This is a genomic window from Mycobacterium sp. SMC-18 (genome assembly GCF_045310895.1).
Lineage (GTDB): Bacteria > Actinomycetota > Actinomycetes > Mycobacteriales > Mycobacteriaceae > Mycobacterium.
In genome coordinates, this window is sequence record NZ_JBJIAL010000046.1 from 1 (window position 1) to 41,380 (window position 41,380).

General features: G+C 66.9%; 41 protein-coding genes, 1 tRNA gene and 1 pseudogene. 20 read left to right on the forward strand and 23 right to left on the reverse strand.

Annotated features, from left to right (window positions below):
* Positions 1-96 precede the first annotated feature (96 nt).
* On the reverse strand, positions 97-600 hold the full coding sequence (locus ACJH6J_RS26035) for an allene oxide cyclase barrel-like domain-containing protein (RefSeq protein WP_212813652.1): 504 nt from the start codon (positions 598-600) through the stop codon (positions 97-99).
* 197 nt (positions 601-797) lie between these two features.
* Here ACJH6J_RS26035 and ACJH6J_RS26040 point away from each other — a divergent pair, with 197 nt between their 5' ends.
* From ACJH6J_RS26040 to ACJH6J_RS26050, 3 genes are all read left to right on the forward strand, one after another.
* On the forward strand, positions 798-1,820 hold the full coding sequence (locus ACJH6J_RS26040; RefSeq protein ID WP_212813654.1) for a linear amide C-N hydrolase: 1,023 nt from the start codon (positions 798-800) through the stop codon (positions 1,818-1,820).
* A gap of 55 nt (positions 1,821-1,875) precedes the next feature.
* Positions 1,876-2,493 (forward strand): hypothetical protein, encoded by a 618-nt coding sequence (locus tag ACJH6J_RS26045; protein ID WP_212813656.1) that lies wholly within the window; start codon positions 1,876-1,878, stop codon positions 2,491-2,493.
* 80 nt (positions 2,494-2,573) lie between these two features.
* Positions 2,574-3,320: an alpha/beta fold hydrolase gene (locus tag ACJH6J_RS26050; RefSeq protein ID WP_406774195.1), complete on the forward strand. Its 747-nt coding sequence runs from the start codon at positions 2,574-2,576 to the stop codon at positions 3,318-3,320.
* A 19-nt stretch (positions 3,321-3,339) separates the two neighbouring features.
* On the opposite strand, the gene ACJH6J_RS26055 is transcribed toward ACJH6J_RS26050, so the two are convergent.
* Complete coding sequence (locus ACJH6J_RS26055) at positions 3,340-4,776, reverse strand: DUF4185 domain-containing protein (RefSeq protein WP_406774196.1); 1,437 nt, start codon at positions 4,774-4,776, stop codon at positions 3,340-3,342.
* Between the two features lie 227 nt (positions 4,777-5,003).
* Here ACJH6J_RS26055 and ACJH6J_RS26060 point away from each other — a divergent pair, with 227 nt between their 5' ends.
* The gene (locus tag ACJH6J_RS26060) at positions 5,004-5,627 is read left to right on the forward strand and encodes a TIGR03085 family metal-binding protein (RefSeq protein ID WP_406774197.1); all 624 of its coding nucleotides are present in this window, start codon (positions 5,004-5,006) and stop codon (positions 5,625-5,627) included.
* Positions 5,628-5,696: 69 nt separating this feature from the next.
* Here the strand turns inward: ACJH6J_RS26060 and ACJH6J_RS26065 are convergent, their stop codons facing one another.
* Positions 5,697-6,029: a hemophore-related protein gene (locus ACJH6J_RS26065; RefSeq protein ID WP_020102663.1), complete on the reverse strand. Its 333-nt coding sequence runs from the start codon at positions 6,027-6,029 to the stop codon at positions 5,697-5,699.
* Between the two features lie 240 nt (positions 6,030-6,269).
* On the opposite strand from ACJH6J_RS26065, the gene ACJH6J_RS26070 reads away from it, so the two are divergent.
* Both ACJH6J_RS26070 and ACJH6J_RS26075 read left to right on the forward strand, forming a co-directional pair.
* The gene (locus ACJH6J_RS26070) at positions 6,270-6,878 is read left to right on the forward strand and encodes a GNAT family N-acetyltransferase (RefSeq protein ID WP_318986043.1); all 609 of its coding nucleotides are present in this window, start codon (positions 6,270-6,272) and stop codon (positions 6,876-6,878) included.
* A 28-nt stretch (positions 6,879-6,906) separates the two neighbouring features.
* Entirely contained in the window at positions 6,907-7,599 is a 693-nt protein-coding gene (locus tag ACJH6J_RS26075) for a YceI family protein (protein WP_318986044.1), read from the forward strand.
* On the opposite strand, the gene mbtN is transcribed toward ACJH6J_RS26075, so the two are convergent.
* From mbtN to crcB (ACJH6J_RS26105), 6 genes are read right to left on the reverse strand one after another with little or no spacing between them, the layout of a single operon-like run.
* Positions 7,589-8,758, reverse strand: coding sequence for a mycobactin biosynthesis acyl-ACP dehydrogenase MbtN (gene mbtN / locus ACJH6J_RS26080; RefSeq protein WP_318986045.1), 1,170 nt, complete (start codon positions 8,756-8,758; stop codon positions 7,589-7,591). The genes ACJH6J_RS26075 and mbtN overlap by 11 nt on opposite strands.
* The gene (gene mbtM / locus ACJH6J_RS26085; protein ID WP_406774198.1) at positions 8,755-10,332 is read right to left on the reverse strand and encodes a long-chain-fatty acid--ACP ligase MbtM; all 1,578 of its coding nucleotides are present in this window, start codon (positions 10,330-10,332) and stop codon (positions 8,755-8,757) included. Before mbtM ends, mbtN begins: the two co-directional genes overlap by 4 nt.
* Positions 10,329-10,589, reverse strand: a complete 261-nt coding sequence (locus ACJH6J_RS26090; protein WP_406774199.1) for an acyl carrier protein — start codon at positions 10,587-10,589, stop codon at positions 10,329-10,331. Before ACJH6J_RS26090 ends, mbtM begins: the two co-directional genes overlap by 4 nt.
* Before the next feature lie 47 nt (positions 10,590-10,636).
* Complete coding sequence (locus ACJH6J_RS26095; RefSeq protein WP_406774200.1) at positions 10,637-11,728, reverse strand: DUF190 domain-containing protein; 1,092 nt, start codon at positions 11,726-11,728, stop codon at positions 10,637-10,639.
* Positions 11,725-12,090, reverse strand: a complete 366-nt coding sequence (crcB, locus tag ACJH6J_RS26100; protein ID WP_318986048.1) for a fluoride efflux transporter CrcB — start codon at positions 12,088-12,090, stop codon at positions 11,725-11,727. Before crcB (ACJH6J_RS26100) ends, ACJH6J_RS26095 begins: the two co-directional genes overlap by 4 nt.
* Complete coding sequence (gene crcB, locus ACJH6J_RS26105) at positions 12,087-12,485, reverse strand: fluoride efflux transporter CrcB (RefSeq protein WP_226518952.1); 399 nt, start codon at positions 12,483-12,485, stop codon at positions 12,087-12,089. Before crcB (ACJH6J_RS26105) ends, crcB (ACJH6J_RS26100) begins: the two co-directional genes overlap by 4 nt.
* A gap of 70 nt (positions 12,486-12,555) precedes the next feature.
* Here crcB (ACJH6J_RS26105) and pgm point away from each other — a divergent pair, with 70 nt between their 5' ends.
* The 6 genes and pseudogenes from pgm to ACJH6J_RS26135 all read left to right on the forward strand — a co-directional run bounded on the left by pgm (position 12,556) and on the right by ACJH6J_RS26135 (position 18,871).
* Entirely contained in the window at positions 12,556-14,190 is a 1,635-nt protein-coding gene (gene pgm, locus ACJH6J_RS26110) for a phosphoglucomutase (alpha-D-glucose-1,6-bisphosphate-dependent) (RefSeq protein WP_406774201.1), read from the forward strand.
* Positions 14,187-15,445, forward strand: a pseudogene (locus ACJH6J_RS26115) (MFS transporter); the annotation flags it as partial. The gene pgm and the pseudogene ACJH6J_RS26115, both read left to right, overlap by 4 nt.
* A gap of 60 nt (positions 15,446-15,505) precedes the next feature.
* Positions 15,506-15,578: transfer RNA gene (locus ACJH6J_RS26120), tRNA-Ala, on the forward strand.
* Positions 15,579-15,701: 123 nt separating this feature from the next.
* Positions 15,702-16,157 carry a cyanase gene (gene cynS, locus ACJH6J_RS26125; RefSeq protein ID WP_318986051.1) on the forward strand — a complete coding sequence of 152 codons (456 nt, stop codon included), beginning with the start codon at positions 15,702-15,704 and terminating at the stop codon, positions 16,155-16,157.
* Between the two features lie 82 nt (positions 16,158-16,239).
* On the forward strand, positions 16,240-17,115 hold the full coding sequence (locus ACJH6J_RS26130; RefSeq protein ID WP_318986052.1) for an alpha/beta hydrolase: 876 nt from the start codon (positions 16,240-16,242) through the stop codon (positions 17,113-17,115).
* 70 nt (positions 17,116-17,185) lie between these two features.
* Positions 17,186-18,871, forward strand: coding sequence for a patatin-like phospholipase family protein (locus ACJH6J_RS26135; protein ID WP_406774202.1), 1,686 nt, complete (start codon positions 17,186-17,188; stop codon positions 18,869-18,871).
* Here the strand turns inward: ACJH6J_RS26135 and ACJH6J_RS26140 are convergent.
* Together ACJH6J_RS26140 and ACJH6J_RS26145 are read right to left on the reverse strand one after the other, a co-directional pair.
* Entirely contained in the window at positions 18,813-19,544 is a 732-nt protein-coding gene (locus tag ACJH6J_RS26140) for a DUF998 domain-containing protein (protein WP_406774203.1), read from the reverse strand. The two genes, ACJH6J_RS26135 and ACJH6J_RS26140, sit on opposite strands and share 59 nt — an antisense overlap.
* 65 nt (positions 19,545-19,609) lie before the next feature.
* On the reverse strand, positions 19,610-20,308 hold the full coding sequence (locus tag ACJH6J_RS26145) for a lycopene cyclase domain-containing protein (RefSeq protein ID WP_406774204.1): 699 nt from the start codon (positions 20,306-20,308) through the stop codon (positions 19,610-19,612).
* A 131-nt stretch (positions 20,309-20,439) separates the two neighbouring features.
* Between ACJH6J_RS26145 and ACJH6J_RS26150 the strand changes: the two genes are divergently transcribed.
* Complete coding sequence (locus ACJH6J_RS26150; protein ID WP_406804764.1) at positions 20,440-20,742, forward strand: DUF4333 domain-containing protein; 303 nt, start codon at positions 20,440-20,442, stop codon at positions 20,740-20,742.
* 58 nt (positions 20,743-20,800) lie between these two features.
* Here the strand turns inward: ACJH6J_RS26150 and ACJH6J_RS26155 are convergent, their stop codons facing one another.
* Both ACJH6J_RS26155 and ACJH6J_RS26160 read right to left on the reverse strand, forming a co-directional pair.
* Positions 20,801-21,535 carry a TetR/AcrR family transcriptional regulator C-terminal domain-containing protein gene (locus tag ACJH6J_RS26155; RefSeq protein WP_406804765.1) on the reverse strand — a complete coding sequence of 245 codons (735 nt, stop codon included), beginning with the start codon at positions 21,533-21,535 and terminating at the stop codon, positions 20,801-20,803.
* Between the two features lie 40 nt (positions 21,536-21,575).
* On the reverse strand, positions 21,576-22,229 hold the full coding sequence (locus tag ACJH6J_RS26160; protein WP_318986179.1) for a TetR/AcrR family transcriptional regulator: 654 nt from the start codon (positions 22,227-22,229) through the stop codon (positions 21,576-21,578).
* Positions 22,230-22,393: 164 nt separating this feature from the next.
* Between ACJH6J_RS26160 and ACJH6J_RS26165 the strand changes: the two genes are divergently transcribed.
* Entirely contained in the window at positions 22,394-22,984 is a 591-nt protein-coding gene (locus ACJH6J_RS26165) for a helix-turn-helix domain-containing protein (RefSeq protein WP_318986058.1), read from the forward strand.
* Positions 22,985-22,997: 13 nt separating this feature from the next.
* Here the strand turns inward: ACJH6J_RS26165 and ACJH6J_RS26170 are convergent, their stop codons facing one another.
* The 3 genes from ACJH6J_RS26170 to ACJH6J_RS26180 form a co-directional block, all read right to left on the reverse strand.
* The gene (locus ACJH6J_RS26170) at positions 22,998-24,473 is read right to left on the reverse strand and encodes a mechanosensitive ion channel domain-containing protein (RefSeq protein WP_406804766.1); all 1,476 of its coding nucleotides are present in this window, start codon (positions 24,471-24,473) and stop codon (positions 22,998-23,000) included.
* Between the two features lie 3 nt (positions 24,474-24,476).
* A complete protein-coding gene (locus ACJH6J_RS26175) occupies positions 24,477-26,675 on the reverse strand; it encodes an adenylate/guanylate cyclase domain-containing protein (RefSeq protein WP_406804767.1) in 2,199 nt (732 codons plus the stop codon).
* A 126-nt stretch (positions 26,676-26,801) separates the two neighbouring features.
* On the reverse strand, positions 26,802-27,386 hold the full coding sequence (locus tag ACJH6J_RS26180) for a TetR/AcrR family transcriptional regulator (RefSeq protein WP_318986061.1): 585 nt from the start codon (positions 27,384-27,386) through the stop codon (positions 26,802-26,804).
* Positions 27,387-27,510: 124 nt separating this feature from the next.
* Here ACJH6J_RS26180 and ACJH6J_RS26185 point away from each other — a divergent pair, with 124 nt between their 5' ends.
* Positions 27,511-29,274 (forward strand): acyl-CoA dehydrogenase, encoded by a 1,764-nt coding sequence (locus ACJH6J_RS26185; protein WP_406804777.1) that lies wholly within the window; start codon positions 27,511-27,513, stop codon positions 29,272-29,274.
* Between the two features lie 68 nt (positions 29,275-29,342).
* On the opposite strand, the gene ACJH6J_RS26190 is transcribed toward ACJH6J_RS26185, so the two are convergent.
* From ACJH6J_RS26190 to ACJH6J_RS26210, 5 genes are all read right to left on the reverse strand, one after another.
* Positions 29,343-31,652: an alkaline phosphatase family protein gene (locus ACJH6J_RS26190; RefSeq protein ID WP_406804768.1), complete on the reverse strand. Its 2,310-nt coding sequence runs from the start codon at positions 31,650-31,652 to the stop codon at positions 29,343-29,345.
* Positions 31,653-31,851: 199 nt separating this feature from the next.
* Positions 31,852-32,265 (reverse strand): hypothetical protein, encoded by a 414-nt coding sequence (locus ACJH6J_RS26195; protein WP_318986064.1) that lies wholly within the window; start codon positions 32,263-32,265, stop codon positions 31,852-31,854.
* A 136-nt stretch (positions 32,266-32,401) separates the two neighbouring features.
* Entirely contained in the window at positions 32,402-32,764 is a 363-nt protein-coding gene (locus ACJH6J_RS26200; RefSeq protein WP_406804769.1) for a GerW family sporulation protein, read from the reverse strand.
* Positions 32,765-32,820: 56 nt separating this feature from the next.
* Positions 32,821-33,318, reverse strand: coding sequence for a TspO/MBR family protein (locus ACJH6J_RS26205; protein ID WP_406804770.1), 498 nt, complete (start codon positions 33,316-33,318; stop codon positions 32,821-32,823).
* Between the two features lie 89 nt (positions 33,319-33,407).
* The gene (locus ACJH6J_RS26210) at positions 33,408-34,778 is read right to left on the reverse strand and encodes a cryptochrome/photolyase family protein (protein WP_406804771.1); all 1,371 of its coding nucleotides are present in this window, start codon (positions 34,776-34,778) and stop codon (positions 33,408-33,410) included.
* A gap of 82 nt (positions 34,779-34,860) precedes the next feature.
* Between ACJH6J_RS26210 and ACJH6J_RS26215 the strand changes: the two genes are divergently transcribed.
* The gene (locus ACJH6J_RS26215; RefSeq protein ID WP_346416813.1) at positions 34,861-35,628 is read left to right on the forward strand and encodes a DUF2127 domain-containing protein; all 768 of its coding nucleotides are present in this window, start codon (positions 34,861-34,863) and stop codon (positions 35,626-35,628) included.
* Positions 35,629-35,639: 11 nt separating this feature from the next.
* Here the strand turns inward: ACJH6J_RS26215 and ACJH6J_RS26220 are convergent, their stop codons facing one another.
* Both ACJH6J_RS26220 and ACJH6J_RS26225 read right to left on the reverse strand, forming a co-directional pair.
* Positions 35,640-37,112, reverse strand: coding sequence for an AMP-binding protein (locus tag ACJH6J_RS26220; RefSeq protein ID WP_406804772.1), 1,473 nt, complete (start codon positions 37,110-37,112; stop codon positions 35,640-35,642).
* 93 nt (positions 37,113-37,205) lie between these two features.
* Positions 37,206-38,222, reverse strand: a complete 1,017-nt coding sequence (locus ACJH6J_RS26225; protein WP_406804773.1) for an NADP-dependent oxidoreductase — start codon at positions 38,220-38,222, stop codon at positions 37,206-37,208.
* A 144-nt stretch (positions 38,223-38,366) separates the two neighbouring features.
* Between ACJH6J_RS26225 and ACJH6J_RS26230 the strand changes: the two genes are divergently transcribed.
* The 4 genes from ACJH6J_RS26230 (at position 38,367) to ACJH6J_RS26245 (ending at position 41,317) form a co-directional block, all read left to right on the forward strand.
* Positions 38,367-38,882 (forward strand): WXG100 family type VII secretion target, encoded by a 516-nt coding sequence (locus ACJH6J_RS26230; RefSeq protein WP_318986071.1) that lies wholly within the window; start codon positions 38,367-38,369, stop codon positions 38,880-38,882.
* The gene (locus tag ACJH6J_RS26235; protein WP_406804774.1) at positions 38,879-40,060 is read left to right on the forward strand and encodes a type VII secretion target; all 1,182 of its coding nucleotides are present in this window, start codon (positions 38,879-38,881) and stop codon (positions 40,058-40,060) included. The genes ACJH6J_RS26230 and ACJH6J_RS26235 overlap by 4 nt, the downstream gene beginning before the upstream one ends.
* Positions 40,057-41,064: a hypothetical protein gene (locus ACJH6J_RS26240; protein ID WP_406804775.1), complete on the forward strand. Its 1,008-nt coding sequence runs from the start codon at positions 40,057-40,059 to the stop codon at positions 41,062-41,064. The genes ACJH6J_RS26235 and ACJH6J_RS26240 overlap by 4 nt, the downstream gene beginning before the upstream one ends.
* Positions 41,065-41,128: 64 nt before the next feature.
* Positions 41,129-41,317, forward strand: a complete 189-nt coding sequence (locus ACJH6J_RS26245; protein WP_406804776.1) for an NB-ARC domain-containing protein — start codon at positions 41,129-41,131, stop codon at positions 41,315-41,317.
* Positions 41,318-41,380: the final 63 nt, after the last annotated feature.

The window sequence follows — 41,380 nt, forward strand, 5'->3', positions numbered from 1 at the left end:
ACCCTGCACCCACCAATTATCAGCGAAATCCCAGGTCAACCCCGGCCGCCACACCGATTAATTCAGCAGACTCCTAGTGCTCGCGCGTCGCGGCGCTCAGTTCGTCACGTTCAGCACGAAGTTGGCATCGGTCTGATTCGGCACCTCGGGCGGTACTTGCGCGGTGCCGTCACCGCGGGCCTTGCTGTACTTGCCGCTGCCTCCGACGATCGAGACAGGCAGGGTTTCGCCCTTGCTGAACACGGCGGCGCGGTCGGCCAGCATCTGGATCGAAATCTGACCACCCTCGAGGATGAAGGTCTCGGTGCACGAGACGTCACCTGCCGTGGCATCGCCGCTGACGGTTGTGCACACTCCTGCCGTCCGCCCGAGCGTCGTGCCACCCTGGCGATCGATAACGTCGCCGGAGAAGATGAACTGGTCGCCGGGACCCTCGCCGGGGGTTCCGAGATCCACGCTGGTCTGCCCGGTGTCGTGCTCGTAGAAATGCAGCGTCGTGACCGCCGATGCCGGGTCCTTCCCATTTCCTCCGGAGGAACAGGACATCGTCAGCAGCAGGACCGGGATCAGCACGGCCGTCGTAGTACGCAACATGTTCATGTCGCTTCCGCTCGGAGGGGTGAATAGCTACCGATGTCCGCAAACCATCGGCTGACCGGCGAGACCTCCTCACCCATGCAATCAGCTGCGAGTTCCCTGTGAGGAACAGTTGCCTGCTGAGCATCCCACGCGCGGCGGGCAATTGATAGCAAACGATTCAGCATTCGACGCGCGCGGGCAAAGTTAGGCTTGCTCCGATGTGCACTCGAGTCATCTGGCCTGACGCAGGCGATGCGGTCCTGGTCGGCCGCAACATGGACTTCCACCGCGACCTCATGACCAACCTGTGGAAGCAGCCGCGCGGCGTGAGCCGTGACGACGGCGTCACCGGCAAGCTCACCTGGACCTCGAAGTTCGGCAGCGTGATCGCGACCGCCTTCGACATCATCTCGGTGGACGGCATCAACGAAGCCGGACTGGCCGGGCACGTGCTGTGGCTGGCCGAATCCACCTACGGCACACCGGATGACACCCGGACCCAGTTGAGCCAGGCGATCTGGCTGCAGTACTTCCTCGACAACTTCGCGACCGTGGCCGAGGCCGTCGCGTGGATCGACGAGACCGACGTGCAGGTGGTCCAACTGGACGACCCCACCGGTGGCGACCCGCCCACGATTCATCTGGCACTCGACGACGCCACCGGCGACTCGGCGATCATCGAGTACCTCGACGGCCGGCCGAAGGTCTACCACAGCAAGGATTTTCGGGTGATGACGAACTCGCCCACCTTTGATCAGCAGCTCGAGCTGGTGAAGAAATTCGAGGGCCTGGGCGGTTCGGAGCCGCTGCCGGGTTCCACGTTGGCGTCCGACAGGTTCGCGCGCGCCAGCTATTACGTCGGCCGGCTGCCCACTCCGTCCGGTCAGGTCGAAGCGATCGCGAGCATGTTCTCGGTGATCCGCAACGCCGCCCAACCCTTCCGGATACCGGATCCGGGCAAGCCCGACGCGTCGCAGACCATCTGGCAGGTGGTCATGGACCTCACCAACCGGCGCTACGTCTACGAATCCACCACGCGTCCCAACATCGTGTGGGTCGACCTGGCGGACCTCGACTTCAGTGTGGGCAGCCCGCAGCTCAAACTCGATCTGATCGGCGACCTCGCCGTCGAGGGCGGTATCGCGGGAAACGTCAGCAGCAAGTTCAAGGACGTAGGGCCCATGACCTTCCTGTCGTTGCCACTACTGCGCGAACTCGAGAAGGCGAACACGGCGGATTGACCGGCACGTCCGCTATTGCCATGACGTGCCGTTGACGCTCTGACACGCTGTCCGGATGGACCTCGTGTGGGGTGTCGTCGCGCTGACCGTCGCGACGTTAACGGTGCTGCTGGCGGTGCGCCGCGTTGTGATGGCCGTCAGCGGCCTGGTGTTCGCGCGCTATGTCGCCGTCGGCGGGCTGGCGGCGTTCACCGTGCACCGCGACGCCGTGGCCGATGACACCTACCGCGTGCGGTTCGAGGTCGGTGGGCCCGCGGTGTTTCACAACGTGACGGTGCAGCTGTTCGGTAGGCCCGAAGGCGCGGCACCACCACCACCGGCGTTGCGCCACACCATGATTGCCGGCGACGATCCGATCGACTGGACCTTCCGGCTTCCCGACGCTGCGGCCGCGCAGACGTGGGTGGTTGTCACCTGGGTCCGGCCGTACCTGCAGGGCGTCGAATCCGAGCCGCTCGCGCACTGGCTGCAGGCCGGCCGGCTGTACGAATGGCGTTGGTACTCAGAGACGAACCGCTATGTGCGGACGGTCCTGCGATTCGTCGCTCGACGGTGGTCCGTGGGCGGGGAGTCGTTGCGCGAGTTGCCGCTGTACGGGCGGTGGCGGCGTACCTCGTCGAACAACAGCGCCGATCTGTTGGGCCCGGCGGCCACCGCGCCACCGAGAACCTAGACATCGCGGCAACTGCTCGAGTACCGACGCCATTGACGAATTCGTGGCGATGACGATCGCGCCAGTGCCAGGATGGCCTCATGACCGTCGTTCTGGTGCATGGCAACCCGGAGACCGATGCGATCTGGGGACCGTTGGTCGATGCGATCGGTCGCGACGACGTGGTGCGCTTGTCGCCACCGGGATTCGGTGCTCCGCTGCCCGCCGACTTCTCGGCCACCTACCTCGCGTACCGGGACTGGCTCGAGGCCGAGCTGGACGCCATCGGGGAGCCGGTCGACCTCGTCGGCCACGACTGGGGCGGCGGCCACGTCCTGACTGCCGTCATGCACCGGCCCGAACTCGTCCGCAGTTGGGTGACAGACGTCGTCGGGATACTTGACCCGGACTACGTCTGGCACGACCTGGCCCAGGTGTGGCAGACGCCGGGGGAGGGCGAGCAGCTGGTCGAAACGATGCTCGGCGGCAGCGTCGAGGACCGTGCCTCCCAGATGGTCGCCCTGGGCATGCCGCTGGATGTCGCGACGGCCCTCGCCGCTGCGCAGGGCCCGGAGATGGGCCGGGCGATCCTGGCGCTGTACCGCTCGGCGCGCCAACCCGCGATGGCGGAGGCCGGGCGTCACATCGAGACGTTGCGGGCCAGGCCGGGCCTTGCGCTGCTGGCCACCGATGACCCGTACATCGACTCCGACGAAATCCGTTACCGCGCAGCCGAACGCGCGGGCGCACGCACCACGGTGCTCAACGGGCTCGGGCACTGGTGGATGTTACAGGACCCGGCGCGCGGCGCGGCCGCGCTCACCGAATTCTGGGCCACGCTCGACTGAACGCCAAAACCCAACCGGCTCAGGGCAGTACGGTGTGCAGCAGCATCACGTTGTACGCCGACCACAGCGACAGCGTGAAGTACAGGTCCCGACCGGTGGACCACGGGTGCAGGTACGGCGCGTAGACCCCACCCGGGAACTGCTGCGACGACACCACCAATTGCTCTGGGCCCCAAGGCCCTTGCGGCGTCGGGGCGGTACGGATCACCACGTCGGACAAGTTGTTGCAGTACATCACCAGGTATTGCTTGAGATAGGTGTTGTACTGCACCGACATCTCACCGACCGGGCCGGGAATGATCGGCGAGGCCGCAGCGGGGTTGTTGGGCACCCACGACTGGCTCTCGTTGTTCCAGTATTCGTACTTGCTCATGTCCGGCAACAGGTTCTGGGGCACCCGGGACACGTAGGCGTTTCCGACTCGGCCAGAAGGGGTTCCGTAGGAATAGATGTAGCCGTCGCTGCCCTTCAGGAAGGCGCCCTGCTGGAAGTTCTCGTTCCCCGGCAGGTACGCCACGCGCGGCACACTGTCGGGTGCCATCGGCCGGACGCTGCTGGGGTACACACCCCAGTTCTGGCCGTTGTCGTTGGAGACGGCGATCGCCGAGTAGTTCGTCGTCCACGCGCCGGCGCTGTCCCAGTTCTTGATCGACATGAAGCTGGCGTACTGCGTCTTGCCCACGGAGACACCGGAAGTCGGGATGATGCCCTTCTCGACAGGCGCCCACCGGATGGTCGGGATGGTCTGCTTGGCCAGATTCGGCTGCCACTCGGGTGAGCCCGAATAGGGGTTGGTCACCGAGCCGGGTGGGATGTGGATGCCGTGCGACAACGTGCGGTCGTTGGTGCGGAACATGGTGTTGTAGCGCCATTGCTGATTCGGGGTGGCGCAGTAGCCGTAGGTGTCCCCGAACATCATCAGCACCTGGTTGTTCACCGGGTCGCCGTTGTCCCACATGATGCCGAGGTCGGTGCCGGAGATGCCGAACCGCTGCAGGGTGTCGCCACCCGCGCTCTGGTCGCCGGTCACCCAGCCCACCAACGACGTGGTGCCCGCGTCGATGGCGGGCGCCGGCTCCGCTCCGGGCTGAGGTTGCGCCGCGGCGGGGGCGGGTTGTGCCGCGCGCGGTTGGACCGGCGGCTGCGGCACGCGGGGCTTGCCGGGCAGTACGCCGGCCTGCTGTTGCACGGTGCCCTGGGTGAAGGCGCTGAGCAGCGACCGGGACAACTTGCCCAGGGTCGGCAGCGGGGCCTTGTCGTTCGCGTTGCTCGGTCGGTGGCCGCCCGATGGCGGCCGCATGACGCCGCTCGAGGGCACGCCGTTCGGCGGCAGGACGCCCGCATTCGGGCCGGTGCACGGTTCGGCGGCTGCGCGCGGCGGCGCGATGCCGACTGCTCCACCGAGAACGACGGCAGCCGTCAAAGCCACCGATGCAATGCGAGGACGCGGCGACACGGTCACACCTTTCGGATGGCAGGCGGCGCTCGGACGCCAGCGAGGGGCTGTTGTGACCATAGTTAGCAATGAGGCTGTTGAGGCCCCCGCTGTGCGGATGGGTACCCATCTGTAACCACGTCGCGATCGTTCACCTGGCGTTTGCCTGGCGAAGGTGACCCGCGTCGCAGCCTGAACGCAGCGCTGGTGCCGCGCCGCCTGAGCGTCGGCCGACCTAGACTCCAGCCATGACTGTCGCCCAACGGGAACGCGCCGCACTCGTCGAATCCCTCCGCGAGCACGGCCCCGATGCACCCACGTTGTGCGAGGGCTGGACCGCTCGTGATCTGGCCGCGCACCTGGTGGTACGGGAACGTCGGCTCGACGCTGCGCCCGGAATTCTGGTGCCGCAACTGGCCGGCTACACCGAACGAGTACAGGCGCAGGTGACCGCATCCACCGACTGGGAGAAGCTGGTCGACATGATTGCGGCGGGCCCGCCGCTGTACTCGCCGTTCAAGCTGCTCGACCCGTTCGTCAACGTGGCCGAGATGTTCATTCACAACGAGGACGTGCGCCGGGCCCAGCCGACGTGGGAGCCGCGGGAGCTCGACGACCGGCTGGTGTCCGCGTTGGCGGGGCAGGTCGCGACCATGGCGCGCATGGGGATCAAGAACGCCCCGGCGCGGATCGTGCTGGTGACACCGGACGGTCGCCGCCTGGCCGCGGCCGGCCGCGGCGCCGAGGTGACGGTGACCGGCGCGCCCGGCGAGCTGCTGCTCTTCGCGGCAGGCCGCGGCCCGGCTCAGGTGGCCTTCACCGGACCTGACGACGCCGTCGCCGCGGTCCGGGGTTCGAACCGCGGATTCTGACGTTCAGCGTCCAGAAAGCACAACGCGGCTCGATCCCGAAGGATCGAGCCGCGTCGAGTTGGCTTCTGCTCAGAAGTTGTTGCAGGTGTTGGCCACGTTCAGCACCAGGTCGGTGTACTGAGCGGCACCCGGGGTGTTGTACGCCCGCGTGATCAGGGCCTTGCGCTGCTGCGGACCGGAGGCGATCAGCTGGTGCAGGTAACCGACGCCGATCGGGTTCGCCTGCAGCTCGGCGGCCGCACCCGGGTCGAGGGCGGTCAGAGCGGCGATCACCTGCGGGTAGGTGCAGGTCGAGTACATGATCGGGGTGGGGTCCGGCTGAGCGGTGGCGACTGCGCCGCTGGCCATGACAGCGACCAGTGCCGAGCCCGCGCCGACCATCATCCGAGTGGTGAAAGACATTGTGTATTCCCCTCCCGCACCAGCTAACCGATGCGACCAAAGTGATTGATGACTACGTTAGCAGTTCTATCGACCGTCTGTGGCTGAGCGTTACAGCGTCCGAACAAGCAGTCCGCACGGGTTCTGGATGTGTCGGCGGCCGTAGCGGTGACGGTCCGGTGGGCAGGTAATCGACCAGGTGCCGACACCCTGATGTAGGCAAACCTAACCTAAACAAAATCGGGTAGGCTCCCCGCTGAAATGACCGAGATTGATCAGGGGCCGGTGCTACCGCGCGAGTTGACCTCACTGTCCGCTGAAGTGCGAGCGGTGGGCGCACCACCCGTGCCGCGGCTGGCAAGCCCGTGGGCGGTGCGCCTTGTCGACGCCGATGCCGACGCCGAGATGCTGTCCGAATGGATGAACCGGCCGCATCTGGCGGAGGCCTGGGAGTACGACCGACCGCCCGAGTGGTGGCGGCGGCACCTGCAGGCGCAACTCGACGGTGAGTACTCGCGGCCGCTACTGGTCAGCTACCAGGACAAGGCCATGGGCTACCTGGAGCTGTATTGGGCCGCCAAGGATTCCATCGCGCCTCGATACGATGCCGATCCCTACGATCTGGGGCTGCACGCCGCGATCGCGGACGAGCGCTTCGTCAATCGTGGGCTGGGACCGCTGTTGATGCCCCAGGTGTTGGCGAGTCTGTTCGAACTGGTGCCGTCGTGCCGTCGGGTGATGTTCGATCCCGACCATCGCAACACCGGCGCGCGACGGCTCGTCGAGCATGGCGGCGCCGAATTCCTCGGCGAACATGACATGGCCAACCGCAGGATGGCGCTGTACGCGTTGGCGCGCCCATCCAGCTGACGCCGAACCCGCCCTGTATATAGAGGGAGTGGCAAAAAGGCTTCTGCTGTTGCTGGCAGTGCTCGCCGTTGTGGGGGTGTGCGCGGGACCGTGGTTCTACCGAACCCAGATGGAAGGCGCACCGGCGCCGGCCCTGAGCCTGCCGTCCACGCACCGTCCGGCCAGCACGAACCTCGACGGTAAATGGATCGTTGCCGCGGGCCCCGACGACGAGGCCAACCGTTCCCAGGCGGGTTACCGCGCCCGGCAACAACTGCTGTGGGAAACCGTGACCGTGACCGGACGGACCAACTCGGTCAGGGGTGACGCCACGGTTACCGGTGGCACGCTGCAGGCGGCGAGCTTCGTCGTCGACGTGGCAACCATGCAGTCGCCGCACCGCGGCCGCGACGACAGGTTCCGCGGCACCGACGTGATGGATGCCGCCAAGTTCCCGACGGCCAAACTCGCGGTCCTCGATCCGGTCGATCTGTCGTCGGTCTCCGGCGACGGCATGCCCACGACAATGGAGGTTTCGGCGCAGCTGACGCTCAAGGGCGTCGCCCGCCAGGTCGCGGTACGGCTGGATGTGCAGCGGTCGGGCAACGGGGTTGTGGCCGTGGGCCAAATCCCCGTCACCTTCGCCGACTACGGCATCGTCCCGCCGGCGCCACCGGTGGGACTGCTCGCCGTCGATCCCATCGTCACCATCGAGTTCCTGGTGAATCTGGTCAAGCGATGAACGGTGACGACGTCACCGCGTCGTATCCCTCGTAGTCGGGCCGCATTCCCGCCGCCACGAGCTCCCAGAGCACCTCGTCGGTGCCGCCGCCGACCCGGGCGAGCTTCATGTCGCGCCACCACCGGCCCAACGGTGTCTCGTCCACCAGATATCCGGCCCCGCCGAAGATGTGCATGCATTCGTCGACGACCTCGACACCGAGCCTCGCCGCGGTGACCTTGATGGCCGCGGCCGCACGCAGATCCATGCGCCCCTGCGCGGCCAGGCCCGCCAGGCCGTAGCGCAGCAGATCGACCCGCGCGTGCAGGTCGGCCAGTCGCATCCGCAATGCTTGATGCTCGTACAAGGTATGGCCGAACTGGCGCCGTTTCATCATGCGGGCCAACGTGATTCCGATGATCCTGCGGCAGTTGGCCTCGATCTGACCGGCGACGGAAAGCCGCTCCTGCGCCAGTCCCCAGGAGATGGCGGCCAGGCCGGTACCCGCCCGCGCCACCAGAGCGTCGGCCGGCACCCAGGTGTCGATATGGACCGCCGCGGTATCGAGGGGCCCGGCGCCCACCTTGCGATAGGGCGTGCGTACCTCGACCTGCGCCGTCGGCACGGAGATCACGACGACGCTGCCGTGGCGGCTCTCCGGATCATGGTCGACGCTCCGGGCGACCACCATGATGTGATCGGCGATGGGCGACAGCGACACGAACTTCTTGGTGCCGCGGACCTCGAAACCGCCACGCGCGGAGACGACTTCGGTCTCGACGATCTGCAGATCGGAACCTCCGGACTCTTCCGACGCGCCGATGCACAATACGGCATCGCCCCGGATGGCCTGCTCGGTGATATCGCGCAGATAGTCGGACTTGCCGAACCTGCGCAGGATGGCGATGGCCGAGTCGTGCAGGCTCACCCCGACGCCGATTCCCGCGGATCCGAGCTTGCCCAACTCCCCGGCGAGGGCGAACACTTTTGCCACGTCCGGATGTTGGCTATCGCCCCACTTGGCGGCGAAAACCTCTGACCGGCCCAGGTATTCGATGAGCTTGCGCGGAAAGCGGTCGGTTTCTTCGGCTTCCGCGGTCCAGTCGCGGACCCGGTCGTCGAAGACCTCGCCCAGCAGTTCGCGATAGGCCTCGATGGTGCACGACTCGACCGTGGTCATGATCCCACCGTTTCCAGGGTGCGTCGGACCTCGAGGCGACGGAGTTTCCCCGACGAGGTTCGCGGCAGGGCGCCCGGTTTGAGGAACACCACGTCTGCCGGCACGATGCCGCACTCGGAGGCGACCAGGGACACCACTTGGCTGCGGGCGGTCGACTCGTCGTCGCCCTTGAACTCCGCGGCGATCACCAAACCCTGTCGGGCGCCGGAGCCCTCGGTGCCCACCGCCACGACGGCGCCCTCGCGCACGCCGTCGGCGCGGGCGGCCACCTGCTCGACCTCGGTGGGGAAGATGTTGCGTCCGGCCACGGTGATGAGTTCTTTGCGCCGGCCGCACACCACCAGGCCGTCGGCGGTGAAGTAGCCGAGATCGCCCGTGGCGAACCATTCTTCGCGATCGATGCGGTCCTGTCCGAGATAGCCCGCCATCATCGAGGTGCCGCGCACCTGTACTTCGCCCACTTCGCGTCCGGTGAGCTCGTGGGGCACGTCGGTGGGGGCAATGCGGACTTCCATGCCGTCGATGGGCCGGCCGAGCACCGCGTACCTGCGCACCGCGGTGTCGCCGTCGATCGACACGGTGACATCGTCGCACCGCAGTCCGCCACCCGGGGCGGGAACGGTTACCGCACAGGTTGATTCGGCGAGCCCGTACGACGGGCACAGGGCGTTCGCGTCGAAGCCGAACTTGGCCATCTCGGTCGCGAACCGATCGGTGCCGTAGCAGTCGACGGGTTCGCCGCCGTTGAGAGCGAATCTCAGTGCGCCCAGGTCGACATCGGTGACCAGGCGGGCGTACTTGCCGAGCAGCCCGAACGCCATGTTGGGCGCCGCGGTCATGGTTGCCTTGCTCTCGGTCAACCACTTGAGCCAGTTGAACGGCGACGCGGAGAACGCGGTGGTCGGCGCCTGCCACAGCTCGCCGCCGCCGAGTGTCATGGTGAGCATGAACGCCAGGCCCATGTCGTGGTAGATCGGCAGCCACGAATGTCCACGATCGGCGTCGGTGACATTGATCCGCGCGACCAGTCCACGCAGGTTCGCCAACGCCGCGTCCGCGGGGATCTGCGCCGTGCGGGGCGTGCCGGTCGATCCCGCCGTGCCCTGCAGGATGCCGAAGTCGGCGGTGCGAGAAGGTACGAAGGTTGTCGAACGACGTTCGTGGGCAACGGTATTGACGTCGTGCAGTTCCACATCGGTGGCGCCCGTGCGCAACAGGTCGAGATGCTTGCCGTGGCTCAGCACTGTGCCGATGCCGATACCGGCGAACCTGTTCAGGGTGGTGGCGGCCCAGGTGGCCGTGTCGGCGCCGCGTACCGGCCCGGGCAGGATGGACACTGCGGCGCCGGCGAAGATCGCGCCGTAGATGGCTGCCAGGAATTCCGCCGTGGGCTCGCCGACCAGCCCGATGCGGCTTTGTCCGTCGATGTGTGCGGCGACGTTCTCGGCCCGGGCGTGCACCTCCTGCCAGGGATGCCGTTGCCAGTCAGCGGTTTTCGGATCGAGCGTCACCAGGTCGCGCGTGGACCGCGTCATCACCGCGGACAGGGCGGAGGCGAGGCTGGAGGCGCTCATGAGCGTTGGGCGGTAGGGAGTTTCGCGGCGATCGCGTCTTCGAGGTCGCCGACGGTTTCGCTGCTGAGCAGGTCTTCCTCGGACAGTGCGACGCCGAAGCGGTCTTCGATTGCGACCATGCCCACGGCGAATGCCACCGAGTCCAAACCGACATCGTTGATGAGCCGTGATTCGCGGGTGACGCGTTTGATGTCCACGCCCATGTCGTCCCGCATGATCTTGGCCAAGCCAGTGCTTACCGATTCAGTTGTCTCCATGTCGAGGGACCGTAGTCGACCGAAGGGGTTTAGGCTAGGCTTACCTTCTAGGCAATGAAGTGGCCCAGACTGGTACCGCCGTCCCGGTTTCCGTTGTCGATGGAGACCAACGCCGGCACGCGTTCGCAGGTGACCACTCCGTGCTCGGCGGTCACTTCATCGATGAGATCGAAAGCGGTAGAGATGTTTTCCGGAGTATCGACCACGATGGTCGTGACGGGAACCTGACGGCCGAGCTGAAACAGTCTGTCGCCATGCGGCTTGCGCCGGTCATGGAAGCCCCAGATACCGCGCAGGACGGTGACGCCGCGGCTGGCCTCGATGCCGCGCAGGCGGCGCACGATCTCGCGGTGCACCGGCTCGCCGCCGTGCAGCGTGTCCTCGGTGGTGTACACCATGAGCTTCTGCCACAACGGAGTTCCGTCGGCGTCGTACGCCGGAAGCGCACCCGGGCGGGCCAGTAGTGCCCCCGCCTGCTTGCAGAGCTCGGCCCGCTCGACCGTCACCAACGGGTCGGGCAGCAGCCGCTCCAGCTCCGGCAGGACCGCGGCGGCGCGGTCGCCGTCGCCGACCGCGATGATCATGACGGGAACGTCCAGGTTGCGGTTCAGGAAGCGGGCGCGCTCACGGCGGCCACGGACCGTGCCATCGACTCCGAGAAAGACCGAGGCGCAGGCGAATCCGTTCCGGTGGAGCAGGTCGCACACCGCGATGTGGGCCGGCCGGCCAGCGATCCGGTGCTGGCGGCCGACATAGACGGTGAGCTTGGTGTGGTGGGGCGAGCGAAGCGACGGGAATGAGCTCGCGCCGGCCTTTGCGGTGGTGAGCAGGCGAGCGCGTTCGAGCGTGACCAGTCCGCGCGTCGTCAGTTCCGCTGTTTGCTCGGCCAGTGCGGCGATCTTGTCGGCGGTGTCCACAGCGGCGATGGCGACCGGCAGGTCCTCGGACTGACTCAAGGTCTGGTCGGTGCGCAGCTGGTGCCGCGGCCCGAATCCCGCGATGCCGCGCAGCACCACGCTGGTGGCGACGTTCTCGGCGGCGTACAGGTCGAGCAGCTCCTCGGCCAGGAACCGGCCGGAAATACGTTGCCGCTCACCGAAATACGTCGTGAGTTTCAGGTAGTCCGCTGCTTCGCTCACAGCAGGCCACCCATCCAGATTCCCAGCGCCGCGGCGGCCAGGCCCAGCACCACGCTCGCCACGATGTTGGCCAGGGCGAACCAGACCTGTCGCTCCTCGCCGAGGCGTTGTGTCTCCAGCATCCACGTCGAGAACGTCGTGTAGGCGCCGACGAACGCGGTGCCGGCCAGCAGTGCGACGTTGGGACTCAGCGCCAGGCCGCCGAAGAAGCCGAGCAGCCAGGCGCCACTGAGGTTCACCACGAAGGTGCCGAACGGGAAGCTGCTGCTCTTGCGTTTCGACACCGCGCGGTCCACGAGGAACCGCGACACGGCTCCCACGCCACCGATCAGCGCGACGCCCAGCCAGATGACCGCCGTCATGCCCGCACCCGAACCCGTCGCACCAGGACCGTGGCCAGGTACACCGCGGCCAGTCCGGCGACGATGCTGGCCACCGTGTAGCCCGCGGCCAGTCCGTAGGCGCCGTGCTGGAGCATCCGCACCGTCTCGACCTGCATGGTGCTGAATGTGGTCAGGCCACCGCACACGCCCGTGCCGAGCAGGGGGCGCTGGTAACTCGACACCGGCAACCGCTCCAGCAGCCGGGTGGTGAAGTAGCCGAGCAGGAAAGCGCCGACGATGTTGACGACGAACGTCGGCCAGGGCCAGTGCGCGGGATGGGGTGCAGCGAAGACGGCGAGTGCGGCGCGCGCGACGGTGCCGATGGCGCCCCCGACGAAGACGGCGGCCAATTCTCGGTTGTCGTGGCCGAACATAGGGCAAAAGTATGGTGGCCGAACGCCGACCGGTGCACACCGGGGGAGAAGCGGTAGCAGAATCGAGGCCATGACGGCCAACCCGCGCGCCGGCCAACCGGCCCAGCCAGATGACCTGATCGACGTGGCCCACGTGGTCACCGCCTACTACACCGTGGCGCCCGATCCTGAGAACGTCGACCAGCAGGTGGTCTTCGGTACGTCGGGCCACCGCGGTTCGAGCCTGGACGCGGCGTTCAACGAGCCGCACATCCTGGCCACCACACAGGCGATCGTCGAGTATCGCGCCGCGCAGGGCATCACCGGACCGTTGTTCATCGGACGTGACACGCACGCCCTGTCCGAGCCGGCCTGGGTCACGGCGCTCGAGGTGCTGGCCGGCAACGAGGTCGTCGCGATGATCGACGCGGCCGACCGCTACACTCCGACGCCGGCGGTCAGTCACGCGATCCTGACCTTCAACCGCGGCCGTGAAGGCGACCTCGCCGACGGCATCGTCGTCACCCCGTCGCACAACCCGCCGCGCGACGGTGGCTTCAAATACAACCCGCCCAACGGCGGTCCGGCAGACACCGATGCCACGAGTGTGATTGCCAAGCGCGCCAACGAGATTCTGCGCGACGGGCTGCGCGACGTGAAGCGGATACCGCTGGCCCGTGCGCTGGGCTCCACGGAGCGGCACGACTACCTCAATGCCTATGTCGAGGACCTGCCGAATGTGGTCGACCTGCACGCCATTCGCGCCGAGGGCGTGCGCATCGGCGCGGACCCGCTCGGTGGTGCCAGCGTCGACTACTGGGCCGCCATCGCCGAGCGGCATCAGTTGGACCTCACGGTCGTCAACCCTCTGGTCGACGCGACGTGGCGGTTCATGACGCTCGACACCGACGGCAAGATCCGGATGGACTGCAGTTCGCCGAACGCCATGGCGTCACTGATCGCGAATCGGGACCGCTACCAAATCGCCACCGGCAACGACGCGGACTCCGACCGGCACGGCATCGTCACGCCCGATGGTGGACTGCTCAACCCGAACCACTATCTCGCCGTGGCCATCGACTACCTCTACACACATCGAGCGGGGTGGCCGGGTTCCACTGCGGTCGGCAAGACCGCGGTCAGCTCGTCGATCATCGACCGGGTGGTCGCCGGACTGGGGCGAAAGCTCGTGGAGGTGCCGGTCGGCTTCAAGTGGTTCGTCGATGGATTGCTCAGCGGCACAATCGGATTCGGCGGCGAGGAGAGTGCCGGGGCGTCGTTCCTGCGCACGGACGGGACCGTCTGGACCACCGACAAGGACGGCATCATCCTGGCACTGCTGGCCTCGGAGATCCTGGCGGTCACCGGTAAGTCGCCGTCGCAGCGCTACGCCGAGCTGACCGAAAAGTACGGTGCTCCGACCTACGCTCGCATCGACGCGCCGGCCAGCCGCGAACAGAAGGCCCGCTTGGCGAAGCTGTCGGCCGAGCAGGTCACCGCGACCGAGTTGGCGGGCGAGCCGATCGTCGCCAAGCTGACCACTGCGCCCGGCAATGGCGCGCCGTTGGGCGGGCTCAAGGTGACCACCGAGAACGCCTGGTTCGCCGCGCGGCCGTCGGGAACAGAGGACGTCTACAAGATCTACGCCGAGTCGTTCAAGGGTCCGGAACATCTGGCGCAGGTTCAGGCCGCGGCGCGGGAAGTGGTGAATACAGTCATAGCGTGAGCGCTGTAACGGAGGGCGACTGTCCGACCCCGACCCGACTGCCGGCCGAGATCTGGGTGCTGGCCGGCGCCAACATCGTCATCGCACTCGGCTACGGCGTGGTGGCCCCGGTACTGCCGGCGTACGCCCGCAATTTCGGTGTCAGTATCAGCGCGGCGACGTTCGTCATCACCGCGTTCGCCGCGATGCGGCTGATCTTCGCGCCGCCCAGCGGCCTGTTGGTGCAGAAGCTCGGTGAGCGGCGCGTCTATCTCACCGGCCTGCTGATCGTCGCGTTGTCGACGCTGGCCTGCGCGTTCGCGGAGACCTACTGGCAGCTGTTGGTGTTCCGATCCCTCGGTGGTGCGGGCTCGGCGATGTTCACGGTGTCGTCGCTGGCGCTGATGATCCGGCTGTCGCCGTTCGACGCCCGTGGCCGGGTGGCCGGGTTGTTCTCGAGCGCATTCATGATCGGTGGCGTGGCCGGGCCGGTGGTCGGCAGCCTGACTGCGGGGCTGGGTCTGTCCGTGCCGTTCGCCATCTACGGCATGGCGCTGGTGGTCGCCGCGGTCGTCGTGTTCGTCAGCCTGCGGAACTCGACGCTGGCCGCTCGCGACGAGGAGGTGATCGGGCCGACGGTGTCGGTGCGAACCGTGCTGCGTAACCGTGCCTATCAGGCCGCCCTACTGTCGAACCTGGCGGCCGGATGGGCGGCGCTGGGCCTGCGGGTGGCGCTGGTGCCGCTGTTCGTCGTCGACGTGCTGCACCGCAGCGCGGGCATGGCCGGCCTGGTGCTGGCGATGTTCGCGATCGGCAACGTCTGTGCCGTGATTCCCAGCGGGCACTTGTCCGACCGGGTTGGCCGCCGCAAATTGATGATCGTCGGCTTGACGGTGTCGGCCGCCTCGACGGCGCTGCTCGGCTGGACCACGTCGCTGCCGGTGTTCCTCGTGATCGCGTTCGTGACGGGTGCGGCGAGTGGCGTCTTCGTCTCGCCACAGCAGGCGGCTGTCGCGGACATCATCGGCAACCGGGCGCGCGGCGGCACCGCCGTGGCGACCTTTCAGATGATGTCGGACCTCGGCACGATCGTCGGCTCCCTGGCCGCCGGACAGATCGCCCAGCACGTGTCGTTCACCGCCGCCTTCGGCGTCGGCGGGGTGATCCTGCTGGCGGCTGCGGTGTGTTGGTCGCTGGCCCCGGAAACGCGTCATTCCGGTGACGAAGAGGAGACCCCGATCTGTCCACTGGGCCACGAGCCGGTGGAAGGGTCCCTCTGACCAGCCGTTTTGTCGACCGTGGTGCCAGTGGTGTAGCTTCATCAGGCACCACTTAAGGGGCTATGGCGCAGCTGGTAGCGCACCACACTGGCAGTGTGGGGGTCAGGGGTTCGAGTCCCCTTAGCTCCACAAGTAAAACCCGTTCTGACTTCGGTCAGGGCGGGTTTTCTCGTTTCCGGGGGCGGGCATTGCTGGTGCGGCAGCGCCGAACTCGTAATTCCTCAGTAACACCGGTCCACGAAGCTGTACCGCATGACACGAGATCAAGTAACCGAAGCGATCGTCGCCGCGCGCCTGGCGAAAGGCCTGACGTGGCAACAGTTGGCGGATGCGGTCGAGCGTCCGCTGGTGTGGACGATCGCGGCACTGCTCGGCCAGCACCCGGTGCCGGCCGAACTGGGCGCCAAGGTCGTGGCACTGCTCGGTCTCGACGAGTCCGTCGTTCCCGTGCTGGCCGCCGTTCCGATGCGCGGCGGGTTGCCGACCGCGGTGCCCACCGACCCGACCATCTACCGGCTCTACGAAGCGCTCTCGGTGTACGGTCCAGCGCTCAAGGAGGTCATCCACGAGCAGTTCGGTGACGGCATCATGAGCGCCATCAACTTCAGCCTCGACCTGCAACGCAAGCCCCACCCGGGCGGTGACCGCGTGGTGATCACGTTCGACGGGAAGTTCCTGCCCTATGAGTGGAACGCGGCGACGAACTGATCGCTGCGGACCGCGTCAGCGTCCCGATCGAAGAATCCGCCACCTCTCGATCATCGAACTTACCGCGCGGTAAGATGCGCGCATGACTCAGCGCAGCATGCCGACCGTCGATGGCGTGACCCATGAATACGTGCAGGCCGGCGACGTGAAGATTCACGTCGCCGTGGCCGGGCCGGAGGCGGGGCGCCCGGTCGTCCTGCTGCACGGTTGGCCGGAGAACTGGTTCATGTGGCACAAGGTCATCCCGGCGCTGGCCGATGCCGGCTACCGGGTGCACGCCATGGACCTGCGCGGCGCCGGCTGGAGCGAGGTCACGCCGAAGGGCTACGAGAAGGAGCAGTTCGCCTCCGACGTGCTCGCCGCGGCGACGGCGCTGGGGCTGGACACCTTCGACCTGGTGGGTCATGACTGGGGCGGCTGGACCGCGCAGCTGGTGGCGTTGAAGGCGCCGACGCGCGTCACGCGGCTGGCGATCCTGAACATCCCGCCGGTGTGGCAGGAGCCGGGCCGGGTCGCACGGCATGCCCACAAACTCGCGTACCAACTTGTCGTGGGCGCTCCGGTGGTCGGGCCGCTGTCGCACCTGTCGCCGACGCTGTGGTGGTTCATCCGCCGCAGTGGCATGCCCCAGGAGTCGGTGGACTTCTTCCGCAGCTGCTTCCGTGATCGGGACCGTCGTGTCGCGGGCTCCAAGATCTACCGCGCCATGGTCGGCAAGGAGTTCGCGAAACTGGCGCGTGGTCCCTACGACGATCAGAAGCTCGCGATGCCGGTGCGGGTGCTGTTCGGTCTCGACGATGTGGCGGTGCATCCGTCGCTGCTGGAGGGCTTCAAGGACCACGCCGACGATCTGAACATCACCGAGGTGCCCAACTGCGGTCACTTCATCATCGACGAGCAGCCCGATCTGGTGATCAAGTGGCTCTCGGACGTGCTGGCCGAGTCGCGGCAGAGTTGACGTTGTCGGGCAGTTCTGGCAATCCGACCCAACCGCCGCGGCCGGATGCCCGGTGGCGAACAATGATCTGATGGTGAATCCCGAGCTCGTACCGTTCGGCGACGTGTCCACCGAGCTGGCGGTGATAGAAGCCGCGGAACCCCCTGGCCTTCCGGGCAGCAATCCGACTCTCGCACTGCAGCACATGGAAGCCGCGCTGGTTCGGGCCGACCTCGAATGCCCCGACGTGCTCAGCCCCGAGCAGTTCCGGCGCCTGCGCTACCTCTTGAGCTTCGCGCGGTTGACGGTGTTCGAACCGGGTGCCGCCGGGCCGGGCGGCACCCGCGGCCGTGGCGATGTGACGGTCGGTGACGAGATCGCCGGCTTCCGTGCCCGGGTGATTGACGCGCTCTACCACGCACTGCGCGGGCGAACCACCGCACAGGAACGGCTGGATGCCGCGAAGGCGATCCTCGAGACTTTCGCCGAAGACGTCGACTACGAGCGGTCGGTGCTGCTGGAGCGTCACGGCAATGACTTCTCCGCGGCCGAACTCGACGCCGAACTCGGTTACAAGACCTACGTCGCGGTGCTGGGCGGCGGGGGCGGCGCCGGCTACGTCTACCTCGGCGGCATGCAGCGCATGCTCGCGGCGGGGCTGCCGCCCGCGTACATGTTGACCAACTCGTTCGGCGCCATCGTCGGCAGCGTCATGGCGCGCGTGCTGCCGGTGCCCATCGAGGACTACGTCGCCTGGGCGAAGACCGTCACCTACCGCGGCGTCCTGGCCCCGGCCCGGACCCGTCGTCGCCACGGACTCAACGGACTGTTCTCATTGCAGTTCAACGAGTTCGCCAAGGAGATGTTCACGCGCGAGGACGGTGAACCGATGCGGATGACCGATCTCTCGATCCCGTACGAGACCGTCGTCGCCGGGGTCCGGAAGCAGTCTTTCGACCGGCTGCCCGGCCAGTTCCATCCGTCGCATTTCACGATGATGGGGGTGCGCGCGCTCGAGCACCTCAAGCTTGGCTACGCGCCCGGCGTCGTCAACCGGCTGTGGCAGGTCGCTGCGTTCATCGATTCGCGCGTCGTCAAGCCGATCGTGCTCGGCGGCGACGATCTGACGGCCGACTTCAATGTCGTTGACGCCGCGAGCTTTTCGTCGGCGATCCCGGGGATTCTGCATCATGAGTCGAGTGATCCGCGGATGTGGGGCCTGCTCGATCAGCTGCTCGTGGAGAAGGATGTCGCCGCATTGGTCGACGGGGGAGCGGCGAGTAACGTCCCGATCGAGCTGGCGTGGAAGCGAATTCAGGACGGTCGGCTCGGCACCCGCAACGCGTGCTACATCGGCTGGGACTGCTTCCACCCGCAATGGAACCCGAGACACCTTTGGCTGCAACCGATCACCCAGGCGCTGCAGTTGCAGATGGTCCGCAACGCGCCGTTCGCCGACCGCGTCATCCGGTTCAGTCCCACGCTGTCTCCCGTCACGTTGGCCGCCGCGCCGGAAGCCATCGATCGCGCGATCGAGTGGGGCAACGCCTCGGTGGAGAGTTCGGTGCCGTTCGTGCAGCGGCTCACCGAACCGGTGTGGTGGCAGGGAAATCAGCCGCCGCAGGTCGATCGGACGCCGATTCGCGTCTCCGCACCGCTGCAGCCGATGACCACGATTCTGGACGGTGCCCGGCGCGCGGCCGAGTACGTACCACGGGTCACTCGGGTACGGCGCCGGGTTGCGGCCGTGGGGGACCGCATCCGTCGATCACAGTGACGCCGTCACGTGCCGCGCGGATTACCAGAGCAGCCAGCCACGCAGATATGACGCCGATCTGTAGCCGCTCCACCAGCCCGGCCCAGGCCGTCGAGGACGCCAGGCACATGGCGACGTCGACACCGCCGAGGAGGGCAGCCGCGGCTGCAGCAGAGAGTCCGGCGGCGCCGAGCCTGCCGTAGCCCGGGTGACGTGTCAGCACTGCCCCGTAGAGGCCGATGGCACAGACGAGTGCGGTGAACCCGATGAGGCTGGAAGCGGTATGGGGTTGGACGACCTGCGTGGTGTGAATCGCTTCTTCCTTTGCGCGGCAGCTCATGTCGATCGATGGCGCGCACGGCATGGGCCACAGGCCATCGGCCATCGACGAGATTCCGGCGACCATCGCGCACAGATGCGCGACCGACGCCTGCGTTGTCGGCGGCCAACGCATCAGCAGATTGGCAACGGCGATCAAGCCGACTCCGGCCACGACGTCACTCACCCGGAAGAACGAACGCGCCGGTTGGCCTGCGACGGCCAGCTCGCTGACGTACGAGCGCAGGGGGCTGAGCTGGGAGTTGACCAGCCACTCCACTGGGAAGTCGCAGTAAGCCAAGACGCCCACGAGCGCGGTGAGCGCGACGACGAACGACAGCGACGCGCGGCGATCTTGGATCATCTCGGCATTCATGTCTGGCTGATACCCACTTCTGCCGGTGCCCACCGCAAACGCGAGCCCGCGGCGCCGTCGTGCCGTCACGCCGATGGGTCGACCGTCGCCCACACGACGTACTCGGCGACGCTGGACCACATCAGGCCGAAGACGAAGCCGAACGACAACTCCTCGACAGGTACGCCCGCGATGACGGCCCCGGACAGTGCCGGCAGATTCCAGACGCTGTCGATGTAGCCGGGAAATGCGATGTTGAACAGCGCGAAGAAGACGAAGTAGAGGCCGAAGAACAGCAAACCGCACGTCAACATCCGGGCGATCAGATCCGGCCGGCAGGCCGCGCTGACTGCCACGCCCGCGCTCAGCGCCGCGATGGTCGTGATGATCGGGTTGAGGCTCGTCAGGAGGGTGAGCAGGACGAGCACCGGTATCGGGACCGCGATGGCGACGGCGTGGAGGATCTGCCGAGGCCCACGCGGTGCGGCTGCGCTGCGGCGCAGCTGTCGGTTCGTACGCAAGGCGCCGTACACCGCGGTGGCGATTCCCCCGATGGCGAACGAGAACAACACGCTCTCGATATCGAAACCCGTCTTGAGATTCAGGTCGAAAAGCGTTGGTGGGTGCCAGTATTCGGGAACGTAGAGCGGTTCGGTGAGTCCCAGCAGCGCGGTTGCCGCGCTGACCCGCAGCATCAGCATGCGTCGCAGCCGGCTCGAACGCCACCACAGCGCCAGCCAGATGAGGAGGAACGCCAAGCTTCCGGCCAGATATGCAAACCTCATCGTCGCGATTACCTCGGCAGGTGAAAGGGCAACTGTCGTGATACCCGCTGACCGCGCGGCTAATCGCCCGCGGCCGGACGCTGCGGCCGTTTTCCAACGCGTTTCCAACTGGCTGCCACTACGTTCCCGTCATGACCCGATCCACCGGCTTCATCGGCACGACCGTCATCGTCGGGGTGCTCACGCTGCAGTTGGGCGCGTGTACCTCGACCATCAAACCGGAAGGCGCCGCGCAGTCGGTGACCGACATGGTGACCAGCAAGACCGGATTCCACCCGACCGATGTCAAGTGCCCATCGGGCATCGACGCCGAGGTCGGCGGCGAATTCGACTGCACCTTCACGGGACCGGAAGGGCCATATAAGGCGCACCTGAAGATCACCAGCGTCGATGGCGAGAAGGTCGGCTTCGACATCAGGACGAACCGGAGCTAGATCCCACGCGAGCGGTGTTCTCCGTGCGGCAGCATCGGCCGGCGTGGTGTCCGCTGGCTCACGGGCGCACCGGTCTGCGCACTCGTGCCGGCTTCGTGTTGACCGTGATCAGGCGCTCAGCATGGTCGAGAATGCACTCGAGACCGAAGTCGAAATTCGCCTCGTCCAGAGTGTGGAGTTGCTGACCGTCCTGAAGCGCCTGCGCGAGCAGTGGTGTGGTAGCGGGATCGGCATGGAGAGTGTCGCGGCGCCCACCTCGCCCCTCGTTGAGCGCCGCCTTGTCCCGAAGTCGTTGCAGCACAACCGATCCGCGCACGTGGACTGATACCGCCGCATAGACATCCAACGCGGCCTCCGGCGTCAGCCCGGCTTCGACCAAGCTGGAGATGGCTTGCTCGACGGCTTGTAGGCCCAAGCGATCGGCGTGTTGGGCATGTGGGGAGCGAATGAGGATCAGGTCGCACATGACTGTGTTGTCCAGGAACAGTTGTCGCATCGTGCGGGCGTGGCTGCGTAGTGCAGACCGCCAGTTTTCGCCAACGGCATAGGGCGTGGAAAGCGCATACCGCTGTACGGCGAGGTTGGCCATGGCGTCCAGCAGGTCGTCTTTCTTGCGGAAGTACCAGTAGATGCTCGTGACACCGACGTCGAGATGCTTTCCCAGCATCGGCATGCTGAGATGGTCGATCGAAACCCGTTCGGCGAGTTCGAATGCACCGCTGACGATGTCGTCGGGATTGATGGAACCGCGTTCGCGCCGCCGGCGCTTATCTGCTGCCGCCACTTTTGTCACTGCGGGCAACCTCCTCTCGGAAATCGGTATCCAATTCTCATTACGGCGCGACGAAGCCGTTGGCCAAGAAATCCCAGAGTTCCTCGGTGGTGATGGGATCCGTGTCTGAGTCGCCGGTGATTCCGGTGGGTTCGGCGACGGACATCACCGTCTGCATGGTTATGACTGCCATCCGTGCCGGGTTGACGTTTGAGCGCAATTCCCCAGCCGCACTGGCATTTTCCATCAATTCGGTAAGCAATGACAGTAGCGGCGCATGGGCAATTTTCACCTCAGCTGGGTGAGTGGCCATGAGAAGTGGAGCGAAGTCGGTGAACAGCGGTCGCCCGGGTGCCGGGCCGGGACGACACAATTCGAGCAGTAGCGCGATGGCGTTCTTGAGCTGCTTCAGTGGGTCGATCTCGGCGTCGATCGCGGACCGGATCTGGTCGGCCAGGCGGGCCAGCGCATCTTCGAACAGCGCCAGCAGTAGTTCATGCTTGCCATCGAACTGCAGGTAGAAGCTGCGCAGCGACTGGCCGGAGCGGTCGACGACCTCCTGGACCGTGAAATCCGTGCTGCCCTTCTCGGCGATGATCGACTGAGCGGCGTCCATGAATCGTTGTACTCGTTGGGCTGCCCGTAGTTTCGCCGTCTTGAGGGAGCGCTCGACCGCGCGTTGTTTCCAGATCGGATCGTCTGTCGGGCCGGTCACCACACGCCCATGTCATCGGCGGAAAACACTCATGAACTGTACCCGAGGGCAGGCTGGTGGCCGCTTGTGCCGAGCACATGCTTAGCATCGTGGCGTCGCCACGCTTCCGTGGTGTGCATCGAGATGGACGCGGCGCGCCGCGACCGAGATTGGACGGTGACGCTATGGCATCGGAACGCAGGATCGCTGGTCCCGAGTCCAAGAACCGCGGCGCCCTGCTCGATGCTGCTGAGGCGCTGATGCTCGAGGAGGGTTACGCCGCGGTGACCTCGCGGCGGCTGGCTGAAAGAGCTGGACTGAAGCCGCAGCTGGTCCACTACTACTTCCGCACCATGGACGATCTGTTCTTGGCTGCTATCCGGCGCAAGACCGAGCTCGGATTGGCCGCGCAGGCGCATATCCTGCTGGCGCCGAACCCGTTGCGGGCGTTGTGGAATTACCTCATCGACAACCGTGAGTCTCGACTGCTCACAGAGTACGTCGCACTCGCCAATCATCGTAAAGCGCTGCAATCTGAGGTCGCGGGCGCGGCGCAGCAGATTCTGGACGCGCAGGTCGAGACCATCAGGTCCGTCCTCGTGCGGCATGGCATCGCCGCCGAGGACCTATCGCCGGCGGTAGCGACGTTCTTGATCGTCGGGACGTCGCAACTGCTGTCCATGCATGCGTCGCTTGGGGTGTCAGGCGGTCGTGACGACATCATCGAGTTCTTCGAGCGACACATCAGCAAGCTCGACGGGATGGCTGAAACGTGATGCCTGTGATGAGCTAAGGGGTATCCAACGCCTTGGCTCCACCGGCAGTGCCGAGCTGTGCTGCCGCATCTCGAATCACCTTGGCACGGTCCGCTTTCCCCGCGGATCGGATGGTGGCTCTGGCCTCGCTGCGTCGTTCGTCGATGACGCGGCCGAACTCCCGCGACAGCTGCGGCCGGTCGGCCAGCAGGCGCTGGATTTCGTCGTGTTCGATCTGCAGCAGGGTGACCTCGTCGATGGCGTGGACGTAAGCGAGGTTCGCCTGGTGGGTGAAGGCCGCAACGCCGAGGAGAGCCCCCTTGTCGAGGGTACGCACGCCGGCGACTGAACCGTCGGCCGTCGGCACGGTCAATCGGACCCGCCCGGACACCACCACCGTGATGGTTTTCGGGACCTCGCCGGGTGCCTGGATGAGCTCGCCGGTGCCGTACCGGATCAGGCGCGCATACGGCGCGAGAGCCTGCTGGTCGGCTTTGTTCAGGCGGAGCGCGGGTGCCGCCGCCTCCTCGAGCGCCTCGTCGACACGTTTGGGGGTGGAGTAGTCGTCGGCCACACCGTCGAGATGCAGCTTGTCGCGCCGAGCCGCATACCAGGCCCAGCGTAGGAAGGTGGCCTGCACGGCGTCGTCGTCCCCGGGCGATTTCAGCCCGATGGTGGTGCGGTACTTGTGATCGCCGATCGGCACGGCGGTGGGCTCGACGTCGTCGCCGCGGTTCGGCAGGGCGGCCGCGATCCTGGTGAGCATCGCGCACACCTGGTCGGGTGGGTCGGTGGCGGCGAACGTCGTGGTGATGGTGGTGTGCGAGGTGGCCAGCCGGCTCAGGTTGGTGAAGGACGTGCCGGCCAGCACCGAGTTGGGCGTGATCTGTACGCCGGTGCTGGACTCGATGTGGACGGCGCGCCAGTTGACTTCGACGACGCGGCCACGCGCGGCGGCGGTGTCCAGCCAGTCGCCCATCCGGAACGGCTGCTCGAACAGCATGAACAACCCGGACACGATCTGCCCGACGGAGTGCTGCAGCATGAGGCCGAGGACCACGGAGCTGACACCGACTGCGGTGAAGACGCCCTTGACGTTGCTGCCCCAGATGTACCGGGAGATCACCGCCAAGCCCAGGATGATGAGCACCATCCGCGCGACGTCGAGGAAGATGCGGGGGATGCGGCTGCGCCACGAGGTCTCCGGGGCGTTCGCGAACATCGTGTTGCTCAAGCCGGACAACACCAGCAGCAGCACCAGGAACACCAGGACGGTCGCCACGATGCGGATGGGAACGTCGCGGGCGGGGACGACCGCCACCTTGAGCATCAGCAGCAGGACGGCGATCACGGGGAGCACATACGTGCGCAGGAGCCCGACGGGCGCGGCGAGCGGGCTGCGCCGGCGGATCAGGGCGCGCCGCCACTCGGTCAGGACGATCAGGCCGACAGGTAGCCCGATGGCGATCGCTGCGACCCACAGGAACCATGACGAACCGGAGGAGTACACGGCCTACCGCCGCCCCGCCAGCCGCCAGATGGGCTCTTCGACATCGTCGACGATGTGCTGCCCGGCGGGCGTGAACCGGTGGGTGTCGTGCACGGCGTCGTACACCCGCCCGGTGATGTAGATCCCGGGCTCGGCGCCGCCGGCCTGAATCTGATAGGCCAAATCGACTGCGCTGCCCCACATGTCGTACATCATGGTGGCTCCGCCCACCAGGCCGCTGGTGACGGTGCCGGTGTCGATGCCGGCCCGGAAACCGAGCTGCAGATTGTCCTCGTCGTTGAGACGGGCCACGATGCGCTGCAATTCGATGGCGAAGTTGACGATGCGCTCGACGTTGTCCAGCCGGGGCACGTTCAAACCGCAGCTCGCCGTGTAGCCGTTGCGCAGGATGCGCACCGGTTCGACTCCGCTGCGTTCGGCGGCGTCGTCGAACTGGCGCACCAATTCGTTGACCACCGTGAGGAATTGGTCGGCCGGTAGCGCGCTGGAGAGGGCGTCGAGACCGTCGATGTCGGCGAAGAGCACCGCGACGTCCTGATGGTTCTCGCTGATCGTCTCCTCGCCGCTGCGATAGCGCTCGATGACCGATTCGGGCATCAGCGAGCGCAGCAACTGGGCGTTCTCGCGGCGTTCGCGCCGCAGCAGGTCGTCCTTGATGCCGAGCAGCCGGCTCATGTCGTTGAATGTCTTGGTCAGATCCCCGAATTCGTCGCGCGTCCGCACCGGGATCATCGCGTCGTAGTCGCCCCGGCTGACCTTCTGGGCGCCCGCCTCGAGCCGACGGATGGGCCGCACGAACAGCTGCGCGAGTGCCATGGCGGCCAGGCAGTCCAGGATGACGATCGCGGTCACCGCCACGCCCATGGTTCTGGTGAAGACGCGTTCGGGCGCAAAGGCTTCCGCGGTGTCGATCTTTGCGACGATCGACCAGTTGACGTCGGGGCCGACGGTCACGGGTGCATACGACTGCAGCGTTTCCTGACCGAGGTAGTCGGTGGCGATCAGCACCCCCGACTGGCCGCGCTGCGCGGCGCGGGTGGCGGGGCCGCCGACGGGCTGTATCAGCGTGGTACCGCCGAGCCGGACGGCGCGCTCCGCCAACTCGGCGGGTGTCCCGGCCGCGACGACATCGTGTTGATAGGTCTGCCGATTCTCCTCGAAGAGGCGGGAATTCGACCGCATGAGATCGTCGGTGCCGGCGAGGTAGGTCTCGCCGGTCGAGCCCAGACCGTTCGCCTGCCACTTGCCGCTGAATGTCATCAGCGCGTTCAGCCCGGAGATCGGGAATTGCAGCGCCACGACTCCCACGGTGCGGCCGCCCGTCACGACCGGCGCGGCCATCCAGGCGATCGGGTGGTCGGCGGCCGGGTGATAGGTCTGGTAGTCGGTGACGGCGACGTACCCGACTCGGTCGGCGCCCATGGCTTTGGCGTAGGCCTCGTGCAGGTTGCCCTGCTGGTATGGACCGGACAGGACGTTCGTGCCGAGGTCCGCACGCTTCTTGGCCGAGTACACGACGTTGCCGGTGGCGTCGATCAACAGGGCGTCGCCGTAGCCGAACAGCCGCACGATCTCCTGGAAGAACGGGTTGTAGCGGGCCGAGGCGGCGCCCCAGGCGGTGGGGTCGGGCGGCGGCGGTGGGCCGTTGGGCCGTGCCGCGGCGACGGTGTACCGCGCCTGCAGGTACTTGGCCGCGTTGGACGACGGCAGCAGCACGTCGAGGTTCAGCTTGGCCCCCGTCGCCCGTTCGACGGGGTTGATCAGTTCCTGGTTGTAGTAGTTGACGATCGCCTGCTGCTCGGCGGGATCGATTGTGGCATTGGCCAATTCGTTGAACCCGGTGCTGAAGGCCTGCACGGCTTCGGCCATCGCCGGCCCGCTGGTATAGATGAGCAGGGCGTTCTTCAGGTTGGTGACCTGGGCGGCGAACTGCCGGGACTGCGTCTCACGGACCTGCGTCAGCCGATCGAAAGCGGCGTTGCGCAACGAGGCCTGTCCGGTCTGGTACCCGATGAAACCCACGATGGCGGCCGAGACGATGCTCGCGCCCAGCAGCATCGTGATGAGCTTCGACTGGATGCTGAATCTGCCGCGCACGCGGCGCAACCGGACCTCGGTCGTTGGCGCGTCGCCCGTGGTGGACGGGCTGTCGTCGGCCGCCGTCGCGACCTGTTCGCGATCCTCCGGTGGAGGGTTGACCATCGGGCCTCCTGTCGTCGGCAGCAAGTACATCACGACCGCCGACGGTTCACTGGCCGGTTATGGCAGGTAGAGCCCGAAAAATCGGGGGCGCGACGGGGCCGCCGAAGGAACTTCCGCAGAGTGCGGTCAGCGCACCAGGCGGGCGGCGACCTGGGCGTAGATCTCGCCCAATTTGTGGGGATCGCGGTGCGTCCGCGAGGGGAACCAGCGGCAGACGTCGACGCACAGCGACGAGATGGCCATCACGACGTCGTCGAGGTTGTCGACGTGGAATTCGCCTGTCGCCATGCCGGATTCGATGATGTTGGCGATCACGGCGGTGACCTGGTGCCGCAGTGGGGCGATGGTCCGGTAGTGGGCCGGGGTCAGGCCGTGGAGCTCGTACTGCACGACCCTGGCCTGCTTGCTGTTCTCCGCGTGCCAGGTGGCGAAGGCCGCGACGACCGTGTGGAAGCGTTCCGCGCTCGGCGCGCCGGCATCGTCGGTGGCCCGCAGCGTCGCCAGCAGGCTGCCGTGCCCTTCCAAGGCGATGGCGTAGAGCAGTTCTTCCTTCGACCGGTAATGCGGGTACATGGCCGTCGCGCTCATGTTGAGGCGTTTGGCGATCTGACGGGTCGAGGTGCCGCCGTAGCCGGATTCCGCGAACGCCTCGATGGCCGCCCGCCGGATGCGCTCGGCGGCGGCCGAGTCGGTGGTCCGGTCGGTCTTCATGTGCTGGTGATCGTACACACAGTTGACACAGACCCGGCCGATAGGCGATATTAGCAATCGCTTAGGAAATGAGCGACTGCTAATGTCTGGCTGCATTGGAAGGTAGAACCCAGTGACTGATTTCATGTCTCGGCGCGACCTGGACTTCTTGCTGTACGAGTGGCTTGACGTCGTCGAGCTCACCAAGCACGAGCACTTCGCGGAGCATTCGCGGGACACCTTCGATGCCGTCCTCGATCTGAGCGCCGACATCGCGACCAAGCGCTTCGCGCCGCACAACAAGAAGGCCGACCACAACCCGCCGTTCGTGGACGAGACCGGCAAGGTCGTGCTGATCGACGAGATCAAGCAGGCGCTGGACGACTTCAACGGTGCGGGCCTGATGGCCAGCTCGTTCGACGAGCGTGTCGGCGGCATGCAGTTGCCCAACGTCGTCGCGCAGTCGTCGGCCGCGTTCTTCCGTGCCGCGAACCCCGCCACCTTCTCGTACGCGTTTCTCACCGTCGGCAACGCCAACCTGCTGACCGAGTACGGCACCGAAGAGCAGATCGACACCTGGGTCCGCCCGATGCTCGAGGGCCGCTACTTCGGCACCATGTGCCTCTCCGAGCCGGACGCCGGCTCGTCGCTCGCCGACATCAGCACCAAGGCCACCAAGGCCGCTGACGGCACCTACCGGGTCACCGGCACCAAGATGTGGATCACCGGCGGTGACCACGAGCTGTCCGAGAACATCGTGCACCTGGTCCTGGCCAAGGTCCCGGGCGGCGGCCCCGGCGTGAAGGGCATCTCGCTTTTCATCGTGCCGAAGTACCTGACCGACGGCACCCGCAATGACGTGGCGCTCGTCAGCCTCAACCACAAGATGGGCAACCACGGCACCACCAACGCCCTGCTGAACTTCGGTGACGGCAGCCACCAGCCCACCGACGAGCCCGGCGCTGTCGGCTACCTCGTGGGCGAGGAGCACCGCGGCCTGGCCTACATGTTCCACATGATGAACGAGGCCCGCGTGGCCGTCGGTTCCATGGCCACCGCCATCGGTTACGCCGGATACCTCACGTCGCTGGAGTACGCCAAGGTGCGCACCCAGGGCCGTCCGGTCGGCGACAAGGATCCGTCGCGCGCGCAGGTCGCGATCATCGAGCACGCCGACGTCAAGCGCATGCTGCTGGCCCAGAAGTCTTACGTGGAAGGCGCTTTGGCGCTCGGCCTGTACTGCGCCCGGCTGGTCGACCAGATCAAGATCTTCACCGGCGCCGAACGCGACGAGGCCGAGCTGATGCTCGAGGTCCTCACCCCGATCGCCAAGAGCTGGCCGTCGCAGTGGTGCCTGGAAGCCAACAACCTCGGCATCCAGATTCACGGCGGCTACGGCTACACCACCGAGTACGACGTCGAGCAGCAGTACCGCGACAACCGCCTCAACGCCATTCACGAAGGCACGCATGGCATTCACGGCATCGACCTGCTCGGCCGCAAGGTCGTCATGCAGGGCGGCGCCGGCCTGAAGCTGCTGCAGCGCCGGATCGGGGAGACCGTCCAGACCGCACTGCAGTCGGAGGCGACGGCCGGCTACGCGCGGGAGCTGCAGGCGCAGACCGACCGGCTCGCCGAGGTCACCGCGACGCTGTGGGCCGCAGGCGATCCCGAGACCACATTGGCCAACTCGACCGCATACCTGGAAGCCGCCGGCCACATCGTGATGGCCTGGATCTGGCTGGAGCAGCTGGTTGCCGCCGGCGGCAACACCGGCAACTTCTACGACGGGAAACGTGCTGCCGCGCAGTACTTCTTCCGTTACGAGCTGCCGAAGGTGACGACCCAGCTGGACCTGCTGGCCAGCCTGGACCGGACCACCGTCGAAGCGCAGGTCGACTGGTTCTGATCCACCGACCCAGCCGGAAGTAGACGTCGGGCCCGAGGTTTTCCTCGGGCCCGACTGTCGTTTCTGGGTTACGGCATGACCGGCGGCGTGCCCCAGAAGTCGTTGAGCGGCACGGCGTAGGCATCGTTGTTGGTCAACGGTGCCAATTGCAGTGAATCCTCGATGGTGCGCAGCAGGCTGTAGTGGTTGGCGTAGGTGGTGCTGGTGAAGTTACCCGAACGCATCCCGGCGTCGACGGCTCCCTGTGACGGAATCACCACGGTGACAACACGATTGCCGCCGTTCCCGAAACCGAGCGACAGGTTGTCGCTGTCTTCGTCGAATGTGACGACGATGGCCGACCGCTGTGTCGGGTCGTTCCAGACGGCCGAATTCAGAATGGTCGGGATGGTCTGCTGAGCGAACTGATCGGCCGCCTTGACGTTGTACTGGTGGTTGGTGAGCAGCGCCCCGATGTAGTTGAGGACGCCCTGGACGGAGTCGATGGGACCTTCGCCGTTGTTGGCTTCATTGGCCGCGAACCAGGCGAAGTTGGGCGTCGTGGCCGACGATGAGAGGTCGGTCGCCAGCTGGGTCAATGGGTGGAGATGCGCGGCGGCGCGGGCCTGATTGTTGTAGATGTCGCTGTACGCCAGGAACGGCAACTGGTCGGGCGCATAATCGCTTGTCGACACGTAGGGCCCGGCGGCGGACATGCCCTGCGCGTACCCGGCCCAGGTCTTGCCCGCCGATTCGATTCGGTCGGCGAGGTTGGTGGCATCGATGCAGTTGGTCGCGCAGTTGTAGCTGAGGCCGAAGTCGGAGCCGCCGAGGATCGGGTAGTAGTTCGGGTCGCTCGGATGCGTCAGCGCGTGGTAGTCGGTCGCGACGCCGTAGGTGTCGATCAGGCTGTTGAGATACGGCGCGTTCGCGCTGCCGACGATGTCCTTGTAGCCCTTGTTCTCCAGGTAGACCATGAAGATGTGGTCGAGCGCGCCGACCGTCGACTTCGGCGGGGTGGGCGGCGGCGGTGCCGGCAGCGACGCCCCGACGGTGAAGGACAGATCGTCGGCGAAGGCGTTGTTGTAGCCGCCGGTCAGCGGGTTCGAGTCCTTGAGCGTGACGACCACCTGCGCGGTGCGGGTGTTGACGGGGATGGTGCCTTCGGTGCTGCGCTCGAGCAATCCGGTCTGGAACCAGCGCTCGAGGGGACCGACCGGTGCCACTTTGCCGACGCCGAGCTGCGTCCCGCCGGCGTCGAAGAACGTGACCTTGATCGACGCGGCCGAAGGATCGATCATGGCGCCGCCCAGGAATCCGCTCAGCTTGAACGGTGTCGTGCCGGAGTCGATGCCCGCCGCGGCGCCGCTGAGGTCGACCGTCTGGGTCAGCGTGGAGGTTGCGACGTTGCCGCCGCCGAAGAACTGGGTGTCGCTCGGGGTGGGCCGATCGCTGGGGAAGTTGAAGATGGCCGGGAGCGTCGGCCCCGGCGTCGGCAGACCCAACGGGAGCTGGCGCACGGTGCCGTACTTGATGACGGTCGGCGTGCCGGTGACGGTCCAGCCGGGGATGGACACCGTGCTGCCGCCGGACAGCGACGGATCACCCAGCTCCGCGCCGGGGTTGGTCAGCAGGTTCGGGCTGGTCACATTCCAGGAGGAAACCACATGGGGCGGAAGGAGATTCGTCTCGATCTGCCTGCGCACCCACGCGAGTACCGTCCACAAGGCCGGTGAATTGGCGGGCACGTTCGACGGCAGGACCGACACCAGCGGCCTCAGCGCGATGCTGAGGAGTTGCTTTGCCGCGGCGACGATCTGGCTGATCGGGTTGGGAACAGTCGGGGCCGACACGTTGGGCGTGACGACCGCTGCCAGTGGTGCCGCCGCGGTACGGACTACCGATGCGGTCGCGGTCGCGGGCACGGCCGCGGTTGTGACGGTGGCCGGTGTGGGGGAGTGCTTGACCGTGGCGGCGGGCTGCGGCTGACTGATTTTTGTTGTGGCGCCGATGGATTCGCCGGAAGTTGAGGTCGGCCCTGCCTTGACGGTGCTGTCCACGTGGTGACTGGGGTTCGCGTCACGGCGCTTGTCGGCGGCGTCCGCGCTTCTGCCTTCGCCGCCCTTGTTTTTGGGCTGTCGCTTGGGTTTGTGGGCCGACGGCGCCGGCCCGTCTGATGACGTGGCCGCCGCGGCATCGGGCACTGCCGCTGTCGCCGGGGCGGGCGCGTGCTTGGGCGCCGGTTTGCCTGAGGCTGCCGCATCCGCGGCATGCGCGGTGTCCGGCGTCGTCGATGACGGCTCGGCGTAGGCGATCGCCTGCCCGGTCGTGAGCGATATGCCGACCCCGAAAAACACTGCCAGGGCTCCGACCCGGCCGATGTACCGTGAGCAACCCATGGTCGTTCCCTCCGCCCGTGCGCTGTTGGCTGTCAGCGGTAACGGTAGAAAGAATTGACGCCCGAGTTAGCATTTCTGCCTGGGATGCGGCTGGGGGTATCCGTAGAGTTTCCCGGGATTTGAGCGATGACGGCCGTCGCCGGTGCCGAACGTGGGCCGCCACCCCGTCGGAATGACGGAGTGGCGGCCACGTCTTCGGTTAGAGGCGGATGAACGCGCTTCCCTGCGCGTCCCACACGCCCCAGGCGCCGAGGTCAGGGTTCCAGACCACCTGCAGGCCGGTTGCCCAGTCAGGCAGCGGCGGTGCCGGCGGCGTGCCCATCGGCGGCACCACCGGGACCAGGACCCACGACGGCGTCGCGGTGAACGGAATGCGGTCCTGCGGCATCGGGCCGCCGTGTCCAGGAGGCGGCAGGAAGCCGTGTCCCGGCGGGAGCGGATTGCCGGGTGTCCCGGCGTTTACGCCGGGACCGGGGACGGTCGGCGACGGAAATGGCGGTGTCGGCTTCGGGCCGACCGGGTCTGCCTGCGCGAGACCGGCCCCGACGCCGAGGCCTGCCAGGCCAAGCATGCTGGTCGCGACTGCACGCGCTGCGGTCTTCTTCAAGGTCATGGGTTGATCTCCTTGCGTGTGCTCGTGATGAAAGAGGAATCGCTCTTCCGCGCTGTCCCGCGGTCGAACAACTCCACGACCCCCGCAACACCAGATACCCGGGTGCGGCGTGACGAAACCACGCAATGTGGAGAAGCTAGGAATGGAATCGGCGCCGATGCGGCGCCAGATGACCCTGATTGGACAGGTCAGGCCACGGTGGGCGCCGCAGCAGCGTGAGGCAGCCGATCGTCGCGGCCACCAGGCCTGTCACCACGCCGATCAACGCGATCCGGTCGGCGTCCACGGCAGGCACCCAGGTCGTTCCGTCGTCACGGATCACGAAGACGCCCAGCGGTTTCGCTGTCGTTCCGCTGCCGGAGTGGCTGACCTTGGCGACGGGAATCACAGTCGAACCGTCGGGTGTGTGGTAGGGCTCGGCGAACACCCGCCCGGCCGCGTCATCGGCGAACTGGTCGAGAAAAGCTTCCGGATTCTGCAACCTGGCCTCCGCGTGCATCGAGCGATGGTCGCCAGCGTAGGTCGATTGCCCCGTGATGTGCCAGACTTCGGCCGCTATGCCGGGCCGACTCGGCGGTTCAGTTGCCGGATGTGCCCGCACAACACGGTGGCGAAAGCGCACCACAGGGGGTACAGCGCCAGCGGGGCGGCCCGTCCGCCGATCGCATCGACAGCCCGCCGCGTCAGATCGGCGCTGCTCACCGTGAGCGCGGCGCTGACCGCCGTCGCGGTGCCGAAACGGCGGCGGTTGAAGAACAGCCAGGACCACGCGGCGTTGAGTGCGAGGTTGAGCGCGAGTCCGTTCCGGTAGGCGCGTCGTTCGGTGTCGCGGCCCGTCGCCCCCAGTTCGTCGATCGCGGCTGCCGACACCACGGCGATATCGGCGTAGAGCGCCGGCCAGACGATCGGAAACACCTGCCGTGGCGGCTGGTAGGCCGGCTTGCGCAGCTGCGCGTACCAGGGCGACCGGACCGCCGGCGCCGTGGCCGCTCCGCCGATCGCCGCGGTGGCGGCGGTCGCAACTCCCGTGATCAGCAAGGTGATGACACGCATGGAAATCCTTCCCCCGGTACAGAAAATCGAGACGGCCCTGGGCAATTGGCAGTGCCTCACTTTCGATGCTGCCATACGCCGCGATGCGGCTATCTTTTCCGTGCAGCGGCGCTGTGGGCGCCGAGCGCTTGATACCGGCGAAGGGCCTCGGCGCGTTCCTCGCCATGGTCGACGACGGCTGCCGGGTAGCTCGACGGACGCGATCCCGATTTGAGGTGCGGATCAGTCACGTCGGCCAACTCGGGAACCCAGCGGCGGATGTAGTCGCCGGTGGGGTCGAACTTCTGTCCTTGCGCTGTCGGATTGAACACGCGGAAGTACGGCGCGGCATCGGTGCCGCTGCCCGCGCACCATTGCCAGCCATGCTGATTGTTGGCGATGTCGCCATCCACCAACTGCTCCAGGAACCAGCGGGCGCCCCATTGCCACGGCAGGTGCAGGTCTTTGACCAGAAATGATGCGGTGATCATCCGCACCCGGTTGGGCATGAAACCGGTCTGGCTCAATTGCCGCATACCGGCGTCGACGAACGGGAACCCGGTCTGACCGGCCTTCCAGGCTTCGAACAGCCGCTCCGCCTCATCGTCGGTATCGGTTTCGATGGCGTCGAAATCGCGATTCCAGTTGTGCCACGCGCTGTCCGGCCAGTGGTGCAGCACCGCGGCATAGAAGTCACGAAAAGCGAGCTGGCGCAAGTACGCAACGTGGCTGCTGTCATTCAGGTCGAGACCGGCGGCCATGGTGCGCGGGTGGATGGTGCCGAACTTCAGGTGCACCGACATCTGACTGGTGCCGTCGATGCCGGGCAGATCGCGATGTTCGGCATAGTTGCCGAGGCCCGCGTCGACGAATCGTCGCCACTGGCGTAGTGCGGCCTCCTCGCCGGCGGCGAAGCCGGACGACGTACTGGTGTCCGGGATGTCCACTGGTTCGGCGACCCCGGCGGCCAGACTGCCCGGATCGATCCACTGTGCCGAGTCCGCACCGGTGCCCGCCGGCTGCCGCCAACCGTGGTCACGCCAGCGCCGGAAGAACGGCGTGAAGACCCGGTACGGGCTGTCGTCGTCTTTGGTGACCCGCCCGGGCGAGACCAGGTAGGGCGAGCCGGTGGGAATCAGCGGAATGCCATCGAGAGCGTCCCGGACCCGGTCATCGCGACGACGGCCGAACGGCGAGAAGTCCGCGGAGATGTGCACGGCACTGGCACCGATGTCCTTGGCGATCAGCGGAATTCGCTCCTCCGGGTGCCCGCGGGTGATGAGCAGCCGGCCGTCCAGCTCGGTGCGAAGGTGCCTCAGGCAGTCGCCCAGGAACGCCAGGCGGCGCGCACCCGACGTCGCCTCGAGGCGCGGGTCGAGCACAAAGCATCCGAGGACGTCACGGTCCTGATCTATCGCAGCTGCCAGGGCCGGCAGGTCTTGGAGCCGCAGATCGCGACGGAACCACAGTAAGGACGGCATCGGTCCATCTTCGTATGAACCGGCCGAACCGCGACGCCCGGATTCGGGTGCTCTGCTCAGCTCATCTCGATACGGTACGGGCATGGTGGATTTCGCCCTCCGGTCCTGTGGCCTACGCGGTCACGCAACATTCGCACCGGATGAACCGGAGCTGGCCGCCCGTTTGCACGTGCAGACGCCGGTCGGTGAGGCATGGCGCTGCCTGCGGTGTGAGACGTTCGTCGTCGGCCCGCCGCGCGGGAAGGGGCCGGCGGAGTCAGCACCCGAAGTTCCGCGCGGCCGTCTGCTGCGCGACCGGGTGCTGATGCGAGTGCTGGCCGTCGAGCGGGTCTTCCGATTCCTGCTACTGGCGGCGATGTCCTATGGTGTTTTCCGGGTACGGGCGGCACGCGTGCATCTGCGGGACATGTTCGAGAAGGACCTGCCCCTGCTGCGCCCGCTGGCCGACCAGATCGGCTGGAACATCGACGGCTCCAAGATCATTCGGCACATCAACGACGCGTTCACCATGTCGGGCACGACGCTGTTGTGGATCGGCATCGGCATCGCGGTATATGCGTTGCTCGAATTGGTGGAGGCCGTTGGGCTGTGGGGGATGTGGCGCTGGGGAGAGTACTTCGCGGTGGTGGCCACCGGCATCTTCCTGCCGCTGGAAATATACGAGCTGACCGAGAAGGTCACGACGCTACGGGTGGCGATGCTGCTGGTGAACATCGTCGCGGTGCTGTGGTTGTTGTGGAGCAAGCGGCTTTTCGGCCTCAACGGCGGCGGCGCGGCGTACCGGCGGGAGCACGAGACCGAGAGCTTGATGAGCGTCGAGCGGGCGGGCCTGGCGGCGGCCACGCCCTGAGCCGGCCTGACCTATCCGGTAAACTGGGCGCGGAGTTGTTGGCGCAGTAGCTGTTTCGCGATCTTGCCAGTTGTCGTGAGAGGTAGGGCGTCGACGAACACGACGTGCCGGGGGCGCTTGAAGGCCGCGATGCGTTCGCGAACATACGCGGTGAGGGCCTCCGCGTCAGGGTGAGCCCCGCCGCTGGGCACGACCACCGCGCAGATGGCCTCGCCCCAATACGGATCGGGGACCCCCACGACCGCAACCTGATCCACGTCGGGGTGGGACGACAGCGCGTCCTCGACCTCCCGCGACGACACGTTCTCGCCGCCGGTGATGATGATGTCCTTCAGCCGGTCGGACACCACGAGACGGCCCTGGTCGTCGAGGTATCCGACGTCGCCGGTGGGTAACCAGCCGTCGTCGTCGGTCGTGGGCGTGTCGGGCCAGTACCGCACCGCTACCTGGTCGCCGCGAACCAGGATTTCCCCGTTCGGCGCGATGCGGATCTGCACGTCGGCGTGGGGGCGGCCGGCGGTGGCGAGCACGGCGGCGTCGCCGGCGGCGCCGGCGCGATGGTCCTCGGGGCCGAGAAACGTGACGTTGCCGCCGGTTTCGGTCATGCCGTAGCCCTGGTGGAAGCCCACGTCGAGGCGGTCGAGGGCACGCCGCAGCAGGTCGGCCGGGATGGCCGACGAGCCATAGGCGATGTCGCGCAACGACGGCAGGTCGGTGCGGGTCTCGTCGAGATGGGCCAGCAGGCTGTGCAGCATGGTCGGGGCCAGTGAACACGAGGTGACTCGGTACCGGTTCACCGCGGTGGCGAAGGCCTCGGGCCGGAACGCCGCGACCGGCAGCACCGTCGATTGCGCGGCGTGGTGCACCAGCATGTTGTACCCGGCGACGTGGCACATGGGAAAGGGCAGCAGATACACGCCGCCGGGACGCACCGACCTGCCGGCGATGCTGCCCCGGACCGCCGCGATGATCGAACGATGGGTGTGGACAACACCTTTCGGCGTTCCCGTCGACCCGCTGGTGAACAGCAGCCAGACGGGGTCGTCGGTATCCGGCTCATCGGCCTCGGGCCACTGCACCGATTGCGTTGCCGCAGCCCATTGTTCGCTGTCGAAAGGGATTGCGTCCGGCCGGCCCAGAGGCTCCAGATAGCGGCTGTCGCCGAGGACCAGGACGGGAGCTGCGGTCGCCAGTTGCGCGACATGCTCGTCGGCGCTGAGCCGCTGATTGATCAGGACGAGGATGCGTCCGGCGCGCGGCACGGCGTAGTAGAGCGTGGCGTAGTGCGGGCTGTTGTCGGCGATCACGGCGACGCGGTCGCCGCGGGCGGTCCGGGATGCGATCCAGCCGGCGACCGCCGCGATGGACCGGTCGAATTGTGCGAACGTCGTGACGGTGCCGTCTTCGGCGATGAGGGCAGGACGATCAGGTGCCGCGGCCGCGGCGCCGGACACCAGGTGATGGAGCAATTCGCCGTGCCCCACAACGCCTCCCGTGCCTCGGCCTGAACGTCCGCATCACGCTACCAGCCCCGTGGTCGGATACATCTCCGTCCCAAGGACTTTGGCCGGGCGAGCTCAGTCGGTGTGCGTGGCGAGGATGACCTTTCCGCGGACGTGGCCGGCCTCGACGAGGCGGTGCGCGTCGGCCACCTGTGCCAGCGGCACTACCTCGGTCTCCGGCGGCCGGATCGCGCCCTTGGCGCAGAGTGCGGCCAACTCCGCCAGGTGCTGCGGCTGGCGCTGCACCGCGATCATGTTGGAGACGATCCGCACCCCGCGCTCGGCGGCGCGCGCCACCCGCTCCTCGTCGGCGCGCGAAATGAGGGTCTCGATCTCGACGTAGCTGCCGCCCGGTGCCACCAGTTCCTCGGCGTGCGGCAGCAGGGTGTCCAGACCGACGGCATCGAGCACCAGATCGACACCCGACGGGGCCCAGGCCCGCAGCTGCGCCACGACGTCGCCGCCCCGGTAGTTGATGGCCAGGTCGGCGCCGAGTTCGGTGACGTAGTCGAAGTTCCTCGGGCTGCAGGTCACCGCGACCTGCGCACCCAGCGCGCGGGCGATCTGGATCGCGATGCTGCCGACACCGCCGGCACCGCCGTTGATCAGCACGGTCTGGCCGCTCTGCAGCTCGCCGGCGTCGACCATGCCCCCGTAGGCCGTGCTGCCGGCGACCGGCAGACCGGCGGCGTCGGCGTATCTCCAGCCCTCGGGCAGCGGCGCGAGCAGTTCGGAAGAGGCCAGGCAGTACTCGGCGTACGTGCCGTCTGCGCCGTTGCGCTGATTGGACATCCCGAAGACCTGGTCACCCACCTGCCAGCGCGTGACGTTGGGCCCGACGGCAGCGATGACGCCGGCCAGGTCGAAGCCCAGCACGAACGGGAAGTGGTAGTCGATGTAGGCGGACAGCTTGCCCTCACGGGTTTTCCAGTCCGCCGGGTTGACACTGGCGCAGGCGATCTCGACCAGCACCTCGTCTGTTCGGGGTACCGGGGTGGGCAGCTCGGCGGCCTGCAGGACATCGGGGCCGCCGAATTCGGTCAGCACCATCGCCTGCATCGTGTTCGGCGGGGGAGCGATGTGGGAGGTCATCATTCGGTCTTAGTCGGCCCGCAGAGTCTGTGGAAGGCAGGTTCCCACTCGGTGACACTCTCGCTTCGGGATTCGATTTTGGCGACCGGCGGCCTGCGGCCCGTGGGGGACAATGGAGGGACCGATGGGAACGGGGGACGGTCCATGCCGTACACGGTGTCGCAGGTGCTGAATTCCGATCCGGAAGCCCTGCTGACCGCATCCCTCGACGCGCGCGCCGCGGCGCAGCGCGTCGACGCTCAGATCGACCGGGCACGAACGCAATTCGCCCACCTTGCTGAGGGCTGGACCGGCGCCGCCGCCGATGCCGCGCAGAAGCAGGGCCGCGAATCACTCGACGAGCAGACCGCATACCGGAACCACCTCGATGCCGTGGCCGGACCGTTGGCGACAGGTGGCGCGCAGCTCACCGAGCTCCGCGCCGGTCTGAAGAAGGCGGTCGACGCCGCCGAGGCGCAGTGGGACGTCGCCGACGACGGTGGGGTCACCCCGGGTTTCTGGCTCCGCTGGTACGCGCGGGTGTCGCCGGTCCAGGCGCTGCAGATCGCGGCCAAGCGAATCGAGGTCGAGAACGAGATCAAACTCCTGCTCGCGAAATTCGAGGCGGCCGACCGGGACACCGGCCACCAGATCCGCAAAGTCGGCTGGGAACTGGCATGACCGCGCCGCTGACCGTCGTCGTGGCCGCGCTGCGGGAAGCCGCGGCGACGTTGGCGGAACTGGCCGGCGGGCTGTGCAACGACGGCGGCGGTCCCGAGCTCTCGGCCGCCGCGGGTCCGGTCGCCGGACTCGACAGCGGCCAGGCATGCCGCGAGGCGGGGGACGCGTTCCGCCGTCGTGCGCAGGTGCTCGGACAGGGCATGTCCGCATTCGCGGGGAAGCTCGAATCGGCGGCGCTCCGCTACGAGCACGGCGACCGCGCCGCCGCCGAACGCATTCCGTTCGACGTGCCGGAAGCCGAAGACGCCCGCATCGGCGACGATCCCGGGGAACCGGGATACGACCCCGTCAACAAATACGAGGACGCGCTGCGCGACGCGGGCCTGCTGAGCGGACCGAGTGACGGGTACTACCGCGAGTGGCTGCAGAATGCGGCGAAAAAGGGGGCGCCGCCGCAGGTCATCGTCGACATCGCGCGGCAGCAGCACATCACGCCGGCGAGTTTCGACATCTTCAACGGTATGGAGCGCGTCGTCGACAACAACCGGACGAGCGTCGATCCCGGCGACGACAACACCTACTTCCTGATCCCCGCGGGGACCAGTGCCGCCGACGCCCGTCGGGCCGTGCTGATGACGTACATCCTGAACGCCGGCACCGGATACAAGAAGGGAAACCCGAACACCGATTTCGCCGAGACGCCCTACACCGCGAACGAGGTGCAGCGCATAGTCGACCGGCAGGCAGCGAATTCCTGGAGTTACGAACAGGTTCCGCGACTGGCGGGCAGCGGCGGACGGTTCGCGACGACGCCCAACGGCATGTTGATGGGCCTGGGAGGTGGCTTCATCCAGAACCAGCTGAGCCAGCAGGCCGGATCGACCTACGGTGACGTGTTCCTGATCAACATCGACCACCCGACCGATGCGCGCGACCAACTCCGGATGATCATCGGGTCGGGGCAGATGTGGTACGACGGACCCGGCGGCGCCCGCCAACGCGACGTGGACATCGATCCCATCCTGCATCACGAGGAGCGGCATTCGGCGCAGTGGGCCGCCTTGGGGCCGGTCGAATTCGTCAAGCAGTACGCGATCAGTCTGGGGACCGAAAGACTCACCGGCCGCCGGAATCCGTTCGAGACCAACGCCGGTGCTTCCGACGGGGGCTATTCGTGATTCGCCGAATCCTCTGCCTGGGTGCGGCTCTGGTAACGCTGATCGCCTTGGTCGGCTGTGATCCGCTGGGTAAGCCTTCGCTGCCGGTTCATTTCGGTGTCCGGGTGACGGACGGACACCTGCGGCTGTGGACCGGCTCGCCGTGCCGCGGCACGACGGCGGTCAACGTCACCTTCAACATGGATGGCCGCGACAGGGCGGAGTTGAAGCTCGAGGCGACCCCACTGCCGGAAGCTGTTGGCGAACAGAAGGCCCCGCCGAATCCCGGTTCCGAAGTCGAGTACGTCACGGTCGGCGGACCCTATCCGGGGTTCGACGTGGTGACGCCGCTGCCCGCCGGATTCGATTGGCGCACCGCGGACACCGTGTACGTCTTCCCGCAGTCGCCGGGCGCATTCGGGTCCGTCAGCAAGCTGGGCCGGGCGATCGAGGAATCGAACCGGCATCCGCCCGATACCTACTGGTTCGAGGGAATGGGTTGGCTCAACCCGCAGGATGTCGCCGCGCAGGACGGCACGAAGTTCCTGGCGCTGTGTACACGTGATCCTGCTCGAGGCCCGCAGCTGCCAAGGGTTTTCGGAGTTCGCGTCACCGACGGGACATTGCGGGTCTGGCCCGGCCGGTACTGCGGTCCGGTGGACGACGTGATCCTGACGTTTCAGCCCGGTCAGGCGGATTTGGTGCTGGCCGCCGACCCCCGCAGTGCGTCTCCGTTCGATTCCTTGACCGCCACCGGACCGTATCCGGGCTTCGCCGTGTTGCGGCCGCTACCCGGCGGATTCGACTGGCGGACCCAGAAAACGGTGGTATTGCGGGTCTACCGCTCAGCAGGGGAGCCGTGGGCCACGACCACCGACCTCGGTCCGGCCGTGAACGAGTCGGGCCGACATCCTCCAGATACCTACTGGTTTCAGGGATTCGGCTGGTTGGGTCCCGCTGATGTCGCCGGCAAGGACGGTAAGGAGCTGTTGACCGCGTGTGCGCCCGAGCCTCAGCGTCGGTGACACCGTCGGCGTCGTGTTCTGCACGTCTTCGACTTGGACGCGCTGAACGGCTAGTGTCCGCGCCATGGCCCCGTTGACCGCCGATGTCGCCCGACTGCTCGAGGAGCGGTCGGGCCGCGTGGTCGTCGGTCTGACGGGGCCGCCGGGTGTCGGCAAGTCGACAGCAGCCGAGCGACTGGTCGACGAATTCAATTCCACTCAGCGCGATTTCGCGGCCCTGGTGCCGATGGATGGGTTTCATGGCTCTTCATGATTGAGGGTGTAGAACGGTCAGCTGCTGTCGGCCTGTGATTGGGGTGTCTGGTTGGCTGGGTGT

Excerpts from the sequence above, each read along its gene's own strand:
- ACJH6J_RS26035 (WP_212813652.1), bottom strand. The coding sequence starts at position 600 with ATGAACATGTTGCGTACTACGACGGCCGTGCTGATCCCGGTCCTGCTG.
- ACJH6J_RS26040 (WP_212813654.1), top strand. The coding sequence starts at position 798 with ATGTGCACTCGAGTCATCTGGCCTGACGCAGGCGATGCGGTCCTGGTC.
- ACJH6J_RS26045 (WP_212813656.1), top strand. The coding sequence starts at position 1,876 with ATGGACCTCGTGTGGGGTGTCGTCGCGCTGACCGTCGCGACGTTAACG.
- ACJH6J_RS26050 (WP_406774195.1), top strand. The coding sequence starts at position 2,574 with ATGACCGTCGTTCTGGTGCATGGCAACCCGGAGACCGATGCGATCTGG.
- ACJH6J_RS26060 (WP_406774197.1), top strand. The coding sequence starts at position 5,004 with ATGACTGTCGCCCAACGGGAACGCGCCGCACTCGTCGAATCCCTCCGC.
- ACJH6J_RS26065 (WP_020102663.1), bottom strand. The coding sequence starts at position 6,029 with ATGTCTTTCACCACTCGGATGATGGTCGGCGCGGGCTCGGCACTGGTC.
- ACJH6J_RS26070 (WP_318986043.1), top strand. The coding sequence starts at position 6,270 with ATGACCGAGATTGATCAGGGGCCGGTGCTACCGCGCGAGTTGACCTCA.
- mbtN (WP_318986045.1), bottom strand. The coding sequence starts at position 8,758 with ATGACCACGGTCGAGTCGTGCACCATCGAGGCCTATCGCGAACTGCTG.
- mbtM (WP_406774198.1), bottom strand. The coding sequence starts at position 10,332 with ATGAGCGCCTCCAGCCTCGCCTCCGCCCTGTCCGCGGTGATGACGCGG.
- ACJH6J_RS26090 (WP_406774199.1), bottom strand. The coding sequence starts at position 10,589 with ATGGAGACAACTGAATCGGTAAGCACTGGCTTGGCCAAGATCATGCGG.
- crcB (WP_318986048.1), bottom strand. The coding sequence starts at position 12,090 with ATGACGGCGGTCATCTGGCTGGGCGTCGCGCTGATCGGTGGCGTGGGA.
- crcB (WP_226518952.1), bottom strand. The coding sequence starts at position 12,485 with ATGTTCGGCCACGACAACCGAGAATTGGCCGCCGTCTTCGTCGGGGGC.
- pgm (WP_406774201.1), top strand. The coding sequence starts at position 12,556 with ATGACGGCCAACCCGCGCGCCGGCCAACCGGCCCAGCCAGATGACCTG.
- cynS (WP_318986051.1), top strand. The coding sequence starts at position 15,702 with ATGACACGAGATCAAGTAACCGAAGCGATCGTCGCCGCGCGCCTGGCG.
- ACJH6J_RS26130 (WP_318986052.1), top strand. The coding sequence starts at position 16,240 with ATGACTCAGCGCAGCATGCCGACCGTCGATGGCGTGACCCATGAATAC.
- ACJH6J_RS26135 (WP_406774202.1), top strand. The coding sequence starts at position 17,186 with ATGGTGAATCCCGAGCTCGTACCGTTCGGCGACGTGTCCACCGAGCTG.
- ACJH6J_RS26140 (WP_406774203.1), bottom strand. The coding sequence starts at position 19,544 with ATGAATGCCGAGATGATCCAAGATCGCCGCGCGTCGCTGTCGTTCGTC.
- ACJH6J_RS26145 (WP_406774204.1), bottom strand. The coding sequence starts at position 20,308 with ATGAGGTTTGCATATCTGGCCGGAAGCTTGGCGTTCCTCCTCATCTGG.
- ACJH6J_RS26150 (WP_406804764.1), top strand. The coding sequence starts at position 20,440 with ATGACCCGATCCACCGGCTTCATCGGCACGACCGTCATCGTCGGGGTG.
- ACJH6J_RS26165 (WP_318986058.1), top strand. The coding sequence starts at position 22,394 with ATGGCATCGGAACGCAGGATCGCTGGTCCCGAGTCCAAGAACCGCGGC.
- ACJH6J_RS26175 (WP_406804767.1), bottom strand. The coding sequence starts at position 26,675 with ATGGTCAACCCTCCACCGGAGGATCGCGAACAGGTCGCGACGGCGGCC.
- ACJH6J_RS26180 (WP_318986061.1), bottom strand. The coding sequence starts at position 27,386 with ATGAAGACCGACCGGACCACCGACTCGGCCGCCGCCGAGCGCATCCGG.
- ACJH6J_RS26185 (WP_406804777.1), top strand. The coding sequence starts at position 27,511 with ATGTCTCGGCGCGACCTGGACTTCTTGCTGTACGAGTGGCTTGACGTC.
- ACJH6J_RS26190 (WP_406804768.1), bottom strand. The coding sequence starts at position 31,652 with ATGGGTTGCTCACGGTACATCGGCCGGGTCGGAGCCCTGGCAGTGTTT.
- ACJH6J_RS26195 (WP_318986064.1), bottom strand. The coding sequence starts at position 32,265 with ATGACCTTGAAGAAGACCGCAGCGCGTGCAGTCGCGACCAGCATGCTT.
- ACJH6J_RS26200 (WP_406804769.1), bottom strand. The coding sequence starts at position 32,764 with ATGCACGCGGAGGCCAGGTTGCAGAATCCGGAAGCTTTTCTCGACCAG.
- ACJH6J_RS26205 (WP_406804770.1), bottom strand. The coding sequence starts at position 33,318 with ATGCGTGTCATCACCTTGCTGATCACGGGAGTTGCGACCGCCGCCACC.
- ACJH6J_RS26210 (WP_406804771.1), bottom strand. The coding sequence starts at position 34,778 with ATGCCGTCCTTACTGTGGTTCCGTCGCGATCTGCGGCTCCAAGACCTG.
- ACJH6J_RS26215 (WP_346416813.1), top strand. The coding sequence starts at position 34,861 with ATGGTGGATTTCGCCCTCCGGTCCTGTGGCCTACGCGGTCACGCAACA.
- ACJH6J_RS26225 (WP_406804773.1), bottom strand. The coding sequence starts at position 38,222 with ATGACCTCCCACATCGCTCCCCCGCCGAACACGATGCAGGCGATGGTG.
- ACJH6J_RS26230 (WP_318986071.1), top strand. The coding sequence starts at position 38,367 with ATGCCGTACACGGTGTCGCAGGTGCTGAATTCCGATCCGGAAGCCCTG.
- ACJH6J_RS26235 (WP_406804774.1), top strand. The coding sequence starts at position 38,879 with ATGACCGCGCCGCTGACCGTCGTCGTGGCCGCGCTGCGGGAAGCCGCG.
- ACJH6J_RS26245 (WP_406804776.1), top strand. The coding sequence starts at position 41,129 with ATGGCCCCGTTGACCGCCGATGTCGCCCGACTGCTCGAGGAGCGGTCG.